This window comes from Mycobacterium sp. 852002-51163_SCH5372311, from assembly GCF_001667115.1.
GTDB lineage: Bacteria > Actinomycetota > Actinomycetes > Mycobacteriales > Mycobacteriaceae > Mycobacterium.
The window spans coordinates 1-57671 of sequence record NZ_LZIJ01000182.1 but is presented as its reverse complement, the minus strand read 5'-3'; the positions used below and the strand labels follow the sequence as shown (position 1 = coordinate 57671).

At 65.3% G+C, this 57671-nt stretch carries 51 protein-coding genes, 1 tRNA gene and 1 pseudogene (1 of these 53 running past the window's edge); 33 read left to right on the top strand and 20 right to left on the bottom strand.

Annotated elements, in window-relative coordinates; genetic code table 11:
• The 3 genes in view from A5791_RS21260 to A5791_RS21250 are tightly spaced (at most 25 nt apart) and all read right to left on the bottom strand, a layout consistent with a single transcriptional unit that may run on beyond the window.
• Positions 1–308, bottom strand: partial view of an acyl-CoA dehydrogenase family protein gene (locus tag A5791_RS21260; protein ID WP_067241039.1) — the 5' portion only. Its footprint begins 1000 nt before the window's first position; 308 of the gene's 1308 nt are visible here — the first part of the coding sequence; its start codon is at positions 306–308; its stop codon lies off the left edge, out of view.
• A 25-nt stretch (positions 309–333) separates the two neighbouring features.
• Positions 334–1098, bottom strand: coding sequence for an SDR family NAD(P)-dependent oxidoreductase (locus A5791_RS21255; RefSeq protein WP_067241036.1), 765 nt, complete (start codon positions 1096–1098; stop codon positions 334–336).
• 1 nt (position 1099) lies between these two features.
• Positions 1100–2146 (bottom strand): phosphotransferase family protein, encoded by a 1047-nt coding sequence (locus A5791_RS21250; RefSeq protein WP_067241034.1) that lies wholly within the window; start codon positions 2144–2146, stop codon positions 1100–1102.
• Between the two features lie 82 nt (positions 2147–2228).
• Here A5791_RS21250 and A5791_RS21245 point away from each other — a divergent pair, with 82 nt between their 5' ends.
• Both A5791_RS21245 and A5791_RS21240 read left to right on the top strand, forming a co-directional pair.
• Positions 2229–2837, top strand: a complete 609-nt coding sequence (locus tag A5791_RS21245) for a histidine phosphatase family protein (RefSeq protein ID WP_067241031.1) — start codon at positions 2229–2231, stop codon at positions 2835–2837.
• Positions 2838–2962: 125 nt separating this feature from the next.
• Positions 2963–4006, top strand: coding sequence for a phosphotransferase family protein (locus tag A5791_RS21240; RefSeq protein ID WP_067241028.1), 1044 nt, complete (start codon positions 2963–2965; stop codon positions 4004–4006).
• A 116-nt stretch (positions 4007–4122) separates the two neighbouring features.
• On the opposite strand, the gene A5791_RS21235 is transcribed toward A5791_RS21240, so the two are convergent.
• The gene (locus tag A5791_RS21235; protein ID WP_067241067.1) at positions 4123–4497 is read right to left on the bottom strand and encodes a lipopolysaccharide assembly LapA domain-containing protein; all 375 of its coding nucleotides are present in this window, start codon (positions 4495–4497) and stop codon (positions 4123–4125) included.
• 134 nt (positions 4498–4631) lie between these two features.
• Here A5791_RS21235 and A5791_RS21230 point away from each other — a divergent pair, with 134 nt between their 5' ends.
• From A5791_RS21230 to A5791_RS21210, 5 genes are read left to right on the top strand one after another with little or no spacing between them, the layout of a single operon-like run.
• Positions 4632–5588, top strand: a complete 957-nt coding sequence (locus A5791_RS21230; RefSeq protein WP_067241025.1) for an ABC transporter substrate-binding protein — start codon at positions 4632–4634, stop codon at positions 5586–5588.
• Positions 5589–5596: 8 nt separating this feature from the next.
• Positions 5597–6706 carry an ABC transporter ATP-binding protein gene (locus tag A5791_RS21225; RefSeq protein ID WP_067241023.1) on the top strand — a complete coding sequence of 370 codons (1110 nt, stop codon included), beginning with the start codon at positions 5597–5599 and terminating at the stop codon, positions 6704–6706.
• Positions 6707–6709: 3 nt separating this feature from the next.
• Complete coding sequence (locus A5791_RS21220; RefSeq protein ID WP_067241020.1) at positions 6710–7393, top strand: ABC transporter permease; 684 nt, start codon at positions 6710–6712, stop codon at positions 7391–7393.
• Complete coding sequence (locus A5791_RS21215) at positions 7390–8136, top strand: ABC transporter permease (protein WP_067241018.1); 747 nt, start codon at positions 7390–7392, stop codon at positions 8134–8136. Before A5791_RS21220 ends, A5791_RS21215 begins: the two co-directional genes overlap by 4 nt.
• 4 nt (positions 8137–8140) lie before the next feature.
• On the top strand, positions 8141–8740 hold the full coding sequence (locus A5791_RS21210; RefSeq protein WP_067241016.1) for a putative glycolipid-binding domain-containing protein: 600 nt from the start codon (positions 8141–8143) through the stop codon (positions 8738–8740).
• On the opposite strand, the gene A5791_RS21205 is transcribed toward A5791_RS21210, so the two are convergent.
• Complete coding sequence (locus A5791_RS21205; protein ID WP_067241013.1) at positions 8703–9647, bottom strand: prephenate dehydrogenase; 945 nt, start codon at positions 9645–9647, stop codon at positions 8703–8705. The two genes, A5791_RS21210 and A5791_RS21205, sit on opposite strands and share 38 nt — an antisense overlap.
• Positions 9648–9755: 108 nt before the next feature.
• On the opposite strand from A5791_RS21205, the gene A5791_RS21200 reads away from it, so the two are divergent.
• From A5791_RS21200 to A5791_RS21190, 3 genes are all read left to right on the top strand, one after another.
• On the top strand, positions 9756–10277 hold the full coding sequence (locus A5791_RS21200) for a tRNA adenosine deaminase-associated protein (RefSeq protein WP_067241011.1): 522 nt from the start codon (positions 9756–9758) through the stop codon (positions 10275–10277).
• A gap of 16 nt (positions 10278–10293) precedes the next feature.
• Positions 10294–10749: a nucleoside deaminase gene (locus A5791_RS21195; RefSeq protein ID WP_067241009.1), complete on the top strand. Its 456-nt coding sequence runs from the start codon at positions 10294–10296 to the stop codon at positions 10747–10749.
• 29 nt (positions 10750–10778) lie between these two features.
• Positions 10779–10865 (top strand) — tRNA-Ser (locus A5791_RS21190).
• A 226-nt stretch (positions 10866–11091) separates the two neighbouring features.
• Here A5791_RS21190 and A5791_RS21185 read toward each other — a convergent pair.
• Positions 11092–11481, bottom strand: a complete 390-nt coding sequence (locus A5791_RS21185) for a hypothetical protein (RefSeq protein ID WP_067241007.1) — start codon at positions 11479–11481, stop codon at positions 11092–11094.
• A 214-nt stretch (positions 11482–11695) separates the two neighbouring features.
• On the bottom strand, positions 11696–13261 hold the full coding sequence (locus A5791_RS21180; RefSeq protein WP_231995974.1) for a GMC family oxidoreductase: 1566 nt from the start codon (positions 13259–13261) through the stop codon (positions 11696–11698).
• A gap of 192 nt (positions 13262–13453) precedes the next feature.
• On the opposite strand from A5791_RS21180, the pseudogene A5791_RS21175 reads away from it, so the two are divergent.
• The 4 genes and pseudogenes from A5791_RS21175 to A5791_RS21160 all read left to right on the top strand — a co-directional run bounded on the left by A5791_RS21175 (position 13454) and on the right by A5791_RS21160 (position 19452).
• Positions 13454–16697 (top strand): annotated as a pseudogene (locus A5791_RS21175) (LuxR family transcriptional regulator).
• Between the two features lie 95 nt (positions 16698–16792).
• Positions 16793–17272, top strand: coding sequence for a CAP domain-containing protein (locus A5791_RS21170; protein WP_197504750.1), 480 nt, complete (start codon positions 16793–16795; stop codon positions 17270–17272).
• A gap of 140 nt (positions 17273–17412) precedes the next feature.
• On the top strand, positions 17413–17988 hold the full coding sequence (locus tag A5791_RS21165; protein ID WP_067241004.1) for a hypothetical protein: 576 nt from the start codon (positions 17413–17415) through the stop codon (positions 17986–17988).
• A 123-nt stretch (positions 17989–18111) separates the two neighbouring features.
• Entirely contained in the window at positions 18112–19452 is a 1341-nt protein-coding gene (locus tag A5791_RS21160) for a glycosyltransferase 87 family protein (protein ID WP_067241003.1), read from the top strand.
• Between the two features lie 47 nt (positions 19453–19499).
• On the opposite strand, the gene A5791_RS21155 is transcribed toward A5791_RS21160, so the two are convergent.
• Both A5791_RS21155 and A5791_RS21145 read right to left on the bottom strand, forming a co-directional pair.
• Positions 19500–20663, bottom strand: coding sequence for a cellulase family glycosylhydrolase (locus A5791_RS21155; protein WP_067241002.1), 1164 nt, complete (start codon positions 20661–20663; stop codon positions 19500–19502).
• Between the two features lie 235 nt (positions 20664–20898).
• Positions 20899–21483 carry a hypothetical protein gene (locus A5791_RS21145; protein ID WP_067240998.1) on the bottom strand — a complete coding sequence of 195 codons (585 nt, stop codon included), beginning with the start codon at positions 21481–21483 and terminating at the stop codon, positions 20899–20901.
• A 242-nt stretch (positions 21484–21725) separates the two neighbouring features.
• Here A5791_RS21145 and A5791_RS21140 point away from each other — a divergent pair, with 242 nt between their 5' ends.
• The 4 genes from A5791_RS21140 to A5791_RS21125 are packed head-to-tail and all read left to right on the top strand — an operon-like array spanning position 21726 to position 25719.
• On the top strand, positions 21726–23021 hold the full coding sequence (locus A5791_RS21140) for a sulfotransferase (protein WP_369828115.1): 1296 nt from the start codon (positions 21726–21728) through the stop codon (positions 23019–23021).
• 14 nt (positions 23022–23035) lie between these two features.
• The gene (locus A5791_RS21135) at positions 23036–24274 is read left to right on the top strand and encodes an MBL fold metallo-hydrolase (protein WP_067240996.1); all 1239 of its coding nucleotides are present in this window, start codon (positions 23036–23038) and stop codon (positions 24272–24274) included.
• The gene (locus A5791_RS21130; RefSeq protein ID WP_067240994.1) at positions 24271–24741 is read left to right on the top strand and encodes a VOC family protein; all 471 of its coding nucleotides are present in this window, start codon (positions 24271–24273) and stop codon (positions 24739–24741) included. The genes A5791_RS21135 and A5791_RS21130 overlap by 4 nt, the downstream gene beginning before the upstream one ends.
• Before the next feature lie 6 nt (positions 24742–24747).
• On the top strand, positions 24748–25719 hold the full coding sequence (locus A5791_RS21125; RefSeq protein WP_067240992.1) for an LLM class flavin-dependent oxidoreductase: 972 nt from the start codon (positions 24748–24750) through the stop codon (positions 25717–25719).
• 398 nt (positions 25720–26117) lie between these two features.
• On the opposite strand, the gene A5791_RS21120 is transcribed toward A5791_RS21125, so the two are convergent.
• Positions 26118–29273 carry an adenylate/guanylate cyclase domain-containing protein gene (locus A5791_RS21120; protein ID WP_067240990.1) on the bottom strand — a complete coding sequence of 1052 codons (3156 nt, stop codon included), beginning with the start codon at positions 29271–29273 and terminating at the stop codon, positions 26118–26120.
• Positions 29274–29362: 89 nt separating this feature from the next.
• Positions 29363–30568: a CdaR family transcriptional regulator gene (locus A5791_RS21115; RefSeq protein ID WP_067240988.1), complete on the bottom strand. Its 1206-nt coding sequence runs from the start codon at positions 30566–30568 to the stop codon at positions 29363–29365.
• Positions 30569–30652: 84 nt separating this feature from the next.
• Here A5791_RS21115 and A5791_RS21110 point away from each other — a divergent pair, with 84 nt between their 5' ends.
• The 3 genes from A5791_RS21110 to A5791_RS21100 all read left to right on the top strand — a co-directional run bounded on the left by A5791_RS21110 (position 30653) and on the right by A5791_RS21100 (position 33559).
• The gene (locus A5791_RS21110) at positions 30653–31756 is read left to right on the top strand and encodes a ferredoxin reductase (protein WP_067240985.1); all 1104 of its coding nucleotides are present in this window, start codon (positions 30653–30655) and stop codon (positions 31754–31756) included.
• A gap of 22 nt (positions 31757–31778) precedes the next feature.
• The gene (locus A5791_RS21105) at positions 31779–32951 is read left to right on the top strand and encodes an acyl-CoA desaturase (RefSeq protein WP_082967055.1); all 1173 of its coding nucleotides are present in this window, start codon (positions 31779–31781) and stop codon (positions 32949–32951) included.
• 221 nt (positions 32952–33172) lie between these two features.
• Positions 33173–33559: a DUF2237 family protein gene (locus tag A5791_RS21100; protein WP_067240983.1), complete on the top strand. Its 387-nt coding sequence runs from the start codon at positions 33173–33175 to the stop codon at positions 33557–33559.
• On the opposite strand, the gene A5791_RS21095 is transcribed toward A5791_RS21100, so the two are convergent.
• The 3 genes from A5791_RS21095 to A5791_RS21085 are packed head-to-tail and all read right to left on the bottom strand — an operon-like array spanning position 33549 to position 39499.
• On the bottom strand, positions 33549–34877 hold the full coding sequence (locus A5791_RS21095) for a M1 family metallopeptidase (RefSeq protein WP_067240980.1): 1329 nt from the start codon (positions 34875–34877) through the stop codon (positions 33549–33551). The two genes, A5791_RS21100 and A5791_RS21095, sit on opposite strands and share 11 nt — an antisense overlap.
• Positions 34874–38776 carry a Pls/PosA family non-ribosomal peptide synthetase gene (locus tag A5791_RS21090; RefSeq protein WP_082967054.1) on the bottom strand — a complete coding sequence of 1301 codons (3903 nt, stop codon included), beginning with the start codon at positions 38774–38776 and terminating at the stop codon, positions 34874–34876. The genes A5791_RS21095 and A5791_RS21090 overlap by 4 nt, the downstream gene beginning before the upstream one ends.
• Positions 38777–38821: 45 nt before the next feature.
• Positions 38822–39499: a GntR family transcriptional regulator gene (locus A5791_RS21085; RefSeq protein ID WP_067240978.1), complete on the bottom strand. Its 678-nt coding sequence runs from the start codon at positions 39497–39499 to the stop codon at positions 38822–38824.
• Positions 39500–39568: 69 nt separating this feature from the next.
• Here A5791_RS21085 and A5791_RS21080 point away from each other — a divergent pair, with 69 nt between their 5' ends.
• The 4 genes from A5791_RS21080 (at position 39569) to A5791_RS21065 (ending at position 43440) form a co-directional block, all read left to right on the top strand.
• The gene (locus tag A5791_RS21080) at positions 39569–40927 is read left to right on the top strand and encodes an LLM class flavin-dependent oxidoreductase (protein ID WP_067240976.1); all 1359 of its coding nucleotides are present in this window, start codon (positions 39569–39571) and stop codon (positions 40925–40927) included.
• Positions 40920–42104, top strand: a complete 1185-nt coding sequence (locus A5791_RS21075; RefSeq protein WP_067240974.1) for a CaiB/BaiF CoA-transferase family protein — start codon at positions 40920–40922, stop codon at positions 42102–42104. Before A5791_RS21080 ends, A5791_RS21075 begins: the two co-directional genes overlap by 8 nt.
• A gap of 16 nt (positions 42105–42120) precedes the next feature.
• A complete protein-coding gene (locus tag A5791_RS21070; RefSeq protein WP_067241054.1) occupies positions 42121–43029 on the top strand; it encodes a CoA ester lyase in 909 nt (302 codons plus the stop codon).
• Between the two features lie 102 nt (positions 43030–43131).
• Positions 43132–43440, top strand: coding sequence for a hypothetical protein (locus tag A5791_RS21065; RefSeq protein ID WP_231995973.1), 309 nt, complete (start codon positions 43132–43134; stop codon positions 43438–43440).
• A gap of 16 nt (positions 43441–43456) precedes the next feature.
• Here A5791_RS21065 and A5791_RS21060 read toward each other — a convergent pair whose 3' ends face one another.
• Both A5791_RS21060 and A5791_RS21055 read right to left on the bottom strand, forming a co-directional pair.
• Positions 43457–44053 carry a TetR/AcrR family transcriptional regulator gene (locus A5791_RS21060; RefSeq protein ID WP_067240970.1) on the bottom strand — a complete coding sequence of 199 codons (597 nt, stop codon included), beginning with the start codon at positions 44051–44053 and terminating at the stop codon, positions 43457–43459.
• Complete coding sequence (locus A5791_RS21055; RefSeq protein ID WP_067240968.1) at positions 44050–45132, bottom strand: dihydrodipicolinate reductase; 1083 nt, start codon at positions 45130–45132, stop codon at positions 44050–44052. The genes A5791_RS21060 and A5791_RS21055 overlap by 4 nt, the downstream gene beginning before the upstream one ends.
• Positions 45133–45277: 145 nt before the next feature.
• On the opposite strand from A5791_RS21055, the gene A5791_RS21050 reads away from it, so the two are divergent.
• Together A5791_RS21050 and A5791_RS21040 are read left to right on the top strand one after the other, a co-directional pair.
• The gene (locus A5791_RS21050) at positions 45278–46135 is read left to right on the top strand and encodes an SDR family NAD(P)-dependent oxidoreductase (protein ID WP_067240966.1); all 858 of its coding nucleotides are present in this window, start codon (positions 45278–45280) and stop codon (positions 46133–46135) included.
• Between the two features lie 801 nt (positions 46136–46936).
• Positions 46937–48433 (top strand): NAD(P)/FAD-dependent oxidoreductase, encoded by a 1497-nt coding sequence (locus A5791_RS21040; RefSeq protein WP_067240964.1) that lies wholly within the window; start codon positions 46937–46939, stop codon positions 48431–48433.
• A gap of 7 nt (positions 48434–48440) precedes the next feature.
• Here the strand turns inward: A5791_RS21040 and A5791_RS21035 are convergent, their stop codons facing one another.
• Positions 48441–49466: an AraC family transcriptional regulator gene (locus tag A5791_RS21035; RefSeq protein ID WP_067240962.1), complete on the bottom strand. Its 1026-nt coding sequence runs from the start codon at positions 49464–49466 to the stop codon at positions 48441–48443.
• 105 nt (positions 49467–49571) lie between these two features.
• On the opposite strand from A5791_RS21035, the gene A5791_RS21030 reads away from it, so the two are divergent.
• The 4 genes from A5791_RS21030 to A5791_RS21015 are packed head-to-tail and all read left to right on the top strand — an operon-like array spanning position 49572 to position 52783.
• Positions 49572–49958, top strand: a complete 387-nt coding sequence (locus A5791_RS21030) for a DUF1330 domain-containing protein (protein WP_067240960.1) — start codon at positions 49572–49574, stop codon at positions 49956–49958.
• A 46-nt stretch (positions 49959–50004) separates the two neighbouring features.
• Entirely contained in the window at positions 50005–51363 is a 1359-nt protein-coding gene (locus A5791_RS21025) for a wax ester/triacylglycerol synthase family O-acyltransferase (protein WP_067240958.1), read from the top strand.
• A 10-nt stretch (positions 51364–51373) separates the two neighbouring features.
• On the top strand, positions 51374–51859 hold the full coding sequence (locus tag A5791_RS21020) for an NUDIX domain-containing protein (RefSeq protein WP_067240956.1): 486 nt from the start codon (positions 51374–51376) through the stop codon (positions 51857–51859).
• 18 nt (positions 51860–51877) lie between these two features.
• Positions 51878–52783 (top strand): haloalkane dehalogenase, encoded by a 906-nt coding sequence (locus A5791_RS21015; protein ID WP_067240953.1) that lies wholly within the window; start codon positions 51878–51880, stop codon positions 52781–52783.
• Here the strand turns inward: A5791_RS21015 and A5791_RS21010 are convergent, their stop codons facing one another.
• Positions 52784–53842 carry a DUF2330 domain-containing protein gene (locus tag A5791_RS21010; protein WP_067240951.1) on the bottom strand — a complete coding sequence of 353 codons (1059 nt, stop codon included), beginning with the start codon at positions 53840–53842 and terminating at the stop codon, positions 52784–52786.
• Positions 53843–53915: 73 nt separating this feature from the next.
• On the opposite strand from A5791_RS21010, the gene A5791_RS21005 reads away from it, so the two are divergent.
• A complete protein-coding gene (locus tag A5791_RS21005) occupies positions 53916–55160 on the top strand; it encodes a cytochrome P450 (protein ID WP_067241048.1) in 1245 nt (414 codons plus the stop codon).
• A 65-nt stretch (positions 55161–55225) separates the two neighbouring features.
• Here A5791_RS21005 and A5791_RS21000 read toward each other — a convergent pair whose 3' ends face one another.
• Positions 55226–55633, bottom strand: a complete 408-nt coding sequence (locus A5791_RS21000; RefSeq protein ID WP_067240949.1) for a hypothetical protein — start codon at positions 55631–55633, stop codon at positions 55226–55228.
• Positions 55634–55642: 9 nt separating this feature from the next.
• Positions 55643–56740: an ATP-dependent DNA ligase gene (locus tag A5791_RS20995; protein ID WP_067240947.1), complete on the bottom strand. Its 1098-nt coding sequence runs from the start codon at positions 56738–56740 to the stop codon at positions 55643–55645.
• Positions 56741–56777: 37 nt separating this feature from the next.
• Here A5791_RS20995 and ligD point away from each other — a divergent pair.
• Positions 56778–57671 (top strand): non-homologous end-joining DNA ligase (gene ligD / locus A5791_RS20990; RefSeq protein WP_067240945.1); only part of this gene is annotated, 894 nt, incomplete at its 3' end.

Here is a 57671-nt window from a genome sequence, read left to right as displayed (position 1 = left end):
TCGGGTGCCTGGGTCCCGAATACGATTGGCGCCCAGGGGCTGCGGCCGAGAATCTCGTTGATCAACGTCAGCTTCACCGCGCCGAAGCCCTGCCCGCCGAGCTCTGGCCCCAAATGCGGTGCCCACAAGCCCTGTTCGCGGACCTGCTGTTTGAGTGGGTCGACTATCCGGCGCCGCTCGTCGGTCAGGGGCAGGAACTCGCATCCCGGGAACAGTACCTCGAGCGGTTCCACCTCTTCGCGGACGAACTCGCGAATCCAATCCAGCTTCTTCTCGAACTCGGGTTCGGTAGAAAAGTCCCAAGACATCCGAATACTCCTGTCTCTTCGAAACTCAGGGGATGCCGCCGTCGGCGCGCAGGATCGAACCGGTCGTGAAACTGGACGCATCGGACGCCAGAAACAGTGCTGCTCCGACGATTTCGGATGGCTTACCCGCCCGCTTCAGCGACAGGTGCCTGAACATGTCAGATTCCCGATCGCCGAGATTCCAGGCCTTGCTGACGTCGGTCAAGAACGGTCCCGCCATCAGTGTGTTGACCCGTACCGTCGGTCCGAAGGCCCGCGCGAACCCCTCGGTCATGGCGTTGAGTCCGGCTTTGGCCGCGGCGTAGGGGACGATGTCCGGGCTCGGCCGCAGTGATCCCGCCGAACTCACGTTGATGATCGAACCGCGGCCAGCGGCCACCATCCGCTCGCCGACCAACGCCGACAGCCGGAACGGGCCTTTGAGGTTGAGGTTGAACACGGAGTCGTAGAGCTTCTCCGTAACGGCGCTCAGCTTGTCGTAAAGCGGTGACATGCCGGCGTTGTTGATCAACGTGTCGATCTTGCCGAACCGGTCGTATGTCGCCTCGACCAATCCGTCGAGTTGATCCCAGCGGCCCACGTGGACCTGATACGGCATTGCGGAGCGCCCGGTCTCGGCCTCGATCTCCTTGGCCGTTGCCACGCAGTTGTCCATGTTGCGGCTGGCGATCACCACGTCGGCGCCGCAGTGCGCAACACCGAACGCCATTTCGCGGCCCAGACCGCGGCTTCCGCCAGTGATCAGCACCACCTGGTCGGTAAGGTCGAAAAGCTGGTCCGCGTAACCCATTTCACCGTGCCTTGGTCGGTAGGGAGCGGGCGAGTTCGGCCGCTGTGGCGATGAGCTGAGGAATCATCGCCCCGAACGTCTCGGTGATCTTGGGGTCGACTTTCCCGGTGCGCACTCCGGCGGCATAAGTCTTCTCCAGCACGATGCCCAGCTTCCAGTTGGCCAACACCAGGTAGTAGTCGATGTTCTCGGTGGACAACCCACTGACCTTCTCATAATGCTCGAGCAATTCGCTGCGGGTCGGCATGCCCCGCATGTCCAGATAGAACCCGTCGGCTCGCGGTTCCTCTCCGTCGTAGCCAAGCAGTGCCCAGGCGAGATCCAGCAGCGGATCGCCGACGGTGGTCATCTCCCAGTCCACGATCGCGGCCAGCCTGGCCGGCTGTTCGTGCGCGAACATCACGTTGGCGAACTGGTAGTCGCCGTGCATGATCCCCGAGGTGTAGTGCTCGGGTCGATTGCGCCGCAACCAGTCCGCGGCCACGTCCAGGCCGGGAAGCTCGCGCACCCGATAAGCGTCCAGGAACGTCAGCCAGCGGTCGACCTGTCGGTCGTGGAAGCCGTCGGGGCGGCCGAAGCCGTCGAGACCCTGGGCACGCCAGTCCACCCGGCCGAGTTTGGCGGCGCCTTCGACGAGCTGGAACGCCAGCCCGCGCCGCGCGTGCAGGTCGGTGTCGAACGGTGCCTGCCACCCGCCGTCCATCGGGCTCCAGCCGTCGATCGCGCGCATCACGTAAAACGGCGTGCCCAGCACCCCGCCGGTGTCGTCGGCGGCGATCAGCTCCGCATGCGGCACATCGGTTCCCGACAGCGCTCGCACCAGCCGGATCTCGCGCAGCAGTCCGTCGATGCGAGCGGCATCGGCGCGGGGGCCGGGCATCCGCAGCACCATGCGCTCGGTACCGCGCCTGATCAGATAGAGCGTGTTCTGCGACCCGCCGCTCAGCCGATCCAGCGCCGGCTTTTCGCCGTGACCGGGTGCGTCATTCGCGTCGAGCCAACGACCGAGTACTTCCGCATTTGGTTGAGCCTCGTTTGCAGTCGTCATCCGCGCACCCCAATCTCTTGAGGGAGAATAGCATTCTCCGGCGGCTTCGTACGGCCGGAAATTCGCATGCGAGGCTTGGGCCATGCAACTGCTTTTGGTCCGGCATGCGTTGCCGCTGCGCAGCGAACACGGCGAGGGCTCCGACCCGGACCTGTCAGAGGAAGGGTTCGCGCAGGTCGCGCGGCTACCCAAGGCGCTCGAAAGATTCCCGATCTCGCGGGTGGTGAGCAGCCCGCAGCGCCGGGCCATCCAGACCGCAGAACCGGTGGCGGCGGCATGCGAACTCCCCGTCGACATCGACGACCGGTTCGCCGAATACGACCGTGATCTTCCGCTGTACATCCCCGTCGAGCAGATCCGTCGGGAAAACCCCGACGAATGGGCACGCATGGCCGAGGGTCGCCTGCCCAGCGCGGTCGACGAAGACGCATTCCGGACACGCGTCCGTGCGGCGGTCGACGACGTCGTCGCCAAAGCCGATCCCGACGACACCGTCGCGGTGTTCAGCCACGGCGGGGTGATCAACGTCTTGTTGCACGAGATCCTGGGCACGGCTCGGCTGTTGTCGTTTCCCATCGACTACGCGTCGGTGACGCGACTGTTGTTCTCCCGGACCGGCCAGGCCACGGTGTCGACGGTCAACTCCACCGAACACGTATGGGACCTGCTCCCGCGAAATCAGCGTTGGTGAGGCGCGCTTGGCCATCGAGACTGCACCCAGGGCGGGCGCAACGCGCGAAACGCCGCCGCCAACGCAGAGTCGACGCCACCCGCGCAGTGTCGATGGCATGCGGAGAGCGGTGGTAAACAAGTCAGGTGACTTCGGCTGACCGACTCGACGGGCTCGACCTGGCCGCACTGGACCGATATCTGCGTTCGCTCGGCATCGGGCGCGACGGCGAATTGCGTGGGGAATTCATCTCCGGGGGGCGTTCCAACCTGACGTTCCGCGTTTACGACGACAAGACGAACTGGCTCGTACGGCGTCCACCGCTGCACGGTCTGACACCTTCCGCACACGACATGGCCCGCGAGTACAAGGTGGTTGCCGCACTGCAGGACACGCCTGTTCCGGTAGCTCGCACGGTCGCCCTGTGCGAGGACGACTCGGTGCTGGGTGCGCCGTTTCAAATCGTCGAATTCGTTGCCGGACAGGTGGTCCGGCGGCGTGCCCAGCTCGAAGCGCTTGGCCGCAGGACCATCGACGGCTGCGTCGACTCGCTGATACGGGTGCTAGCCGACCTGCACAGCGTCGACCCGAACGCGGTCGGGCTCGGCGACTTCGGCAGACCCAGCGGCTACCTGGAGCGCCAAGTCCGCCGCTGGGGCTCGCAATGGGAGCTGGTACGCGTGCCCGACGACTACCGCGACCCCGACGTGCAGCGACTGCATTCCGGTCTGCAGCAATCGATTCCGCAGCAGAGTCGCACGTCGATCGTGCACGGCGACTACCGGATCGACAACACGATCCTGGATGCCGACGACCCGACGCGCGTACGCGCGGTCGTCGACTGGGAGCTTTCGACGCTGGGTGATCCGCTCAGTGACGCCGCCCTGATGTGCGTCTACCGCGATCCGGCGTTGGATCTGATCGTCAACACGCAGGCCGCGTGGACATCGCCCTTGCTGCCCACCGCCGACGAGCTCGCCGACCGCTACTCGCTGGTGTCCGGGCTGTCCCTGGGCCATTGGGAGTTCTACATGGCGTTGGCCTACTTCAAGCTGGCCATCATCGCGGCGGGTATCGATTTCCGCAGGCGTATGTCGGAAAAGGCGCAGGGGAAAGACGACGCATCCGACGGGCCGGAAGTCGTGGCGCCGCTGATCTCCCGTGGGCTCGCCGAACTCGCCAAGCTCTAGCTGCTGTTGGGGTCGAGTCTGCGGCGACGGCATCGATCCTGCGCCCAGGGTCTGTCTCGTCGCGATCCGCGCGCCCTCACCGCATGCTCGGTGCAAGCCAGGGCTCGACGAGCCGCTTAGTCTTCCGGAGCCACGGCGTGCTTCTTTGCCGCTCGGCGCAGCTGCAGGATCCGCGCCGTGCCGACCGCGAACGTAAGCAGCCCACCACCTACTGCCGCGAGCAGAATGGCCACCCCTTTCGGAAGGCTCCACTTCCAGCCGAAGAAGAAGAACGTCGCGGATTCGATGTTCTGAGTGACGAAGACCAGCAGCAGGATCAACACCAGGAAACCCGTGATCAGCGCCGCCCATAGGGCGCCGGCGCGGGTTAGTCCGACGGCCGGATCCACGACCTTGGTAGAGGTGCGGGGCGCCGGCGTGGGCGGGGGCGGCGAGGTCGGTGCGGGCTTACCGGCGGGTTCATCGGGCAAGGCAGAGGGAGTGCTGCTCATGTAGCCATCTTTGCCCCATTCGCCACGGAATGAAACGGCACCACGCAGCCAATCGCGGCGGGTCACCACCATCAGTCACGTGGCGCGGCGGCCGCAGCGGCCTTTTCCCGCCCTGTGCCGTTAGTGTCTGCAGCATGATCATGCTGCGGCGCGCGCTGGGCGCGAGGATTCCCGCGGCGGTGTGGTCGGCAGTGTTCCTGGCGGTGTGTCTGGTGGCGGCATGCAGCAATTCCGATCCGCTGGGCCCTGAAACCCGCAGCATGAAATCCATCGTGGTCGGATCCGCTGACTTCCCCGAATCTGAGATCGTTGCCGAAATCTATGCACAGGCGTTGCAGGCCAACGGCTTCGACATCGGACGACGGATGGGAATCGGCAGCCGCGAAACCTATATCCCGGCGCTCAAAGACCACTCCATCGACCTGGTGCCGGAGTACATCGGGAACTTGCTGCTCTACTTTGCGCCCAATGCCACCGCGACCATGCTGGACGCCGTCGAACTGGAGCTCTACAAACGGCTGCCCGGAGATTTGTCGATCCTGACGCCGTCGCCGGCCTCGGACACCGATACGGTCACCGTCACCGACGGCACCGCCGCGATGTGGAACCTGCGAACAATCGCAGACTTGGCCGCACATTCGGCGGAGGTGAAGTTCGCCGCGCCGTCGGCGTTTCAAACCCGGCCGGCCGGGTTGCCCGGGCTGCGGCAGAAGTACGGCCTCGACATCGCCCCCGGCAACTTCGTCGCTGTCAACGACGGTGGAGGTGCGGTGACGGTGCGAGCCTTGGTGGACGGCAGGGTCACCGCGGCAAACATCTTCAGCACGTCGCCGGCGATCCCGCAAAACCACCTGGTTGCACTTGAGGACCCAGAGCACAATTTCCTGGCCGGAAACATTGTGCCGCTGGTGAATTCGCAGAAGAAATCGGACCGTCTGAAAGACGTGCTGGATGCCGTGTCGGCCAAGCTGACCACCGCTCGGCTGGCCGGACTCAACGCCTCGGTTTCGGGCAACGGTGGCATCGATCCCGATCAAGCGGCGCGAAACTGGGTGCGCGACAACGGCTTCGATCACCCGATCAAGAAATAGGCGGCCAGGTGATCACTTTCGACCGCGTCAGCAAGGTATTTCCCGACGGGACCACCGCGGTCGACCGGCTGAGCCTCGAAGTCCCCGACGGCAAGTTGACGGTCTTCGTCGGCTCCTCCGGCAGCGGTAAAACCACCGCGCTGCGGATGATCAACCGGATGGTCGAGCCCACCTCGGGAACCATCACGGTGAATGGGTCGGACGTGGCGGGCGTCGACCCGGTGAAGCTGCGGCTGGGGATCGGCTACGTCATCCAGCACGCGGGGCTGATGCCGCATCAACGGGTCATCGACAACGTGGCGACGGTGCCGGTGCTGAAGGGTCAGTCCCGCAAGGCCGCCCGCAAAGCGGCCTATGAGGTGCTCGAACGGGTGGGGCTGGACCCCAATCTGGCCACCCGGTATCCCGCACAGCTGTCCGGCGGCGAGCAACAACGGATCGGGGTGGCGCGCGCCTTGGCCGCAGATCCACCGATCCTGTTGATGGACGAGCCGTTCTCGGCCGTCGACCCGGTGGTGCGTCACGAGCTGCAAAACGAAATATTGCGCCTGCAAAGCGAATTGCGCAAAACCATCGTCTTCGTGACGCACGACATCGACGAGGCGCTCAAGCTCGCCGACAAAGTCGCGGTGTTCGGGCGGGGCGGAGTGCTGCAGCAGTACGACGAACCGGCGCGGCTGTTGTCGGAGCCGGCCAACGACTTCGTGTCGCGGTTCATCGGTCTAGGCCGCGGCTACCGGTGGCTGCAGCTGATGAATGCCGACGGCCTGCCGTTGCACGATATCGAGCGAATCCCTGCGCACGGCCTTGCGGACGTGGGCACAGAGCCGGCGCAAGGTTGGTCGCTGGTGGTCGACGACGAGAACACGCCATTGGGCTGGATCGATGCCGACGGTCTGCGCCGGCATCGCGCCGGAGTGCCGTTGTCGGACAGCCTGAGCGCCGTCGGTTCGGTGTTCCACCTGGGCGGAAATCTCAGCCAGGCGCTGGATGCGGCACTGTCATCGCCGTCTTCGGTGGGGGTGGTCGTTGACGAGGCCGGCAAGGCGGTCGGCGGAGTCGTGGCCACTGACGTGCTCGCGGCCGCCGAAGCCCGGCGCAAGCCCGAAAGGGCCTGAGGCATGCACTATCTGCTCACCCATCTGCACGACGCCTGGGCGCTGACCGTGGTCCACCTGCGCCTGGCGTTGGTGCCGGTGCTCATCGGGCTTGCCATCGCGGTGCCGTTGGGCATGTTGGTGCAGCGGGCGCCGATTCCGCGACGGCTGACGACGGCAACTGCGAGCGTGGTTTTCACCATCCCGTCGCTGGCGCTGTTCGTGGCCCTGCCGATGATCATCGGCACCCGCATCCTCGACGAAGCCAATGTCATGGTCGCGCTGACGGCCTACACCACCGCGCTGCTGGTGCGGGCGGTGCTCGAGGCACTGGACGCGGTACCGGCGCAGGTGCGTGACGCCGCGAAAGCGGTCGGCTACCCCACGATCACCAGGATGGTGAAAGTCGAACTGCCGCTTTCGATTCCGGTGCTGGTCGCGGGTCTGCGGGTGGTTGTCGTGACCAATATCGCGATGGTCTCGGTGGGTTCGGTGATCGGCATCGGCGGTCTGGGCACTTGGTTCACCGAGGGTTACCAGGCCAACAAGAGCGATCAGATCGTTGCCGGCATCATCGCGCTGTTCGCGCTGGCGATCGTCATCGACGTGCTGATCGACCTGATCGGGCGGCTGGCAACCCCATGGGAACGCGCCGCGCGCGAGCACCGTCGTTCGGTGTCAGCCCCGATAGTGGGCGGTGCGCGATGAACTTCGTACAGCGGGCGGTGTCCTACATCTTGACCGTCGACAACTGGACCGGTCCGGTCGGCCTGGCGGCCCGCATCGCCGAGCATCTGGAATACACCGCGCTGGCGGTGGCGGCGTCAGCGGTGATCGCCGTGCCGATCGGGCTGATCATCGGGCACACCGGCCGTGGCACGGTGCTGGTGGTCGGCGCCGTGAACGGGTTGCGCGCATTGCCGACGCTGGGAGTGCTGTTGCTCGGCGTGCTGTTGTTCGGGCTGGGCCTGGGGCCGCCGCTGTTTGCCCTGATGCTGCTGGGTGTTCCGGCCCTGCTGGCGGGCACCTACGCGGGCATCGCCAACGTCGACCCGACGGTGGTCGACGCCGCCCGCGCCATGGGCATGACGGAAACCCAGGTACTGCTGCGTGTGGAGGTGCCCAACGCGTTGCCGCTGATCCTGGGCGGGTTGCGCAGCGCGACGCTGCAGGTGGTCGCCACCGCGACGGTGGCCGCCTATGCCAGCCTCGGCGGGCTTGGCGGCTACCTGATCGACGGGATCAAGGTGCGCCAGTTTCACCTCGCCCTGGTCGGCGCGCTGATGGTGGCGGCGTTGGCGCTGATCCTCGACGGGCTGCTGGCTTTGGCCGTGTGGGCGTCCGTGCCCGGCACCGGTCGGTTGCGTAAACCCATCGGCCGTCGGCGCCCCTGGACGGCGAGTGCAGTTCAGAACAGCTCTGCCGCGGTCGGCGGACACGCTCTACGGTAGATGAGTGAACGCAGCCTCTTCTGATTCGACTCCGCGCGTCTGGCCGGCGATGTTGACCTGGCGTGCACAAGACGTCTCGCGCATGGAATCGGTGCGAGTCCAATTGTCTGGCAAGCGAATCCGGGCGAATGGCCGCATCGTGGCCGCGGCTACCGCGGTCAACCCGGCGTTCGGCGCATATTACGAACTGCAGACCGATGAAAGCGGTGCCACCAAACGGTTCGGGCTCACCGTCACATTGGCCGAGCGGGAACGCCAGCTGGCAATCGCGCGCGACGAGGAAAACATGTGGTTGATCACCGACCACCAGGGGGAACGGCGAGCCGGATACAACGGCGCACTTGACGTCGACGTTGTCTTCAGCCCGTTCTTCAACGCGCTGCCGATCCGGCGTCTGGGTTTACACGAACGCTCGGACACGATCGTGCTGCCGATCGTCTACGTGAATGTGCCGGACATGTCCGTCACGGCGGCGACCGTGAGCTACACCAGCCAGGGGCGGCTGAACGGGATCAAGCTGCGGTCACCGGTGGCCGACACCACGGTGACCGTCGATGCTGACGGGTTCATTGAGGACTATCCAGGATTGGCAGAGCGGATCTAATCACCCCGCCCGCCCGTCCGGCGGCGGCGAGTTCCTCGCGCCAGTTCTCCGTGCCGATGATGGTGGTGATGATGTCGAAGCGCGGGAAGCTGTCGTAGCGCGTTCGTGCGGCGTGGCCGGCTTCGATGAGTTCCTGAACCGAGTTGTGGGTGGCCAGCGAGTCGCGGGCGCGGCTGAGTAGGTCGATGACGCGGTCGGCCGACGGCACCAGCTGGCTGGAGTTCCCTTCGCACATCGCACGCACCAGGTCCGGAGCGGTGCCCGCCACTCGGGTGGCGTCCCGGAAGGAACCTGCGGCCAGCGCGAACGCGAGCGGAACCTCGGCGGCGGTGATGGCCAGCGCCTCGGCGAGCAGGTGCGGCAGATGCGAGATGGCGGCCGCCGCTGCGTCGTGCTCGTCGGATCTGGCCGGCACCACCACCGCCAAGCAGTCCAGGGCCAACGTCATCACCATCGACCACACCGCGGGGTCGACGTGGTCGTCCACGCTGACCACCCACGGAGCCCTGGTGAACAGCCCGGCGTGGCCGGCGGCCCACCCCGAGTGCGCGGTCCCCGTCATCGGGTGACCGCCGACGAACCGGGGCTGCAGACCGGCCGCCGCGACCTCGTCGAGCACGGCGCTCTTGACGCTGGTGACGTCGGTCAGCGGGCAGTTCGCGGCCAAATCGCGGATGTGGGTGAGCATGCTCGGCAACGCCGGCATCGGGACGGCCAGCACAATCAGCGCCTCGGCGTCGGCCGCGCGGCGCAGCGTTTCGCCGAGTTCGGTGGTGGCGTCGAAACCTTCGGATCGGGCTCCTTGCGCGCCCTCCACCGACCGGTTGTAGCCGAACACCTCGCGACCGGCAGCCGTGGCCGCACGCATTATCGAACCGCCGATCAGCCCCAGCCCGAGCACGCACACCGGCCTTTGCACCACAGATCAAGGTTGGCACAGCTCGACGGTCGTGCTGACGTGAGGTCGGGCTGCTCATCTGGTCACAGGCCAGGTCAGCGACTAGCGTAGGCGCCCATGGAAGCACAACGGGCCCAGGCACCAGGCCCGTCGGCAGACACGCCGGACGGCTTCGGCGTCGCGGTCGTGCGCGAAGAAGGCCAATGGCGCTGTTCGGCAATGGCGCCCAAGTCGCTGACGAGCCTGTCGGCCGCCGAGACAGAGTTGCGTGAGCTGCGCAGCGCGGGCGCCGTCTTCGGGCTGCTCGACGTCGACGACGAATTCTTTGTGATCGTGCGCCCGGCGCCATCCGGAACGCGGCTACTGTTGTCCGACGCCACTGCCGCGCTGGACTACGACATCGCCGCGGAAGTCCTGGACAATCTCGACGCCGACATCGACCCCGAGGATCTCGAGGACGCCGAGCCGTTCGAGGAGGGTGACCTCGGTTTGCTGTCCGACATCGGGCTGCCCGAGGCGGTGCTGGGCGTCATCCTCGACGAGACCGATCTGTACGCCGACGAGCAACTGGGCCGCATCGCCCGGGAGATGGGCTTCGCCGACCAGCTGTCGGCGGTGATCGACCGCCTCGGCCGGTGATCGACCGCCTCGGCCGGTGACTGACGAAGATCTGATTCGCGCCGCTTTGGCGGTTGCCGCGACGGCCGGCCCGCGCGACGTTCCTATCGGTGCGGTGATCGTCGGCCCTGACGGCACCGAACTCGCCCGGGCGGTGAATGCCCGTGAGGCCCTTGGGGATCCGACCGCACACGCCGAGATCCTCGCGCTGCGGGCGGCGGCCGCCGTACTGGGCGGCGGGTGGCGGCTACCGGGGACGACGCTCGCGGTAACTGTTGAACCGTGCACGATGTGCGCGGGCGCACTGGTGCTGGCGCGCGTCGAGCGGCTGGTGTTCGGCGCCTGGGAGCCCAAGACCGGAGCTGTCGGATCGCTATGGGACGTGGTCCGCGACCGGCGGCTCAACCATCGCCCGGCCGTGCGTGGCGGCGTGTTGGCGGAGGAGTGTGCGGCACCGCTGGAGGCCTTCTTCGCCCGCCAGCGATTGGGGTGACCGCCCCTTGGTTCGGTAAGCTGCTCGACGGTGGCGTGTCCGAGCGGCCTAAGGAGCACGCCTCGAAAGCGTGTGACGGCTAACACCGTCCGAGGGTTCAAATCCCTCCGCCACCGCCCTGCAATTGCGTATACACGCAGCTAAATCGGATTATTAACCTCCTGCGCCCAAGCCTTTACAGCACGAACACACTCACGACCGCATCATTGACACCGATAATGCAACCGGTATTAGCCGTGTTTCCACCGCACTTGACGGACTCGGAAACCCGCCGACGCCGGAAATCCCCTCGATCCGATTCGGCGTTGATAGAAAGACAAGCGATGGCGCCGCTGATGCGACTTATCTGGCGTTGGTCTCTAACCGCTGGCACTCGGCAATCGCCATGTCGAAGGCAGCCAGCACATGTGCCTTGGGGTTTCGTCCTGCCCGGCTGTCATTCCATGTACTGATCGCGTGGCGGATCGCCGTTGCGTCTGATCCGTCGAGGACCGAACCGTGCATAGCCTCTGCGAGAAGCCGCTGCGCCAAACGCAATTCATCGTCGGGCGTCATCTCCGCCGTAGATGTGGCACGGCCGAAGAACGCCTTGTTGAGAGCGCCCCTGGCGCAGTATCTGAACTGTCCGTCAGTCCCTAGACTTACATGGCCGCCGGCAATCCAGCCTTGGGCAACCAAATTGCGGGCAACTTGCAATTTCTGACTGACCTGACTTACCTGACTGACGTTCATTTCATCCCCTTCACGGTTGAGCCAGTCGCGGGGCGAAGCCGAGCTCGATTCGTCGGGTAGCGCTTAGTGGTGCCTTTCAAGATGCTCACACAAAATGGCGCATTCACTTGTGCGCCACGCCGCGACGGCGGCTATCAGCAATTACGCCACCTTTCGCGGTTGGCGCTGCGTATACGGCGCAGAAGTGCGAGTGAGTCGCACCCTCAGCGCAAGGTCAATGCCCGATGGTGCTCTCGGAGTGGCTGACGGCGTTATCCACCCCGAGCCGCAAGAGGAAATCCGCACACCGTTCGCCCAGCATGATCGAGGGAGCATTCGTGTTCGCGCGGGGGATCGCGGGTAGCGCCGACGCGTCGGCCACCCGAAGGTTGTCCACCCCGCGAACCCGTAGCTTCTCGTCAAGTGGACTATCTGCGTCACTGCCCATCGCAACGCTGCACGCCGGATGGCTGGTGGTTTGCGCAGTGCTCCTGATGCAGGCCTCGACATTCTCGCCGTGGCCGGGAAGAAGCTCACGCTCAACGGCTGCTGCGATCGGCTCGGTGGCGATGATGTCGCGAGTGCGCTGGACCGCGCGGACTAATGCGTCGAGGTCATCGCGCTCGCGGAGCAAGTTCATCCGAATCGCCGGTGGTACAGCGGGATCCGATGAACGAATCAACACGCTTCCGCGGCGCTTCGGTGTCCAATATGAGTGCCCGACCGACAGCGCAGGGGCAAATCTCCCCCCACGGGGTTTGGCCCTGGCGTCGGCAGGCGTGAAGATCAGCTGAACATCGCACGCCGGGGCTTCGATTGTGGACCGGATATGGGCCAGTGCCTCCCCGCCATTACTGGCGAGCCTGCCACCGCGACGTAACAGCCACTGCAGCAACCACTTTGGGTTTGCGACGTCCGCAAGACCGACATAGCCGGGTGCGAGGGACCATACGGCCCAGAACAGCGGGTGATCGGTCAAGCCCTGACCGACGCGGGAGCTGTCGACCAGCGGGGTGGCCCCGACCCGTCGCAGATGATCCGCCGGACCGACGCCCGACAGCTGCAGCAGCTGTGGCGTGCCGAATGCGCCGGCGCTCAGGACGACCTCCTGATTGGCATAAGCCTGGTGCACTCGTCCCCGACGGCGGTAGTCGATTCCGACGGCACGACCGTTGCGGATGATCACGCGGCCCACTAAGGCTTTGGTGACGACGGTCAGATTCTTTTGGTGCCGAAGGTAGCCGCGCGCCGCGCTCCAGCGCTGACCCCGGTGGATATTGACCGGCGTGATCGCCGCACCGTCGAGTTCGGGTCCGCTGACGTCGTCGTTCGCGGCGACGCCCGACGCCCGCGCCGAGGCGACGAAGCGGTGAGACAGCTCGTCGGGGTACGGCGAGCGGGTGATGCGCATCGGACCGTGCTCGATCCGAGCGAACACCGGCGCTACGTCATTCCAGCCCCAGCCCGCCAGCTGCCAGCCGTCGTAGTCCAGATTGCTGCCCTTGACCCAGAACATGGCGTTCATCGCACTGCAGCCGCCGAGCACACGGCCGCGCGGTTGCGCGATCCGCCGATCGGCGCAGCCGGGCTCCGGTTCCGTCTCGTACGCCCAGTCCAACGACGTCCCGTATTGCATGGAGGCGATCAGCGGCACTCGTATCGTGAATCTTCGATCGGAGCCACCGGCCTCGATCAGCAGCACACGTGCCGACGACTCGGTCGCCAATCGCCCGGCTACCGCGCAACCCGCCGAGCCGGCGCCGACCACGATGAAGTCGTATCCCGCCATGGTTTTTGTCATGCGTCGACTATCCGGCGGTGTCGCCGGGCGAACATCGGTCAATGCGCCTAAATCGGCGGTGGCCGGATGCTTATGTACGCATGCCCAGGCTGAATCCTTTGGCGATTTAGCTGATGTTTCGGCGATGGACGCCGTCGCATGCTGGCTAGCATGAACGAAACTAGCTGGAAGAGCCCCGACATTGGCCCCGACATGAGCGAGCTTCCGACTGGAACGGTCACGCTGCTGCTGGCCGACGTCGAAGGTTCGACGCGCCTCTGGCAGACCCAGCCCGACGCGATGAAGGCCGCCGTCGAGCGCCTCGATCGGACTTTGGCCGCGGCGGTCGCCGCACATCACGGTGTGCGACCCGTCGAGCAGGGCGAGGGCGACAGTTTCGTGATCGCGTTCTCCCGAGCCGTCGACGCGGTGGCATGCGCGCTCGACTTGCAGCAAGCGCCGCTGGCACCGATCAAGCTGCGCATCGGCGTGCATACGGGCGACGTGCAGCTGCGTGATGAAGGCAACTACATCGGTTCGACGATCAACCGCACCGCGCGGCTGCGCGACCTCGCTCACGGCGGGCAGACCGTGTTGTCCGGTGCGACGGAGCTTTTGGTTGTCGACCAGCTTCCCGCCGCCGTCACGCTGACCGATCTGGGATCGCATCCGCTGCGCGACTTCGCGCGGTCAGAGCGAGTGTTTCAGCTGTGTCATCCGGACCTGTGCAACGAGTTTCCGCCGCTTCGGATTGCGAATGCCCCTGCGGCTCATAACCTTCCGATCCAGCTGACCAGCTTTGTGGGTCGCGTCGCGCAGATGGCCAAGGTGATCGAGCTGCTGGACACCGACCGGCTCGTGACACTGACGGGTGCAGGCGGCGCCGGAAAGACCCGCTTAGCGGTGGAAGTCGCAGCCGCGCTGGCTGGTCACACTCCCGACGGAGTCTGGTATGTGGACCTGGCTCCGATCACCCATCCCGACGTCGTACCCGTCACCGTGGCACGCGCGTTGCGCCTGCCCGATGCGCCGGGGCGCTCTACGGACGACACGCTAGTACGCTTCATCTCCCACCGGCGACTGCTGATTGTGCTCGACAACTGTGAGCATCTTCTGGACGCGAGTGCGTCGCTTGCGACTGAAATGCTCAGTGCATGCCCCGAATTGAGGCTTCTGACCACGAGTCGGGAACCGCTCGGGATCCCTGGTGAGGTGACGCTCGTGGTGCCGTCGCTGTCGCTGACCGACGAGGCGATCGAGCTGTTCACCGACCGTGCCCGCCGCACGCAGCCCGACTTCGAAATCGGTGAGGACAATGCGGCGACGGTGACTGAGATCTGTCGACGACTCGACGGTATGCCGCTGGCGATCGAACTTGCGGCCGCCCGGGTGCGGGCGCTGACGCTCGACGAAATCCTTGCCGGACTACGTGACCGCTTCCGACTGTTGACCGGCGGCGCGCGCCGTGCGGTGCGCCGTCAGCAGACATTGCATGCCTCGGTGGATTGGTCGCATGCGCTGCTGACCGAGACCGAGCGTGTGCTGTTTCGTCGTCTGGCAGTGTTTCTGGGTGGCTTCGACCTGGATGCCGCGCACGCGATAGCCGGTGACGAAGGCAGCGAGCGGTATCAGGTCCTCGACCAACTCACTCTACTGGTCGACAAGTCGCTGCTGGTCGCCGAAAACCAGGGCGGCCGAACGCGATACCGGTTGCTGGAGACCGTGCGTCAGTACGCGCTGGAGAAGCTCGGCGAATCCGGAGAAACCGAGTTGGTTGGCGGCCGGCATCGTGATTACTACACGGCGACGGCGGCCGAACTCGACTCGCCGACTGATAGTGGCCATGCGCGGCGGCTGGCTCAGGCGTTGGTCGAGTTCGACAACCTGAGAAGCGCATTCGCGTGGAGTCTGGAAAACTCCGACACCGCAACCGCGTTGGCGCTGGCCACGTCGCTGCAGCCGGTGTGGTTTTCGCGATGGCGCATCCGGGAGGGGCTGGGTTGGCTCGACGCAGCTCTGGCCGCCGCGACGAGGGCCGATGACGATCAGCCGGCACGGGTGCGAGCGCTTGCTGACAAAGCACTACTGCTTGCCTACGTCGGTTCCACCGCGGGTGCGGCCATCGCCGACGAAGCGCTTGCCCGGGCCCGCGAGTTCGCAGACCCGGCCCTTGTCATGCGCGCCCTCATCGCGCATGGATTCGTCTATGCCCACGACTTTGAGGTGGCAGGAGCAGACTTTCAGGAGGGGGGCAGACTCGCGCGTGAACTCGGCGATCGGTGGCGGCTCAGTCAGATTCTCGGCTGGCAGATAGTGGCCGCAATGACCGTGGGGGACCACGTCGCGATGAACGCGGTGGCCGCTGAGGGCTACGAACTTGCCGAGACGATCGGCGATGACTCCAACAGGCGTCTGTGCCGGTTGGCGCTGGCGAACGCCCACACTGATCGAGGCGAGCCGGCGCAGGCTATCGCCCCGCTGCGTGACGTCCTCGCCGAAGCTACTGCCGCGCACGATCCGTTCTGCAGAGTGTCCGCCCTCCTGGGACTGACTTTCGCGCTGGCATGGCGCGGCGACGTCGACGGTGCCCAGGCCGCGGCGGATGCGTACCTGAATGACCAGACGAGCCTCGGCGACCTCGCTGACCATTTCGGGTACTCGGTGCTCGGGCTCGTCAAGCTGATGGCGGGCGATGCGAGAGCGGCTCACGAGGCATACGAAGCCGCGCTGCTGCGTACACCGCTGACGCCGGCAACGATGCTTTCCTATGGGGTCATCGCATTGCCGCTGCTGGCCTGCGGCGAACTGACAGCAGCGCGCCGCCGGGCCGATGATGTGGTGGCGATGTCGAACGGCGTTTCACTTGTCGCGGCACTGTCTTCTCGGGCCCGCGTAGCGATCGCGCAGGGAGAACTGGAGCAGGCAAGTCTCGACGCCCGGGAGGCGCTCGACGTTGCGGCCCAAACGCATGGCTATATGACCGTTCCGGATGCCTTCGAATGCCTCGCCCATGTCGCGGCGGAAGCGGGAAATCGCCGAGAAGCGGGCCCGCCTACTCGGCGCAGCAGACGCTGCTCGGCAACAGACGGGTGTCGCTCGATTCAAGATATTCGAGTCCGACCACGAATGCCTACTCGCAGCTCTGCGAGATCACTTGGGCGACGGCGACTTTCGTGCAGCCTGGGATGAGGGGGCCTCGCTGAACATCGAGGAAGCCATCGCCTATGTTCGCCGAGGTCGCGGGGAGCGCAGGCGCGCCAGCAGCGGTTGGGCATCGCTTACCCGAGCCGAACTCGACGTGGTGCGATTGGTCGGCGAAGGACTGGACAACAAGAGCATTGCCGCACGACTCTTCGTCTCCCCGCGCACGGTCCAAGCTCATCTCACGCACGTTTACACAAAAATGGGCCTGACCTCGCGCGTGCAGCTCGCCCAGGAGGCTGCCAAGCACGGCTGAATTTCTGATTTTCGATTATCGACCTTTTGTGGTCTGACGCGGATAGCATTCCATTTGCCGAAAACAGCAAAATCGAGTGCGTTGCAAGAGGCATCATGACGACGAAAATCAGGATTGTCATCGCCTTCTCGATCTGCGCTGTTTTCACGATGGTTCTCGGCACGATCGCCGAATTCCCTGCGCGCGCAGACGATTTGGGGACCGCACTGTACAGCGGTGTCAATCGGCTTCGCCAGACATGCGGGACGATCGGCGACGACCCGCGTTTGACGGTGGCGGCGCAGCGCCACGCCAACGACATGCTGAGGAACGGTCTGAACGGCCATATCGGTTCGGACGGCTCTTCACCGCAGACGCGTATCGCGGATGCCGGTTACCCCAGGACCGGCCACAGTGGTGAGATCGTCTACTGGGGCACCGGATCCGCTGCGTCTCCAAGCGCAGCGCTCGACTGGTGGATGGGGAGTCCTCCACACCGAGCGATCATCCTGAACTGCGCATTCAACACCGGCGGGTTCGCCACCGCCTGGGACGGCAACAAGATGACCGCGGTCGGCGACTTCGCAGGTCCTTGAAACCCGAACCGGGCCAGGCAATTCGGATCACCCGCGCCCGCGCAGTCTTCAGCCCGAGCCCAGCGAACGCCGCCTCGCCCCGAAGCTCGTATGCTAAACGAACCCCCTTTGGGGGCGTCAGGCCCGAGGAGGCGTGCGCGATGAAAGCCTTCATCAATCACCCCTGCCAACATGAAGCAGCCGTGGGACACCGGCGCATTCTCGTCGCGGCTGCGTTTGCTGCGTTGATCGCCGAGGCCGGATTTGCCGTGTCGGGGGCGGACCAGCCAGGTGCCGCGCCTGCCGACACGGGCGCCACGAGCCAGCCGCGGTCGGCGAGCATCTCGCTCGTTGCGACCGAGTCGCCGGAGCCGACGGCCGACACGCTGGCGCCCGAAACGCCGCTATCGTCAGCGGCGGCGCCCCCTAGGGTAGTGCCGCCGCCTGCCCCGCCGTCGGAGCTCAGGTTGTGGTACGGCGACCCGTCGCCCGATGGCATACCTGCCTTTGTGGCGATCACCAATAACGCAGACAAACCGCCGGTGGGTTGCGTGTACAGGGCCGTTGCGGTAGCGGGTCCCGCAACGAAGATCAACTACAACGACAGCGTTAATTTCACTGTGACTGGCGCGGCGGAGACGAGGATCGACCGTCACGGGCCTGCGACGGGCACGACCTGGCATGTCACCATCACGTGCGACAACGGCCTGACGACCAGTCAAGACCACATTTACTGAGTGACGTCCAAAGGCGCGTCACCGTTCACCAGACGCCATCACTGGGTATGGGTGGTACCGACGACCGTCTGCTCAGCGCATCGGGCGCTGATCAACTGGTCGTGGTGATGGGGGGCCAGCAACATGCGCGACGCCGAGACGGCGGCACCTGAAGGTCGCCTTCAGCCCGAAGGTCGACAGCTCGATTTCCGATGGTCGACGCTCGCGATTCTCGTCGTCACGGCGGCCCTTTCCGGCGTACTGCTGACCACGCTCGTGACGCTGTGGACACGTGACGTCGGCCTGCTCGCAGGCGGCTGGGATTTCTGCATCTACCGCGACGGCGGACGTCATGCACTCAACGAGTTGCCGCTCTATGCCAAGCCCGACCGCTGCAAGTTCGAGTACATCTACCCGCCATTCGCGGCCCTCTTCTTTGCGCCGTTGGTCTGGTTACCGGACGGCGCAGACAAGTTCATCTGGTTTTCGATAAACGTCGTGCTGCTGGCCGCGACTGTGATGTTGTGCTTCCGGATATTGGGCTACCGCATGACCCGGTATCTCGCCGCCGTCTCCGCGCTGCTCGCTATAGCGTGCGCGTTCTTGGAACCGGTGCGCACCACGCTGTTCTTCGGGCAGATCAACCTGATGCTGATGGTGATGGTGCTATGGGATGCCTCACGCGCCGAGCGCAGCCGGTTCAAAGGAATCGGCATCGGACTCGCGGCGGGCATCAAGCTCACCCCTGCCTACTTCGTCCTGTATTACCTGCTCTTGCGCCAGTGGCGCGCCGCAGGCGTCGCGGTCGGCACGATCGTCGCGACCATCGGGCTGGGCTGGCTTTACCTGCCCAACGACTCGTGGCAGTACTGGCGCGGACAGATCGTCGACTCCAGCCCGTTCGACAAATCCCTCTTCCATGTCGCCAACCAGTCCGTCCGCGGAGGGATTGCCCGCCTCACCGTGGCGGTGCCACCGCCGTGGTTGTGGCTGGCCGCCGATGTATGCGTGGTGGGCCTCAGCATGTGGATCGCCGTGCGCCTATACCGCCGCGGAGAACCCTTGCTCGCAATCACCGTCGCCGGATTGAGCGCCTCCGCGGTGTCGCCGTTTACTTGGAGCCATCACTGGGTGTGGCTCGTGCCGATGATCGTCTACTTCGTGCATCGGGCACTGGGCAACTGGTGGTGGTGGCTCGGGGTTGCGGCATTGCTGGCGGTCATGGGCTCATGGGCTCATTCATTGCCTCATGACCCCGCGCCGCGTATCGGTCTGTACCTGTTCGCGCCGAAAATCGTCGGATGGCAGCCCCTGGAAAACCTCCACCTGATCGTCTACGCGGCCCTGCTGATCGTCGCGGGCCTCGTCGCGAGCCGCTCGTCGGACGCCGCAATCGCCGAACGTGGGTGCCCTGGACGCGAAGCGACGAAAAGTCGTGCATATGAACCACGTTCGACGCAGCCACTTCAGCACACTGAGTCTTGACGGGCACCTCGGCAGCGCCGCACTTATTTTGTAGGCAACACTAGCGCTTACCGCGTGCGCCCAGCGGCCTGGTCCGAAGCGAACAACGCATTGCCTGTCAGGTTCCGAATTGTTTGCATTTCGTTGTCCCGGTAGGGCCGTCCGTCGGGTTGCAGGAGGTCGTGGAACCACACTTTCGGGGGCGTCGTATACGGGTGGTCCCAGGAATCCCACGGCAGATACGTCTGGGTCTTTCCGGCCACGAAGCCCCAATTGAACGCACCGACGTTGTGTCGCTTGGCAATTGGCAGGATTCCTTCGACGGTGCTGCCCTGAGACCGGGCCATGTACTCGGTGCACATGATCGGCCGTCCCAGCGGAGAAAGTTCGTCGATCCGGCTCTGGAACTCGGCCGGTGCGGCATAGCTGTGGAAGGTGATCACGTCGGAGTTGTCCAGTTGGATACTGGCGATTACGCTGCGGCGCCCCGCATCTCCCCAGGCCCCGTCCCATACTCCGCTTGTCAATGGTTGACCGGGATCGGCTGAACGCGCCCACTGGAATACCTGTGGCAGCAGCTCCTCGACACGCGCCAGCTTGTCGGTTCGCTCCACCTGGCGGTACACGCGGGCCGGATTGTCGGGCTCATTCCACAAGTCCCAGCCCAGAACCCGATTGTCGTTGCGGAATTGGCTCAACACGCCGGTGACGTAGTCGCGCAGAACGCCCCTGTAGCCGCGGTCATCGAGGTGTTCGGCACCCGGGCTCTGCACCCAACCCGAGTTGTGCACACCGGGTCTCGGCGCACGCTGGGTGCCTGGCTTGGGCAACGGGTCCCAGCAGGAATCGAACAGGACGAACAGGGGTTTGATGCCGTGCCGTGCCGCGATGGAAACGAACTGCTCGAGACGCATCTGGAAGCGTTGGCGATCCTGCGCCCACAGCTGATCGTGCAGGAAGACCCGCATGGTGTTGAACCCGTGCAACCGGGCCACGTTCAGTTCTGCGTCGATGCGCCGGGGATCATAAGTGCCCTGCTGAAACATCTCGAGCTGATTGATGGCGTTGGACGTGATGTAGTTTGCGCCGACGAGCCAGCCCTGCGCTTGATACCAGCGGTCGACCCGGTCCGCCGACCACCGACTCGCTTCGGCAGTGGCGCGGGGGGTTTGGGCCAGTGCCATGCCAACTCCGAGCAGTAGCGGCAATTTCAGGACCGTTCGACGGTGCACGAAGCGACGATAGTGTTGCCCGGCGGGCATGCTGGATTCGCAATCCCTCGTTTGGAGAATTGTTATCTCGTTGTCACCCAGCAGTATTCACCGCGTCCGGGCAAGTGGGCCCTCGACACGCGGAGCGCGTCGTCAGCGGGATTTACCGGTGTTCCCGGCGATGTCGTGACCGGCCTCCGGGCGCGTGCGACCGAACGCGAACCGTAAGTCGCGAAACGCGAAGGCGGACCTGCCGTTACGGCGAGGTCGACGGGGTCGACACCGTGACGGAACTTGTTGCGCTCGGGGTCGGCGACGTCGAGCTGGTGGACTTGTGTTTCCTCGTGCGCTTCGTCGTCGGCTGTTGCGTCGAGCTGGTCGCGGGGACCACGGAGGTCCCCGGCGTGCTGGGACCCGTCAGGTGCGACGAGATGCCCCAGATCGCCAAGCCGATCAGCAGAACAACTACCACTCCAATGGTCAGCAGCACGAGCGGTCTGCGATACCACGGAGGCCGAGCCGACGGTCGCGTGATCGCCGCGTCGTAACCGGGCGGCGGCGTTGTGGCAGGCGGGCCACCACCGGGCGACGGTGGGTGTCCCGAACCGTGGTCAGCGCCGCCGCCCGACACGGGTGTGGCGCCGGCGGACGCAGCGGCCTCTCGGGCCGCGGCGGCGGCTTCCCGGCTGGAAGCGCCGCCCAAGGCCGCACGCAGAGCCGCATCGGCGGCGGCCTGGATCTGGGCTTCGTCGCCGCTGAATTGTTGGCGCGCCCATTCCTGCCACTGCGCCCTCTTCGCGCTCAGCTCGGCGTTAGCACCTTGGGCATCGGTCATGTTCACCCCGTACAGGTTGGCAGCAACTCACCATAAGCGATGGCGGGCGCTTGAAGACCTACATGATCGCATCGGCCCGCAAGCCCCAAACCGGTGTCGAGCATATTAGGACCCTCTCGAACCGGCCGGAAACGGTTGTCGCGGCCACAGCGTTCCGTCTTCCCGCTTGCCGGGAGGTGGCTCAACGACGGTCCACGGTCGCGGCTAGCGTCGTGGTCATATTCGCCCAGGCACGTCGAGGAGGTCGGGTGGGTTCAGCGGGTCAGGATATCCACGACGGCCAGAGTGGCCTGAGTTTCGAAGACATCGACTTCGACGATCTGACGTCGCCCAAGCTGACCGACCTGCAATGCCAGATTCTGCGGGACACCGAAACCCGGCACGTCGACTTCGACATCGACCGGATGCTCACCGAGGCCACCGAGCAGGCCGGTGTCGACGACCTGGATGACACGGATGGCTTCGGCGAGCGCCTGAGCACCCACGTGGCGGCGATCGAAGCCGACGACGGGCTGACCCAGCTGACGCGGTCGTCGTTGCGGCAACGGGTGGTTCGATTGCTGCGGAACCGGTTGTCGTTGACCGACCTCGTCAAGCGATATCCCGAGATCGAGTCGATCCCAATCGAGAAGCCGGTCATCGTGGTCGGCCTGCCACGGTCGGGCACCACGCATCTGGTCAATCTCGTTGCGGCCGACCCACGACGGCGCGCGCTGCCGTACTGGGAGAGCCAAGAACCGATACCGGCACACGGCCAGGGCCCCGACATTTCCGGAGTCGATCCACGGTATATGCGAGCCAAGGCCGAACACGATGCGCTGATGGCGAGCGCACCCGTGGTGGCCGCGATGCACGACCGGTTCCCCGAGGCGATCGAGGAGGAAGTCGAACTCCTGGACCTCGATCTGGCCGGCTACGTATTGGAATGGCATGCGCGGGTGCCCGGCTGGCGTGACTACTATCTGGGACTGGACCAGGCCCGGCACTACCTCTACATGAGAAAAGTGTTGCAGGCCTTGACATTCCTGCGTGGCCCGCGCACCTGGGTACTGAAGAGTCCTCAACACTGTGAGCAGCTCGGCCCGCTGATGGCGACCTTCCCCGACGCGACTGTGGCCTTTACACACCGTGATCCCGCAGCCGTCATCCAGTCGGCGATCACGATGATGGCTTACTCAGACCGGTTGCGCCGCACCAGCATCGACCCGGACTGGCTATTGGACTATTGGAGCGACAGGGTGTACCGACTGCTGAGCGCGTGTGTGCGTGACCGTGATCTGGTGCCCGCCGAACACAGCATCGACATCAGCTTTCACCACTTGAACGGCAACGAAATGCCGTTGCTGGAAGAGCTCTACCGGCGCGCTGGAGTCGAATTGACACCGGAGGTGCGCGGACGGTTCCAGCAGTATCTGGATGGCAACCCACGTGGCAAGCACGGCCGCATCCGCTACGAGCTGCACCGGCATTTCGGCACTACGGCCGACGAACTCCGCGAACGGTTCGGCTTCTACTTCGACCGGTTTGACGTCCGCGCCGAATGAAGGAGAGTCCAGCGATGTTCGAACCGATCTATCGCACCCGCCCCCGCGCCGACGCGATGCGCCCGGCTTCCGCCGAGCAGGCAGAGCAGATCGCTCCGGGACTTTGGTGCTCGCCGGGTTTGTCCAACGCTTATCTTCTGACCACCGCAGAGGGCCGGGTGATCGTCAACACCGGAATGGGCTTCGAGGGCCCGGTCCACCGGGCGAACTTCGACGCGGTCGACTCGTCGCCGGTACGCTACGTCATCTTCACTCAGGGCCACGTGGACCACGTCGGTGGCCTGGACAGCGTGCGTGACCCAGACACAACCGTCGTCGCACAGGCCAACTGGACGCTATGGCGAGACGACAACGAACGACTCATCCCGTATCGCGCCAGCCGCAGCGCATTTGCCTTCAAAGACACCCTGGCGGCCGGTGTCCAGGCCATTCAACGACGCCTGGGTACCACGCGATTGCCCGGCCAGAGTGTCCCGACGGTAAATCTGGATTTCGAGGACACGCTCACCCTCGAGGTCGGCGGCCGGCGGTTGGAGCTCATCTCGGTGCCCGGCGGGGAAACCACCGATTCGCTGGTGGTGTGGTTGCCGGACGAGCGGATTTGCCTGTGTGGCAATACCTTCGGTCCTGTCTTCGGGCACATCCCCAACCTGGTCACCATACGCGGCGACCGCTACCGCGACGCACTTTCCGCCATCGCATCTGTGGAACGGGTGCGCAATCTGCAGCCGGAGCTGCTGGTGACGGGCCACTTCGAGCCGATCGTGGGAGCTGACCGCATCGACTCCGAGTTGACCCGGCTGCGCGACGCGATCCAGTATGTGCACGATCAGACGGTCGCCGGAATGAACGCCGGCAAGGATGTGCTGACGCTGATGCGCGAAATCACCTTGCCCGCGGAATACGAAGTGGGCCAAGGGTACGGCAAGGTCTCCTGGGATGTACGCGCCGTCTGGGAGAACTACTCCGGCTGGTTCCATCACCGGTCGACGACCGAGCTCTACCCCGTTGGTTTCGACGCGGTCGCTGCCGACGTGGTTGAACTGGCCGGGGCCGATGCGCTCGTGGATCGGGCGCGGGCGCATCTCAGCGCTGGCCGTCCGCTGCATGCCATCCATCTCGCCGAGCTTGTTCCGGAAGACCACGCGGACGCGCGTGAGGTACTTCGGGCGGCCCACGAAGTTCTGTTGGCAGATAGCACGAATTTCTGGGAAAGCGCCTGGCTCAGGCAGCAGATAGCGAGGAACTCATGACACTGCGACCCGAAGATCTCTACCACACCGGCATCGTGGTGCCCGACCTCGAGGCCGCCATGACCCGCTTCACCGCGCTGGCCGGATACCGGTGGATCACCCCACTGTCCTACACGCTTCCGTTTCGCACCGCGGCAGCCGGGACACACGAATTCACTTCGACCATCGTCTATTCCATCGACAACCCGCACATCGAACTCATCCAAGAGGTTCCCGGAAGTCCGTGGATAGCCGCACCGGGCAACGCGGTCCATCACCTCGGCTACTTCACCGATAACCTGGCCGACGCCGCGACGGCGCTGGAAAATAGCGGCTTCACCTTCGAAGCGACCGCAGCCGTGTCGGAAGCCGAGCTGGCGCTATTCGCTTACTACGTTGATGAATTCGGGACGCGCATCGAGATCGTCGACCGCGCGCTGTTTCCCGATTGGCCCGCCTTCCTGCAATCACAGACCCCCGGGCGGTAGCCGGACATGCCGATAACCGTCCTGCGCTTCAATTTCGGTTCGCCGCAGGGCAAACCGCGTAAGCAGAGCGAGTTGATCAACGCCGCACTCGAACTGGCGCAGTGGGGCGAGTCGCGGGGGATCACCTCGATAAGCGTCGACGAGCATCACGTCACCGGACACGGATGGAGCTGCAATCCGATCATGGCCGCGGCGATGTTCCTGGCCCGCACCTCGACGATGGTTGCCAGTGTCGACTGTGCGCTGGGGCCGTTGTGGAATCCTGTCCGGCTGGCCGAAGACATCGCGCTCGTCGACAACATGAGCCGCGGCAGATTGCTTACCACGGTCGGCTTGGGATACCGGACGGTCGAATACGACTCAATTGGGGTGGATTTCGGCCAGCGCGGCAAGCTGATGGACGGCCTCGTTGCGCGGATGCTGTCGGTGTGGAGCGGTAGTGACGCTGACGCGGGAGTGTGCACAGGTACCTGGACGCGGCCGCATCCGCCGCTGTTCGTGGGCGGCGGCGCGCGGGTCACGGCGCGGCGGGCCGCGCGGTTCGGGTTGCCGCTCAGCCTGGCCGACTATCTGCCGGATATCGCGGCCTACTATCGCGAGCTGTGTGCCGAGGCAGGCGTCAAGCCGCTCGTCATCATGCCGGCCGCGACCAACCGCGGGATGATCTTCCTGCACGAAGACCCGGACCGGGCATGGGCAGAACTCGGCGAGCACATTCTCTGGGAGGCGGTCACCTATGGCGGATGGTCAAGCGAGGAGCGGTCTTTGATGCATCTGCCCGGGGTGCAGACGCTGGAGGAGGTGCAGGCGTCAGGACGATATCGCTTCCTGACGCCCGAGCAACTCATCGCCGAAGTCCGTGGAACAGTAAGTTATGGGCCAATTGTGTTGCACCCGTTGGTCGGTGGCATGCCGGTCGACGAAGCCTGGAATTCGGTGCAACTCTTGGCCGACGTCGTGTTGCCGGCGCTGAATTGACGGGGCGGCCCTGGCCCGGCGACTTACCAGGGGGGCACACATGTGTCTATTTGCCCACCTCGGAGCGACAAATTAGCCTGGCGTGCAACAATTGTCGGCCAAATTCCCGATGTCGCGGTAAGCGACGGCGGGATTTTCGTTTGCGGCTTTGCGGGTGAAGCCTGGGCTTTGCGGGTGAAGCCTGGGCGGAAATCCGCGCCGTTCGCCGCCGTCAGCTCACACCGAAAGCCCCACGCTCACAATGAAAGCCGTAAGTTCACACTGAAAGCCGTCAATTCACACTGAACGCGCAGCGCCAGGCGCACAACAATCGTCGCTGCGAGCCGGACAAAGAGGGCCACAAGCCAAGTTTCTTGTGACATGCCGGAATTGCGATCAACGCCCGGCGAGGCATCCACCTACGGCAGTTCTGAAGCCCACTGCATGTGGCCATCGAAACCCAGCGAGGCGGCCAGCGCGCGGTAGCGATCCCGAAGCTCCCGGTAGCCGTCTTCGCTGCGGGCATGGGCCAGCAGTGTGCGCAGCCGCAGCACCATGATGTCGCGAGCGACCCACTCGGCACCCGGTATCGCGGCCAAGCGCTGGACCAAAGCTTCCGCCTCAGCGAGATCGCCTGGGAAGCCGCGGCGTAGCAGAGTCTGCACTAGAAGCGGGAGTGCCCCGACCTGGTAGACGAACTGGTGCCGATTCGAGAGTTCGTCGATCGACTTTCGCATCCGAGGTAAGGCGTTGTCATAGTCGCCTTCGAGAGCCCTATCGTATCCCTGAAACAGATCGATCAGCGCCAACTCGGATCGCGGGAACTGATCCGTCAAAGACATGTCGCGTGCGCGTGCCAGTAGCTCGCGTCCCCGCTGGCGATCGGTTGCACCCCCGCGCAACCACAGCACGGGGCCCAACGTGTACTTGATGCTGCCGGCGGCGTAGTTGTTGCCGCAAGCCTCGGCGACTTGCAATGCGTTCTCCAACTCGTTCAGCGCAGCGTTGTCAATCGCAGACACGCCTCCGATGCTGGGAAGACCGTAGTTCCAAGCGGTTACCAAGCCCAGTGTCGCGGGGTCTGCGGACCGCGCCATCGCTTGGGAGACTTGGAGGTCTTCACGCCAGCCCGTCCGGCCATGCCACCAGCGCGCAAAACCGCGAAATGCCAATGCCAGGGCGAGCGGTGAACCGGCGACCACGTTGTCCTGCGACGCGTCGCCACTGGCCCAATCGATGATGAGCTCGCACCAGCGCAGCAGTTCACCGGTAGCACCGGCATGGGACCTGACCGCGATCGACATGACCGCGGACGCCGCCAATGCCGGATTCCCGAGAGATTCGACAAGAGCTATCTGTTCGCAGGCGACCTCCTGGGCCATCTGCATGCGTGCGTTTCGCCAATGCTCCGACACCATGCCGGTCATCGCGATGGCCAACGAAACCTTGTCGCCGGCCTCCGCACACAATTCGCGCAGCTGCTCGAACAATTCGGCAGCGGGTTCCGGCGTTCCTCGCCACGTAGTGCCACATAGCATGGTGCGCGGTGCTATGCGTATTACCAGCGTGCCCTCCAAATCAGCGGGCAGTGAGTCGGCGACCCGGAGGGCGCGTCGCCAACTCAGCCGTGCGGCATCAATATCCCGATATGACGACCACGCGCCGGAGCGCATGTGCCATTCGTAGGCAGCTTGCAGATCACCCGCCGCCTCCAGGTGCTCGGCGATCAGGGATGCGTTCTCCTCAGCCGAAGCGGGGTCACGAGACTCGATCGCCTCCGCCAACCGTCGATGCAGTTGGGCCCGAGCGGATTTCAGCTGCGATTCGTAGGCTACAGCGCGAATCACCGGGTGCCGAAATGCGTACTCGGGGTAGGGCGTGAACCGAACCTGGTCGATCAGCTCCGCCCCGATCAGTTCATGCAACGCGGGTTCGACGCCTAACGCTGTGAGTAGGTCGACGGTAAACCGCGATCCGATCACAGCTGCGGCGTTGATCGTCTGCTTGGGCGCGGCCCCGAGGCGATCGATGCGCGCGGCAATGGCGGCCTGCAATGTGGCGGGGACGCTGACGTCGGCCACATCGGTGCGACACACGTATCGTCCGCGCTTGCCTTCGAGCACGCCACGCTCGGCGAGTTCGCGCACCATCTCCTGGGCGAAGAACGGATTACCCGACGCGCGCCCGGAGATGAGTCCGTTGATCGCAGCCACCGACGGGTCGGTGCCCAAAAGCTCACCCAGCAGTGCGGTGGTTTCCGACTCGGTCAGTGGAGCCAGCGAGATCGTTTGTGCACCAGCAAGGTTGGCCAACGCACCGCGGTAATCAGGACGGTAGGTGAGCAGCACCACCGAATGCGTGTGCGGGATGACGGTCATCAGGTCGGCGAACATCGATTCGCTGACACTGTCTATCCAGTGCACGTCTTCGACGACGTAAAGCGCCGGCGTGGTGCTGGCCAACGACATTGAATTGATCAATGCGGTCAGCCGGCGCCGGCGTGCATCGGGGTCGATGTTCGGCATCGTCACGGTCGGATCGCGAATGCCCATCAGGTCGTACAGCAACAGGAGATCTTCGTCGCCGGCATCGGCGAACTGACCCGCCACCTGACCGCGCGCCGCCGCATCGTTGAGGTCGGTGATCCGGCTGGCTTCCCGCAGCAGTCGTGCCACCACGTGAAACGGTACGTCACTGGTGTGGGATTCACAGAAGGTGCCAAGTACCTCGACTCCGCGTCGGCGGGCCAGCGCCGCGGCTTCAATAACGAGCCGGCTCTTGCCGATTCCGGCCGGTCCCGCCACGCCCACAATGCAGCCCTGGCCCGTTGCCGCGCGATCCAAAACGGCGGCAACAGCGTTGAGTTCCCATTGCCGTCCCACCAACGCCGTCTCGGACCGGCGTGTTCGGTCCGCTTGTGCCGCAACTGCTTTCAGCGGATATGTAGGAACCGCCTCCGCGCTGCCCTTGATACGCACCAACTGACGATCGCCCAGCACAGCGGCCGATTCGACCAGGCGCGCGGTGGATTCGCTGAGCATCACTCCGCCCGGTGGGGCGACCGATTCCATCCGCTGGGCCATGCCGACCTGATCGCCGACGGCGGTGTAGCCGAACGGACCTGTCTCACCCGCGATGACCTGACCGGAATTCAATCCCACTCGCAGTAACAGCTCGATCCCGTCGCGCGCGTGGATGTCAATGCCAAGCCGCCCGGCTTCGTCCTGCACGCCCAGCGCCGCCAGGCACGCGCGGACCGCGTGATCCTCCAAGGCCACAGGCGCACCGAATACTGCCATGATGCCGTCGCCGGTGAACTTGTCCACTGTGCCGCCGAAATGCTGCACCACCAGTGCCGCACGGCCCACCAGTTCCGCCATGATCTCGCGCAGCCGCTCGGCACCCACCGCGGTTGCGATGTCCATCGAGCGGACGACGTCGGCGAACAGCACGGTGACCTGCTTGTACTCGGCGCTGGATTCATGTTGGGCGAGGGCGCAACCGCATGCGTGACAGAACCGTGCTTCGCGCAGAGTCTGGGTGCCACAGGTAGGGCACGCCGCCACGGCCGTCATCCGATCTCCGCCGTTACCGGCCCCGGGGAATCCAGGGTCTATCCAGGATAGGGGTCGAGATAGGCGACGTGTGCGTTATCGCGTCAGCATCACCGGGCAACGGACCGGATCCCCAGCGCCACGGTGAGTCCGAGGATTGTCTGCGGGTCGTTGAGGCGGTCGCCGTAGAGTTCGCGCAGCTGACCCATGCGATAGCGCACCGTTTGCGCATGCACGTAGAGGTCGGCGGCGACGGCGTCGCGCTGGCCCCGGTGCAGAAGCCAGGATCTCAGCGTCTCGGCCAGCCGCTCTGCGGTGGTGGGCCGCAGCCCAGCGAGCGGCGCCAAGACCTGCCGGCGCAGATCTTCGGCCGCTTCGCGGTCGGCGGTCAGCACCAACTCGACGAGGTGCTCGTCGGTGTCGACCACCTCGGCGTCGTCGCCGATCCGCAACTCACGCGCCCGCAACGCCCGCCGATACGACGACTCGACCCGCATCCACGGGCGCGCGGGCCCCAGCACCGCGCCGCGGTCCTGCAACGCGGACCGCAGTTGCCCGCGGTCCCGGTCGTCCACGTCGGGAACCAACAGCACCGCCACGGACTCTGAGGGCTCGATACCGGGCAGATCCTCGGTGAGCAGCAGCGTCGATCGGCTGAAACGTGCTGCTAGTCCGCGGGTTTGAGCATCGGTGAGCAGTACGGCGGTCAGGGTTTCCGGCGGCCGCCAATCGGCCCGATCCGCACTGAACTGCAGCATTTCCGCCGGTTCGCCGATGAGCAGCTGTCTGGCCAGTCGCTCCAAGTAGCGTTGCCGCACCAGCCCGGTGGTGGCCAGTTCGTCCGCGTGTCCCGCCAGGCTGGACGCTGACAGTTCGTCGATGAAGGCGAACACCATCTCGGCGAACCGGGCTACCGTCTCGGCGGGCATTTTGGCCGCGACCGCCGTCTCGGAAAGTTCCCGCCACGCGACTCGTGCTCCGACTCGGTACGCCGACAGCAGGGCGTCCATGGGCCGGCCCTGGCGGGCCTCGCCGCGCCCCAGTTCATAGGCCCCATCCAGGGCCGGCGTCAACGTCGGGGCAGGATCCGAACCGTGCCGGCCGAGCGCAAGGTGCAGAAAGGCGCCGAGCGCCATCCGCACGGCGTCCTCGATGATCCGGCCCATTCGTCCACTGAACGCGTCGGCGTAGCTGGGCACCTCGACCGTCACCGCGGTGATTACGCGCTCGGCCATCTGCGGTAGCACGGCCCGCAACGCGGCGACGACTTCCTCACCCAGGTCCAGGCCGGTGAAGCGCAGCGCCGGCTCCGACATAACTGTCTCCTGCGAACAAATTGAGGACCGGCTTTCACGCCCTATGCGCAAGAGTTTATATCGAAACCTAGCCAAAATTGAGGGATGACGACGACAGCGGCCCGTCCGACGATCGTCGGTGCGCTGCGAGACCGTGTCATGGAGTTCGCCGAACGGCTCACCACGCCTCTGGTGCCGTCCGACTATCTCGACGTCATCGACCCGCTGCGCTCGGGCACTGCTTTGCGCGGGCGCATCGTCGCAGTCAACGCCGAAACCCGCGACGCGGTCACCGTGGTGATCAAGGCCGGTCGCGGCTGGCGCGCCCATGTCCCGGGCCAGTACGTCCGAGTCGGCGTCGACGTCGACGGCGTCCGCCAGTGGCGGGCCTACTCGCTGACCTCGGAAACCGGCCGACGTGACGGCTGCATCGCAATCACCGTGAAGGCAATTCCGGACGGCGTCGTCAGCAATTACCTCGTCCGAAAGGCCACCGCCGGAACCCTGCTCCATCTCGACCAGGCCACGGGCGAGTTCACCCTCGGAGCGCAACCACCGGTGAAGATCCTGTTTATCACGGCCGGCAGTGGCATCACTCCGGTGATGGGCATGCTGCGCAACCTGGCCGACCTCGACACCGACATAGACATCGATATCGTCGTCGTGCATTCCGCGCCGACGGCCGCCGACGTGATCTTCGGTGACGAGTTGCGTCTATTGGCGCGCCAGGGCCGAATCCGGTTGGTGGAGCGCCACACCGACTTCGACGGAATGCTCGACGTGGCGCGACTGGACGACATCGTCGACGACATCGCCGACCGCCAGACCTGGGCATGTGGGCCGGTTGGGCTACTCGACGCCGTCGAGCGCCGCTGGGCGGCTGACGGCCTCGCCGACCACCTGCACACCGAGCGATTCCGTCCGTCCGTGCAGGTGACCGGCGACGGCGGAACCGTTACCTTCACGAAGACCGGCACCGTCGTCGACGCCGCAAATTCGGAAACCCTGCTCGATGCCGGCGAAACCGCCGGAGTGTTGATGCCCTCGGGTTGCCGGATGGGTATTTGCTTCGGTTGTGTTGCGCCGTTGCGCCAGGGCAGCGTTCGTGACCTGCGCACCGGCGACGTCATCACCGCCGCCGAGGGCGACGGCATCCAGATCCAGACCTGCATCTCCGCAGCCGCCAGCGACTGCCACATCGATCTTTAAATCCCAAAGGAGACAACTCAAAATGGATGCTTTCCAACGCACACACGACGATCCGACCGCGCACCTGAGCGACCAGGACATAGAGGACATCGGCGTCGAACTCGACGCCATCCGGGCCGAGGTGATCGCCAGCCGGGGCGAGCGCGATGCCGCTTACATCCGCAAAGTCATCGACGGTCACCGCAAGCTCGAATTGACCAGTCGCGTGCTGCTGCTTTTTTCACTGTTCCCGCCCGCGTGGGTCCTGGGCACCGCGGGATTGTCGGTCTCCAAGATCGTCGAGAACATGGAGCTCGGCCACAACGTCATGCACGGTCAATGGGACTGGATGCGCGACCCCAAGATCCACTCCACCACTTGGGAGTGGGACATCGCCGTGCCGTCGGAAATGTGGAAACACTCGCACAACGAACTGCACCACACCTACACCAACGTGCTGGGCAAGGACAAAGACCTCGGCTTCCGCATCCTGCGGGTCGACGAGGATCAGACCTGGACCCCGCTTCATCTGATCCAGCCGCTGACCAATTTCGCGAACGCGTGCATCTTCCAGTACGGAATCGCCATCTACGACCTGGAGATCGACGACTACCTGCAGGGTAAGGCCGACAAGGTCGTGTTCCGTCGCCAACTCAAGGAGGTGCTCGCCAAGATCGGAAAGCAGGTACGCAAAGACTATGCGCTGCACCCGCTGCTGTCCGGTCCGGCGGCCCTCACCACTTTTACTGCCAATCTCACCGCCAACCTGGTGCGCAACTTGTGGACCCATTCCGTCATCATGTGCGGGCATTTCCCTGAGGGCGTCCAGACGTTCGAGACGACCTCCATCGTCGGTGAGACCCGCGGCCAGTGGTACCTGCGGCAAATGCTCGGCTCGGCCAACATCAGCGGTAGCCCGCTGATGCACTTCATGACGGGCAACCTGTCGTTCCAGATCGAGCACCACCTCTACCCTGACCTGCCCAGCAACCGCTACCAGGAGATAGCGCCGAAGGTGCAGGATCTGTTCGAGCGCTACGGGCTCCGCTACACCAGCGGTCCGTTGGCGAAACAGGTTGTCTCGGCGTGGAAGAAGGTCTTCAGACTTTCCCTGCCCAACGACTTTGCGCGCAAGGCGACTACTGCGCTTTCTCCGACGAACGTCACGCGTGCCGTCTTCGGGACGCCCAGCGAATCGGACGCCGAAGCCGCCTAGCCGCAGCGAATGAACCGAACGCGCTGAACGAGTGTGAAATCTCGGCTTCGCGAGTGAACGCAGGGCGGGATTTCGGCCGATAGTCCGCCGTCAGCTCACCGGCAAAGCCCTGAATGCACACTCAGCGCCGTGCGCTCACACTCAACGCCAGCACATGATGCCCCGCGGCACAGATGGCAAAGTTGCTTCAAAGTTCGCGCCCGCAGCGCAATACTGGACCAGTGGTTGATCGCAACGTGCTGGGCGGCCCGCTGGAACCGTGCGGTACCGACCCGCTCACCGGTTTTTATCGCGACGGCTGCTGTTCCAGCGGCGCCGAGGACATTGGCAGGCACACGATCTGTGTCGTGGTGACCGCAGAGTTTTTGGAACACCAGCGTTCGATCGGGAATGACCTGCTGACGCCGGTGCCCGAGTACCGCTTTCCCGGATTGCTGCCTGGCGACCGATGGTGCGTCACGGCCCTGAACTGGCTGCGGGCCCACAACGACGGGTGCGCCGCACCAGTGGTGTTGGCGTCCACCAACGAACGCACCCTCGAAGTGGTCCCCCTCGAGGCGCTGCTCGAGCACAAAGTCGACGTCCCCGACGATCTGGCTAATCTGTAGCGGTCGGCACTTCCGTCGAGTACAGCCACGCATCCCACAACGGCCGCAGCGATTCGGCCGCGTAATTGGCGGCCAGGCCGGTGAAGTCATCGGTGACGACGGTGCCGTGGCGATGCCGGCTTGTCCAATCCCGCAGCAGCGCAAAGAATTTCTCATCGCCCAGCCGTGCGCGCAGCGCGTGCAGGGTCAAGGCTCCACGCTTGTACACGCGGTCGTCGAACATCCGGCGCGGCCCGGGGTCGGCCAGCAACAAGTCCTGGGGCTCACCCCGCAACTGCTCGTGATAACGACGCGCTAGCTCGTCAGCGGTTGGGCCACCACTGTTTTCGGACCACAGCCACTCGGCGTAGCACGCGAATCCCTCGTGCAACCAGATATCGCGCCAGCGCCGCGCGGTCACCGAGTTGCCGAACCACTGGTGTGCCAGCTCATGCGCGATGAGTCGCTCGCTGTCGCCCGTGCCGTCGCAATGGTTGGCGCCGAAGATCGAAATCCCCTGCGCTTCAAGGGGAATCTCCAGCGGATCGTCGGTGACGACCACGGTGTAGCCGTTCGCCAGCGGGTACGGTCCGAACAACTCGATGAACAGCTCCATCATCTCGCCCTGTCGGGCGAAGTCCTCGTCGAAGTCGCGCCGCAACCGTTCGGGCAACACCGCCTGGATGAGCACCGGCGACGACGCCAGCCGCGCCGTGTCGTAGACCCCGACCTGCAGGGTGGCGAGGTACGTCGACGTCGGCTCGGGTTGTTCGTAGATCCACACCGTCTGCGAGGCCCGTACCCGTCGCGACACCAACCTTCCATTGGCCACCACCCGATACCGACTTTCGGCGCTCACCTGGATGCGATAGGCGGCTTTGGCACCGGGGCGGTCGTTGCACGGGAACCACGACGGCGCGCCGTTGGGTTGTCCGGCGACCAGCACGCCGTCGGTGAGTTCTTCGAAACCGACGTCACCCCACAACGACCGGGTCGGTCGCGGTGAGCCGTGGTAGTGCACGACAATCGACAGCGCCGTTCCGGTCGCCACCTTCGACGCCAGCCGGATGCGCAATTTGCCGTCGCGACAAGAGAAATGGTCGGCACGGTTACCGTTCACCCACACCTTCGACACCGACAAGGCATCGGATAGGTCGAGGCTGACCTGCTGCAGCTCGGTCAGTGTCACCGCGGTGATCGCCGCCGATCCCTTGAGCCGGTTGATGGCGACCTTGTATTCCAGGTCCAATTCGTAGCGGGACACCTGGTAACCGGGATCGCCGTTCTTCGGCAGATATTCGTCGGCCACCGGGGGGGACGGCTTGGCGTTGGCTTTCACGCGGCGGTGTCCCGGACGCCTTGGCGCTGCGGCCTGCCGGCGGCCTTCTTACGGGGCAGGGTCCACGGCCTGATCGGGTTACCCTGCCAGCGGGTCGACGGCGGCACCTCGTCGCCACGCACCACCAGCGACGCGGGACCGACGGTCGCGCCGGAGCCCACTCGGGCCGCCGGCAGTGCGACGCAATGCGGGCCAAGGGTCGCACCGGGTTCCAGTACGACGCTGTCCATCCGCATGATCCGGTCGTGAAATAGATGGGTCTGCACCACGCAGCCGCGGTTGACGGTACAGCCCTCGCCGAGCGTGACGAGATCTGCCTCAGGCAGCCAATAGCTTTCGCACCACGTCCCGCGTCCGACACGCGCGCCCAGCGCGCGCAGCCACAGGTTCAGCAGCGGCGTCCCGCTGGCTGCCCGGGCGAACCAGGGCGCGGCGACGGTTTCGACGAACGTGTCGGCGACCTCGTTGCGCCAGACGAACGAGGACCACAGCGGAAACTCCCCGGCTCGAATACGCCCTACCACAACCCATTTCGCAACCACCGTGATCACCCCGGCGATCGCACCCGCCGCCAGCAGCACCAGTCCGCCGCACACCGCCGCCCACCAAATCCCGTAAAGCCTTGCTATTGCTTGTAATAACCCAAGCACGGCCAACCCGATCGCGACCGTCGCGAACACCGGCAACACCCGGCAGGTCTCGACCCCCGCGCGCATCGCCTTCAACCGCGTCGGCGGGTCGTAGGTGGTTTCCTCGTCTGCCTCTGCGGGGCGGCGGCGCAACCGCATCGGGGGGCTACCCAGCCAGGACGAGCCGCGCTTGGCTTTCGGCGGCGTCGCCGAAAGTACGGCCACCAGTCCCTCGTCGGGGACACGGCGGCCGGGCTGGGTGATGCCGGAGTTTCCCAGGAATGCGCGTTTGCCAACGGTCGTCTTGGCGGCGTAGATCCAGCCGCCACCGAGCTCATAGGACGCGACCATGGTGTCATCGGCCAGGAACGCGCCATCCTCGATCACGGTGAACTTGGGGATCAGCAACACCGTCGAGATCTCGGTGCCGCGACCCACTTTCGCACCGAGCAGCCGCAGCCAGCTCGGCGTCAGCATGCTGGCGTACAGCGGAAACAGGTAGTTTCGCGCGCCGTCCATCAGCCGCTCGGTCGCCCACAGCTGCCAGCCCACCCGGCTGCGGACCGGGTGATAGCCCTCGTGTAATCCGATCGACAACAGCCGCACCCCGGCCACCGTCAACACCGCATACATCGTCAGTGCGGCCAGTGCCGCGACCGGCGTCCACAGCAGCGCCGGCCAAATCGCCTCCGACAAGCGGCGCGTGTGCCGGACGGCTGCCGCGACCACCGCCAGACCACTCACCACTGCGACCAGCGGCAGCGCAGCCAGCACCGGCGACGTCAACCCGTACACGGCGACCCAGCGGCTTCTGCGTGACGGTCGCTCGTCCGGCCACGGGTGGTGGGCCTTGCCTGACTTCACCGCCGGTGAGCCCTTCCAGTACTGGCCGTTCTTAATCTTGTCGATCACGCCCGAACCCGGTGCCACATCGGCGTTCTTGCCGACGACGGCTCCGGGCAGCAGCGTGGTCCGGGCGGCGATCGTCGCGTCGTCGCCGATCGTGATCTTGCCGACGTGGAAGACATCCCCGTCGATCCAGTGCCCGCTCAGATCCACTTCGGGTTCGACGGCGCTGCGGTGGCCAAGTGTCAGCAAGCCGGTGACCGGCGGCATCGAGTGCAGGTCGACGCCCTTGCCGACATTGGCGCCCAAGGCACGTGCGTAGTACACCAGCCACGGCGCGCCGGCCAGATTCTCGGCACCGCTGGCCTGGGCGATGCGCTCGGCGAACCAAACCCGCAGATGCACCCAGCCGCCACGCCGATAGCTGCCGGGCTGGACCTTCCACAGCAGGATGCGGGCGAACAGTACCGCGACACCCATTCGACCCATTGGCGTCACGAACAACAGCACCCCGGCCGCGACCAGCCACCAGTTCACCACCACGGTCCACGGCACCAGATGCAGTGCGCGCGCGACGTCGTTGCCCAGCGCCAGCCACGTCACCCACTGCAGCGCCGCCAGGGTCGCCAGCGGCACCGCGGCAGCCGTCTGGACCAGCTGCGCTAGGCGCGGCGTGGGTCGCACCACCCGCTCGGCGGCTCGCGGCGGCGGCTCCAGCTCGTCGAGAAACCCGGCGAGGGAGCCCAACCGCGGGTGGTCGTACAGGTCGGCGACGGTGATCTGCGGGTATTCGTGGCGCAAGGTGGCGACGAGCTGCGCGGCGGCCAGCGACCCACCGCCGAGCGCGAAGAAGTCGGCCTCCGCACCCGAAACCGGGGTGCCCAGCAGGTCCTGCCACAGCCCGGCCAGCCGGGCCGCCGTGCCGCTCAGGTTGTGGTCTTCTGCGTCGTTGCCGCCGGGCGGTGGCCACGGCAGTGCGTCCCGGTCGACCTTGCCCGACGTGCGAGTCGGCAGCTCCTCGATTTGGATCAGGCGCGGCACCAGCGCGGCGGGCAGGTGCTCGGCGAGCTGCGCGCGGGCCTGGTGGATGTCGAACGACGGATCCGCGCTGACCAGGTAGCCCACCAGCACCGGCGCGCCGGCGGCCGTCTGCCGCACCGCGGCCGCTGCACCACTGACGCCGGGCAGGTTGACCAGTGCGGAGTCGACTTCGCCGAGCTCGATGCGACGGCCACCGACCTTGACCTGATCGTCGCTGCGGCCGCAGAAGTACAGTCCGTCGCGTTCCAGCCGCACCAGGTCTCCGCTGCGGTAGGCGCGCTGCCACTCCAGTGTCGGCATCGGGGCGTACTTCTCGGCGTCCTTGTCCTTGTCCAGGTAGCGGGCCAACCCGACACCGCCGATCACCAGTTCGCCGACCTCGCCGTATTCGACCGGCCAGCCGTCCGCATCGACCACGGCGAGATTCCACCCGGGCAACGGCAGCCCGATGCTGATGGGGCTCCCACCGTCGAGCCTGGCCGCGCACGCGACCACCGTCGCCTCGGTGGGGCCGTAGGTGTTCCACACCTCGCGACCCTCGACCGCGAGCCGGTCGGCAAGTTCGGGAGGGCAGGCCTCGCCGCCGAAAATCAGCAGCCGCACCGCTTCCAGTGCTTCGGACGGCCACAGCGATGCCAGTGCCGGCACCGTCGACACCACGGTCACGTCGCGGGTGACCAACCACGGTCCCAGGTCCATCCCGCTGCGCACCAGCGAGCGCGGCGCGGGCACCAGACATGCGCCGTGCCGCCAGGCCAGCCACATCTCCTCGCACGACGCGTCGAAAGCCACCGACAACCCGGCCAGCACCCGATCGCCTGGTCCAATCGGATTGTGCTGCAGAAACATTCGCGCTTCGGCGTCGACGAACGCGGCGGCGCTGCGGTGGGTGACGGCCACACCCTTCGGTGTGCCGGTGGATCCCGATGTGAAGATGATCCACGCGTCGTCACGGGCCAGAGGGGCCACCGCGCGCCAGCCACGCGACGAGCCGGGGCCCCTGACAAGCCCGCTCTCGGTGATCACCGCGACGACGTTGGCCGCACTGAACACCAATTCGGCGCGCTCATCGGGGTCGTCGGCGTCGACCGGCACGTACGCCGCCCCAGTGGCCAGCGTCGCCAGGATCGCGACGTACAGCGCATAGCTGCCTGACGGCATCCGGATGCCGATCCGATCGCCACGGCCGATACCCCGTGCGGCCAGCCAGACCACGCTGTCCTCGATGTCGCTGATCAGCTCGCTGTAGGTGAGTTGCACCGTGCCGTCGTCGATCGCCGCGGCGTCCGGGTAGCGTGCGGCGGTTTCGTGGATGATGTCGACGAGCGTGCGTGGGCTCGGCGCGTCCGGCGCCAAGAGATATTGCGCTGGTATCTCCGCCACCAGACGAAAATACTCAAGCCGCACGGTTTTTGCTGTTAGCCGGCGCTAGTACTGATGGTGTCGACCCCCGGCGCCGGCGATCGCCGCCCGCTGCTCCAGCCATTCGGCCAGTGAGCGTCCCGCATCCAGGACATGTCGCTCCGCGATCACTCTGGCGCGCTCTGCGTCTTTGTCACCCAGCGCGTCGAGCAGGTCCTGGTGTTCGTCGAGCGAGTGCTTCTCATGGTCGGGAAACAGGGTGAGGAAGTTGGTCGGTACCACGCGCGCGGCGTGCTTGATCTGGGCCATCAGCCGCGGCGAGTGCGCGGCGCGGTGGATCCTCTGGTGGAAGTGCCAATTGGCCTCGCCGATGCTGTCGTCGCCGGATCGTGCGACGACGTCGGCCGCGAGCTCGCGCAGCATCTCGAGCTCGTCAGGCTCGACACGGTGGGCCGCCCAGGCTGCCGCCTGGCCGGTCAGCACGCCGAGGATGGTGAAGCTGTCCAGCACGTCTTCCGGGCTGATGCCGATCACTGTGACGCCGCTGCGTGGCGCGACCTGGACAAGGCCTTCGAACGAGAGTTCCAGCAGCGCCTCGCGGACCGGGGTTCGACTGGTTGCGAACTCCTCGGTGATGGCGTCGAGGTCGATGCGCGATCCGGCCGGCAAGGCTCCGGTGAGAATGCGGTCGCGGAGCTCACGGGCCGCCCGCTCCCGCACGGTGCCGGATATGTCGACTGCCATCCATGCATCGTATCGGAAGCGGCGTATCTAGCGTTTGAAATCTGATATATCAGATGTTAGATTCGCGGCATGCGAAGCGACAAGATGGCCCTCGTTGCGTTCATGCAGGCGGGCAGCACCTCGGTGTACGCGGGCTCATGGCGGCACCCCGCGACCGAACACCGCTACCTGGATGCGTCCTACTACGCGAAGATCGGACGCCAACTCGAAGAAGGCTGCTTCGACCTGATGTTTTTCGACGACCGCCTGGCCATGCCGGGGGTCTACGGCGGATCGGTGGCCGACGCAGTCGGGTACGGGGCCCGGCCGGTCAAGTTGGACCTCGGCGTGGTGCTCGGGGTGCTCGCGCAGGCCACGTCACGGATCGGGCTGGGTGCGACGTACTCGACCACCTACTACGCGCCGTTCCACGTCGCCCGCACCTTCGCCACGCTGGATCACCTCTCTCGAGGCCGGGCCGCCTGGAACGTGGTCACGTCCGTCAATGACAGCGAGGCGCAGAACTTCGGCGTCGACGCCCATCTGGGTCACGACGAGCGCTATGACCGCGCCGACGAGTTCATGGACGTCGTCACCGGACTGTGGGACACCTGGGAGGACGACGCGATCCTGCATCACCGGGCGTCCGGTCGCTACGCCGACCCCGGCAAGGTGCACGAACTTGGGCACGTCGGCCAGTACTTCTCCGCCCGGGGCCCGCTGACCGTGCCGCGCACCCCGCAGGGCCGACCGGTCATCATCCAGGCCGGCTCATCGGGTCGCGGACGCGAATTCGCTTCCCGCTGGGCGGAATTGATCTTCACGGGCGACCCGGGGATCGACATTGCGCGCAGTCACTACGCCGACCAGAAGGACCGTATCGATGACACCGGACGTGATCCGGGCGCGGTCCGCATCTGCCCGATGGCCTACGCGGTAGTCGGCGAGTCCGAGGCCCACGCCAAGGACCGCGAAGCCCTGTTCCTCAACGACCTTGTGCACCCCATGGCGTCGCTTGCTCTGCTGTCGGAGTTGATGAATTACGACTTCGCGCAACATGATCTGGACGACCCGGTCACCGACGAGCTGATCGCGTCCGCCTCCGGCATCCGCGGATTGGTGCAGAACCTGCGCGCGCATATCGGTGGTGACACCGTCACCGTGCGGGACCTGGCCGGCCATCGCGCCACGCTGTTGCAGGGACCCCGCTTCGTGGGCACCGGCGAGCAGGTCGCCGATCAGATGGCGGAGTGGTTCCAAGGCGGCGCCTGCGACGGCTTCGTGCTTGCGGCAACGCATTTGCCCGGGGCATTCGAAGACGTGGTGCGCATGGTGGTCCCGGAACTGCAGCGTCGTGGTCTGTTCCGCACCGAGTACGAGTCGTCAACATTGCGGGGACACCTTGGGCTGCAACGTCCTTCGAACACCCTCGCCGGCGTCGATGCTTGACGGTGTGCGGGTGCTCGACCTCGCAACCCTGGCGGCCGCCCCGTTGGTGGCAACCTATCTGGGCGAGTTCGGCGCCGACGTGATCAAAGTGGAAGAACCCCGACACGGAGATCCGATTCGGGCATGGGGTCACCAGCGCGACGGTGTCGGACTGATGTGGAAGTCGATCTCGCGCAACAAGCGATCCGTCACGTTGGACCTGCGTTGCGCCGAGGGTCAGGAGTTGGTGCGCCGCCTGGTGCAGCATGCGGACGTCGCCATCTTCAACACCAGGCCGCAGACATTGCGGAAGTGGGGCCTGGACTACGAGAACCTGCGCGCGGTCAACGAACGAATCGTGGTGCTACACATCACCGGATACGGGTTGACCGGACCGAAGAGCGAGCGTCCCGGCTTCGGCACACTCGGCGAGGCGATGAGCGGCTTCGCGCATATCACCGGCCAGGCCGGGGGGCCGCCCACGCTGCCGCCGTTCATGTTGGCCGACGGCGTCGCATCGCTGAACGCCGCCTATGCGGTGATGATGGCGTTGTACCACCGCGACGTGCACGGCGCGCCGGGCCAGCTGATCGACGTCAACCTGATCGACCCGCTGGCACGGCTGCTGGAGCAGACGTTGTTGGGCTACGACCAATTGGGGGTGGTGCCCGAACGGTCCGGCAACCGTTGGGATATTTCGGCTCCGCGCAACACTTACCGCACCGCCGATGGGCGCTGGCTGGCGATGTCCGGCAGTTCGCCCGCACTGGCGTTGCGGGTGTTTCGTGCGATAGGACGTGATGACCTGCTCGAAGATGCCCACTTCTCGGATCCGCAGCGGCGTCTCGGCAGAGCCCGGGAAGTCGACGCGGTAGTCGCGGATTGGGTTGCGGGGAAGAAGCTTTCAGAGGCGATGGAAGTGTTCGAGGCTCACGAGGTGGCCGCCGCGCCCGTCTACGACATCAGTGATCTGGCCGCCGACGAGCAGCTGGCGCATCGCGGGGTGTTCATTTCCGTCGACGACGACGAACTCGGCTCGATGACGGTGCAGGCGCCCGTCCCGCGCTTCTCCGCGGCGCCCGGGACGGTCCGCCAGCTGGGTCCCCGCCTCGGCGAGCACAACGGTGAGGTGTACGGCGAGTTGCTCGGCTTTACCGCAACCGAGATCGACGACCTGCGCGCACGTGGCGTGGTGTGAGAGAAGGAAGTTCACGTTGACCCATTTGCTTCGTCGCTCTGAGCTCGCGGTGCCAGCGAACAACGACAACATGTTCGAAAAGGCCGCGCATTGCGGTGCGGACCTGGTGTTCCTCGATCTCGAGGATGCGGTTCCGGCTGCCTCCAAAGAAGCGTCGCGCGCCAAAGCCATTGCCGCCCTGAACGATATCGACTGGGGGCGCACCGCAAGCGCGGTGAGAATCAACGGTCTCGACACGGTGTGGTGCCACGACGACGTGATCGATGTGGTGACTGCGGCCGGCGAGAACCTAGATACGGTCATCATCCCCAAGGCGCGCAAAGCCCGCGACGTATGGTGGGTGGATGTGTTGCTCACCCAGCTGGAGTCGAAACTGGGACTGGACAAGCAGATTCGGCTCGAGGTCCTTATCGAGGAGGTGGAAGGCCTGGCCAATGTCGAGGAGATCGCGGTGGCCAGTGCGCGGCTGGACGCATTGATCTTCGGGGTGGGCGACTTCTCGTTGTCGCAGGGTGCTCGGGTAGACACCAACTTCGTTCCGCTGGGCGAATACCCCGGTGATTTCTGGCAGTACGCGCGCAACAAGGTGATCGTCGCGGCGCGGATCGCGGGCATCGACGCGATTGACGCCCCCTACCCCGACTATCGCGATCTCGCGGGCTATGAACGCGACGCCAAGCGCGCATCGCTGTTGGGCTACACCGGAAAGTGGGCGATTCACCCCGACCAGGTTCCCGTCGCCAACCAGGTCTACGCACCGACCGACGACGAAATCGCCCGTGCGCAGCGCAATCTCGCAGCATACCGGGAGGCGGAGGCGAACGGCCGTGGCGCGGTCGGGGTCAACGGCGTACTGGTCGACGCCGCACACGTGAAGATGGCGGAGGAGACGCTGGCGCGTGCCGCGCTGATCGACGGACGGTAAAAATCCGCATTGGCTCTGCGTCCATGGCGGAAAAGTTCGAGTAGGCCGCGCCGTCAGCGCAAAGTGAACGCCTTGTCTGGCCGGCCGACGGCATGGGCTACCGTGGCCCAATCCAAACGCGTGCGCAAGTGGGCCGGTGCTCAGGAGGCGCCGAATCAGAAGTACCGCAACGCGCACGTGTGGTACGACGGCGCGAACAAGTCCAACTTCACCGCATACAAGCTGCTCATCGCCGACGTGATCGGTGGCGAGCTGAGGGTAGTGCCGCGTGGGGTGATGATCGCCGGGGCGATTATGAACGGCGCACGTGGCGGCATCAACTTACCGAAGGCCGACATCGGCCGGGTAAAAAGCCACCTTGCCAAGTACTACAACAAGATGGGCGATGCTCCGCCGTGGGAGCGTGACTAACTCGGCGTGGTCGCGGTCAACGTCTCCAGTGCGGACTCTTGACAGCTTTGAGGGCTTCGGTGACGTAGCGATCCAGCGCTCGCGGGTGACCGGTGGATTGGCGCACCCATTGCTGGAAGCCGAAATCGGCTGCGGCAAAGGATAATTGAACCAGCAGGCCAGGACGAATGTCGACCGCAGGGTCGACGCGCATCCGTTCGGCGATCAGCTTGGTCGCCCGCTCTTTGTCGGCGGGGGTGTGCATGGTCAGCTTGTCGAGCAGACCGGGTGCCACCAGCAGCGCCGCCCGCCACTCCTCGGTGTCGGACTTGTCGAAGGACCGGGTCCGGGTAATCATGGCGTTGATCAGTGCGACATCGGGAGATTCGCCGGCGGGCCGCCGTTCGAGCAGTGCAACGACTTCGGCGCCGCCATGGCGTACCGGTGCGAGCAGCAATTCCTCCTTCGAAGGCACGTGGCGGAAGAAGGTGCGCGGGGAAACCCCTGCGGCAGCGGCGATTTCCTCCGTCGTCACTGCGTCGTAGCCGCGGTCGGCGAACAGCCGGAACGCCGCGCGCCTGATGTCGGCGCGGATCTGTGCGCGCTGGCGATCTCGCAGGGACTCTCCGGTCACCGCATGGCCGCTAGATGGGAAGCCGGGCGTCCGGCGAACAACGGCAGGTCGAGGTAGGTCTTGATCCCGGGTTCGGCGGCACACACGTGGGGGATGGCGTTCACGCAGTGGTTGGCAGTCGCGACGATACCTGGATTACGTTGCAGCCCTTCGGCGATCGTCGGCGGTTGCAGTCCCTTGAAGGTAAGGCTCACGGACGGGTCGCCGGTGATCTCGACCTCGAAGCGCTCGCCTTGTCCATCGAAGTCCCACCCGGGGTCGAGGTTTTCCTCACCCATGAACCAGTTGACCGCCGCCGTGATGACGGGCTCGCCGTCGGTGAGGGCTTGCCAGCGGAATCGGCGCGCGGCCACCGTTCCCGCGGTGATCGGGAACGGGTCGTAGTCGATGTCTGCGGTCGCGACTGCGATTTCCTGAATTGTCCGGATGTTGGGGTCGACGCGAAAACCCATGCGATCGGCGATCATTCGTACCGACATCTTGAACCCCGCTTCGAGCAGGCCGGCCATCGGCCCTTGCATGGCTGCCTCGGGAGTGCCGCCGAAACCCATGATGTGCCGCACGACATCGGGGGCGTTGTAGGTGCGGATGTCGGAGAACTCCTCGGCGCGCACGTGGGTGACCGCCGACGACAGGGAGGACACCATCAGTGGGAACCGCTCCGTGATGCCCCCCGGGTGGATGCCCGACCCGTGTAGAGTCACCCCGCCGTTGACTGCCGCGTCGGCGATGGCTTGGACAGCCGGGTTGCTCAGGTCGGGGTAGACCCAGCCGACGGGGGTCACGACGTTTTTGCCGGACCGCAAAATGGCAATAACCTCTTCGTCTTTCGGGATCAACGGGCTGTACATGACGCAGTCGGCGTCCAGCGCCAGTACTTCGTCGATGCTTGAGGTGGCGGCGACGCCCAGCGGGGCGGTGCCAAGGATCTCGCCGACGTCGCGCCCGTTCTTGTCCGCACTGTGTACCCAGCATCCTGCGAGCTCGAGCTGCGGGTGGTTCTGCACGCACTCGATGGCAGCCTTACCGACCCCGCCGGTCGCCCACTGGATGACGCGAAGCTTGGCCGGATTGCTCATCGATGACCTCCTCGGTTGGCGCGAGCAGACGCAAAAGCTCCCGCACGCACGGCGTGTCGCGGGTTTTTGCGTCTGCTCGGCGGTACTGGCACGCTATGACTTAATGACAGCCACTGTCAATAACGTCGCCAAGAAAGGCCGACATATGAGCGTGCTCGACGGCAAGGTCGCAATCGTCACCGGAACTAGTCGCGGCGTGGGTGTCGGCATCGCCCATGAACTGCTGCGCGCCGGCGCAACGGTGATCGGCTGCTCGCGCTCGTCGCTGAACGCCATACCGGGTATCGACGCCGAGTGGGCCTCCCGTGCCTCGCAAAGAGTCTGCGACCAAGGCGATTACCGCTCGATCGATTCGTTCGTCAGCGAAGTCGTGTCAATCCATGGCCGCATTGACATCCTGGTGAACAACGCCGGCGGAACGGTGCCGGCGCCACATGCGGAGAGCATTCCCGAACTCGTCCAGCGCATCCAGGGCGCGCCGCGCAGCGACGACGAATACGAGCGGACGGCCCTGTTTCATGCCTACGCCGTGCAGATGAACCTGATCAGCCCGCTCTGGTTCGCCATTCGCGCCTACCGGCAGATGCGCACCCAGGACGGAACCGGCTGCATCATCAACATCTCGAGTGGCGCCGGACATCCGGCGGGGTCACCGACCCTGGTGTCCTACGGTGCGGCCAAGAGCGGGCTCAACCATCTCACCCGATCGCTGGCCGAGGAGTGGGGCCCAAAGGTGCGGGTCAACTGCATCGCCCTAGGCCCGACGATGACGGAAAACTTCCGGTCATTCGTGCTGCCGAAAGACGATCCGACCGGCGAAAAGTACTTTGCCGCAGTGCCGTTGCGTCGTGCGGGTGAACCAGCGGAGGTGGGCCGCGTCTGTGTTTTCCTCGCCGGCGGAGAGGCGGAGTTCGTCAACGGGACCACCATCGAGCACGACGGCGGGATGCTTCCCGGAGTGCTCTACGGTGCGGGCCTGAAAACCATCACCGATCTGCTGTAGGCGCGGCCAGCCGGGAGTCGCTGTGCCGAGCGTGTCGTCAAGGCGGAAAATCGGCGGCAGATTCTCACCGTCAGAACACGTTCGGCGAAACAGCGGTCGCCTGGACGCGCACCGATAGTGGTCGAGAGCCGTCTGCGGTCAACGACTGCACCGAAACCGCACATTTCGATCGAGTTTTCGGCTAATACTTTCGCCAAGGACCTATGCAAATACGGGGGAGGCTTCATGCATCGGACACTCATTGCGACGATGGGGCTCGTCGTTGCCGGCTGCTGGGTGGGGATGCCTCAGATTCCGCAGGTTGCCGCGGAGAATCCAGTCTGCACCGCGACCTGGTGCTCGTTCCTGTCTCCGTCCCACAACATCGGCTGCGAAATGAACTATCAACGTGGCAGTGGAATCGCCGACGAAACGTATTGTCAGAGCGACTCACCGCCGCAGTCTGTGCGGATGTCCACCAACGGCGTGTTCAAAACCTGCACCGGTAGCAATTGTCTCGGCAATGCAGGCCAAGACACTCCGACGCTCGGCTACGGCCTGACCGCTGGGCTCGGGCCGTTCAACTGTCGGTCCGAACCAAGCGGGGTGACCTGTACCGTCACCGGGGGCAGGGGCTTCACCATTTCTAATGCCGGAGTCACGCCCGTCGGGGGCTAAACGCAGCTGTCCTCTAGAGTGAAAAAGTTGTCCTCTGCTGTCAAGACGCAGGGGCCTGGCCTGCCGCAAAGTGTGTTCAGTGGTTGATCCACCGCACTGCGGAGAAGACCGCGGGGCAAGCTCCAATCCCGACAGGACACAGGCATGAATACCAGCAGTATCGAACACGTCGACGTGTTGATCATCGGCGCCGGCATCTCCGGAATCGGCGCGGCCTACTACCTGCAGACCATGCAACCCGGCAAGAGGTTCGTCATCCTGGAGGCCCGCGACGAGATCGGCGGAACGTGGGACCTGTTTCGCTATCCGGGTATTCGCTCCGACTCCGATCTACACACCTTCAGTTACGAGTTCAAGGCGTGGGAGAACCGAAAGGCGATCGCCAGCGCGGAAGCGATCATGGCCTATCTTCGGGAGACCGTTGCCGAAAACGGCATTCGGAGCGCGATCCGCTTCGGCCACAAGGTGATTGAGGCGGAATGGTCCACGGCCGACGCCCGCTGGCTGGTCGAGATCGAGCGGGTGGATTCCGGTGAACGGGTCACCATGAGCTGCGGATGGTTCTTCTGCGCCAGCGGATATTACCGCTACGACGAAGGCTTCACGCCGGAATTCCCTGGCCGGGAGCGTTTTACCGGAGAGATCGTGCATCCGCAGCATTGGCCGGAAGATCTCGACTACCGGGGCAAGCGGGTAGTGATCGTCGGCAGCGGCGCGACCGCTGTCACGCTGGTGCCGGCCATGGCCGAGACCGCGGGCCACGTGACCATGCTGCAACGCTCGCCGACCTACATCGTGCCGGTGCCGTCTGAGGACCGCATCGCCAACACCCTGCCCCGAGTGATCGGTCGCGACCGTGCCTACTCCCTGACGCGCAAGAAGAACGTCGCCAAGCAACGGCTGCTCTGGCGCTTCTGCCAGCAGTATCCCGGTGCTGCCCGGCGCCTGATCCGTCGCGTCAACGCCAAGCAGCTGCCGGCGGGGTATCCGGTTGACGAGCATTTCCGGCCTGCCTACAACCCGTGGGACCAGCGGCTGTGCGCCGTACCGGACGCCGACATGTTCAAGGCCATCCGCGACGGACGGGCCTCGGTGGTGACCGACCAGATCGACACCTTCACCGAGCGCGGGATCCGGCTGCAGTCGGGACGAGAACTTGAAGCCGACATCATTGTGACTGCCACCGGCCTGAACCTGCTGGCATTCGGTGGGATCAATTTCTCGGTCGACGGTGTCGCCGTCAACATTCCGGAGAAAGTGGCATTCAAGGGCTTTCTGCTCAGCGACGTTCCCAACTTCGCCTACATGTTCGGCTACACCAACTCGTCGTGGACGCTGAAGGTCGGTTTGGTGTGCGAGCACTTCTGTCGGCTGCTGGCCTACATGGATTCGCACGGCCACACCATCTGCTACCCACAGCTGCCCGAGTCCATGCCGACCCAGCCGTTGCTGAAAATCACGTCCGGCTACGCCAAGCGGGCCGCAGGCATGTTGCCCAGGCAGGGGGCCGTAGGCCCGTGGCAGACTTCTCTGGAGTACCGCGTTGACCGAAAGATGTTGCGCGAGGGCCCAGTCCACGACAAACATCTCCGCTTCAAAGCGGTTCCGGCCGAGCGGTCCGAGCCCGCGCTGTCCGCCTGACGGCCGCTCAACCCGTGCGAGGCGCACTCATGGCGCGCGATCGCATAGCGTTGCGGTAGGCGGCGGGACCGCTTCCGAACCAGCGTTTGCACGAGCGGGTGAGCACGCTCTGCTCGGCGTAACCGAGTTCGCGGCTCAGGTGCGGCAGGCTGATGCCGGTGGTCCGCAGATAGCGATCCGCGGTGTCCTTACGGACCTGGTCGAGCAAGGCGGCGAACGTCGTGGCTTCGCCGGCGAGCCTGCGCTGCAACGTCTTCGGGTGCAGGTGGAACTGCTCGGCGACCACTTCCAGCGTCGCTGCCCCGGTGGGCAACAGTTGGCGCACGATTGTGCGCACGGCTTCCACGATTCCGGCGCCCACTGGGGTAATGCTGCTCAGATAGTCGACGACGGCGCGGTGTGCGACGTCGTCCCGGTTCAGGGGACGGCTCAGGTCCGCCGTATGCACGGTGTACCCGGCAATGCGTTCGGCGAAGTGCGGCGTGCATCCGAAGTACCGCAGGTATTCGGCTTTAGGCGTAAGCGGGTCGTGGGGTACGTGCACCGCCAGCGGCGTGTAGTCGGTACCAGACAGCAGACGGAACACCCCGAGCGATACGCCCAGTGCGAGTTCCATCGCCTGCGGGTACGGCGGGGAGTCTTCGAGCAGGAATTGCAGCGAGATGAAGGACCGCTGCGGGTCGGCCAGCGGAGCGATGCTGATGGCGATCACCGGACTGTATGCCGCCATGAACGTGTTGAAGATGGCCAGCGCGTCGGCCACGGTCGCCGCGGTGCGGGCTGCGACGCCTACCGGTCCCAGGATCTCGATGCCCTGCCGTTGCGCCAGACGTCGCCCGAAATCCGGTGTGGCCGTTGCCGCCGCAGCGGACTCCAAGGCTCGGATCGCCGCGCGGTACGGGATGAACGCGTCGTAGTCGCCGATGTCACGTTCCCTGATGCCGGCCGCGCGTAGCAACCCGGCCGGGTCGCCGCCCAGTTCGGTGACCAGAGTGGGATAGTTCGAGAGTGCGGTCCCGCGCACCACGGACATATCGTTGACCCTAGGTCAAGGACGAGCAGACGCAAAAGCTTACGACACGCCGGGATTTCGGGTGCTTTTGCGTCTGCTCGCGCCAACCAAGGCAAGGAGATTCAGGTGAGCACCGCAATCGAACCCACCCGAGAGCAGATCGCGGCCCTGGCCGCGCGACCGGCCGACGCCCCGGTGGTGATGGTCAACCTGCTCAAGTTCAAGACCGACGGCGGGCTGGAGTCCTACCTGCAGTACGGACGTGAGGTCGCGCCGCACCTGCAACGCGTCGGTGCCACCGTCCGCTACGCCGGAACTGCGTCGGCATTCGTCATTGGCGATGGTGAAAGACCTTGGTGGGACGCGATTCTCGTTGTCGAATACCCCACACCGCAGGCATTCATCGACATGGTGACCACCCCGGAGTATGCCAAGGTGCATGAGCATCGGGCCGCCGGACTGGACCGCGGCGACCTGATCGCCACCTCGGCGTGGTCGCTGGCGCCAAAGTGATCGTCGAACGGTAGCGGGCATTTCCGAATCGCGATCTAATGGGCGCATGGAAATGATGATGCCCACTGACTCGGTATTTCTCCTGGCGGAATCACGTGAGCATCCCATGCACGTGGGGGGCCTGTCGCTGTTCGAGCCGCCGGAGGGCGCCGGACCGGAGTTCGTCCGGGAGTTCACCGATGCCATGGTCGCCCGCGACGATTTCCAGCCCACGTTCCGCAAGCACCCTGCCACGATCATGGGCGGGATCGCGCCCCTGGCGTGGGCCTATGACGACGAGGTCGACGTCGACTACCACGTTCGGCGCTCGGCGCTGGCGTCGCCGGGGCGTGTCCGCGAGCTGCTCGAGCTGACCTCCCGACTGCACACCAGCCTGCTCGATCGCCATCGCCCACTATGGGAGCTCTACGTCGTGGAGGGTCTCAACGACGGCCGGTTCGCGATGTACAGCAAAATGCATCACGCGCTGATCGACGGAATCTCGGCGATGAAGCTGATGCAGCGCACGCTGTCGGTCGACCCGGCCGACACCGAGGTGCGCGCGATGTGGACGCTGCCTCGACGACCGCGTCCGAAGTCCGGTCGTTCATCGTCGCTGAGCACACTGACCAATGCCGCGGGATCGGTTGTGGGACTTGCCCCTTCGACGGTGAAGCTGGCCCGCGCAGCGCTGTTCGAGCAGCAGCTGACGCTGCCGATGACTGCGCCGCACACGATGTTCAACGTCAAGATCGGGGGCGCACGCCGCTGCGCGGCCCAGTCCTGGTCGTTGGAACGTGTCTTGGGCGTCAAGCGGGCGGCCGGGGTGAGCTTCAACGACGCCGTCCTGGCCATGTGCGCCGGCGCGCTGCGCTACTACTTGGTCGAGCAGAACGCGCTGCCGGACGCACCGCTGATCGCGATGGTTCCGGTTAGCCTGCGCTCGAAGGAAGACGCCGATGCCGGCGGCAACATGGTCGGCAGCATCCTGTGCAACCTGGCGACCGACGTCGAGGATCCTGCGGACCGGATAGCGGCGATCAGCGCCTCGATGCGCGGCAACAAGAAGGTCTTCTCCGAACTACCGCGGATGCAGGTGCTGGCGTTGTCGGCGCTGAGCATGGCGCCCCTGGCGCTCACCGGTGTCCCGGGCTTCGTCGCGTCGACACCGCCGCCGTTCAATCTCGTCATCTCCAACGTGCCGGGACTGGCCGAGCAGATGTATTACGGCGGCGCCCGGTTGGATGGCAGCTACCCGCTGTCGGCGATCCCGGACGGGCAAGCACTGAACATCACACTGGTCAACAACGCGGGCAATCTTGATTTCGGTCTGGTGGGATGCCGCCGCAGCGTGCCGCACTTACAACGGTTGCTTGTCCACCTGGAAACGTCGCTCAAGGATCTGGAACGCGCCGTCGGGGTCTGAAAACCTACTCATGCCGAAGCTCAGCGCGGGGCTGCTGCTGTATCGGGTCCGCGCCGGCGTCGTCGAAGTCCTGATCGCGCATCCCGGTGGGCCGTTCTGGGCCCGCAAGGACGACGGGGCTTGGTCGATCCCGAAAGGCGAGTACGACGACGGCGACGATCCGTGGGTCGCCGCGCAGCGCGAGTTCTCCGAGGAGCTCGGCCTGGCCGTCCCGTCCGGGCCGCGAATCGATTTCGGTCCACTGAAACAACCCAGCGGCAAAATGGTCACCGCCTTCGCGGTCGGGGCAGACCTCGACATCACCGAAGCCCGCAGCAACACCTTCGAACTGGAGTGGCCGAAGGGCTCGGGACGGATGCGCGAGTTCCCCGAGGTGGACCGGGTCGGCTGGTTTGCGGTGGCGCTGGCACGGGCCAAGCTACTCAAGGGCCAGCGTGCGTTTCTGGATCGGTTGATGGCGCATCCGGATCTGGCGGGCTTAAGCGAAGGCACCTGACGCGGTATCTTCGCAAGCATGCAGACACTGCGAACACCCGATGAGCGGTTCGACGATCTACCCGGTTTCCCTTATGCGCCAAGGTATTGCGACGTTCCAGACGACGACGGCGGAACACTGCGGGTGGCATGGGTCCAGGACGGGCCGGACACGGCCGATCCAATTCTGATGCTGCACGGCGAGCCGTCCTGGTCTTACCTGTACCGCAAGATGATTCCGGTGTTGGTGGCTGCCGGACACCGGGTAGTCTGCCCGGATCTGGTCGGCTTCGGCCGCTCGGACAAGCCGACCCGGCTCGAAGATCACAGCTACGCGCGGCATGTGGAATGGATGCGGGCGCTGGCCTTCGACGTCCTCGATTTGCACAACGTCACCCTGGTCGGTCAGGACTGGGGCGGGTTGATCGGCTTGCGGCTGGCCGCCGAGCATCCCGATCGGTTCAGTCGGCTCGTCGTCGCCAACACCGGGCTGCCGACCGGCGAGCAACCAATGCCGAAGATCTGGTGGCGGTTTCGCGAGGTGATCCAAGGCCAGCCGGACTTGAACATCGGCTGGTTCATTCAGGGCGCATGTCGCACGCAGATGAGCGACGAGGTGCGGGCGGGCTACGACGCGCCGTTCCCCGACGACACGTATTGCGTTGGGCCGCGGGCCATGCCGGGTCTGGTGCCGACCTCGCCCGAGGACCCGGCGGCGACCGCCAACCAGTCGGCATGGGCGAAGTTATCCGTCAGCCCGACGCCCATGCTGGTTGCTTTCAGCGACAGCGACCCGTTCACCGGTGCGATGGGCCCGATCTTTCAGCGCGAGATGCGCGGCGCACAGGGCATTGATCATCCGCTGCTTCGCGGCGCCGGACACTTCCTGCAGGAGGATGCCGGTGAGGAACTGGCGAACCACATCGTGGAGTTCTTGCGGCGCTGATCAGCTCGGGGGACCGACCGTGCGCCGGCGCCGGAGAACCACAAAGCTTACGGCCGTGATAATGCCGCCAAACAGCAGCACTACGAACACGATTGGCTCGATCGGGATGCCTACATCGCGGTCGACGTAGACCACCTGCCGGTAGGCGTCGTCGTTGGGCGCGTTGCCGAACTCGAAGTCCGACGTGATCTGCGCCGGTTTGGGGATATCGACCTGCATCTTGGTCAGATAGGCGCCGTGGCTTCCGGCCAGCTCACGAAGCAACGGGTCGCGCACGGCGCTGGACACGTTACCGGCGAACTGGACCCGGCTGGTCTGGCCGGACGCGTCGGCGTCGGTTCGCTGCTGGCGGTGGTCGGTCAGCGTGTAGACGGTGACTCGCTGCGCTGCCGGCGCCGCGACGGACAGACGCATCGGGTAGACCAAGCGCGGCGACTGGAACGTCATCCGCACCGGCTTGAGGCCGCCCACTATCGGAGCCGTGCTCGTCAGCCGCATGGCCACGAACGACCAGCTGTCGCGCAGGTATGGGTCCAGTGCGGCCGAGACGGCCGGCCGGATGGCATAACCGTTGTCGGCCAACCATTTCTGCAGCCCGGCCAGGTCGCCGCCGGCCAGGGTGGTCGCCTCCAGCGGTCCGAGATGCACCTGGTTAACCACGTTCGGTGCGCCGGTAGGCGCGGCTGCGTGGGGCGCGGATGCTTCTAAGACCGATCCCAGCTTGAAGTGCCGGCGCTTCTTGATCTCCGGCGCGGTCAGTGTTTCCAATTCCGTGAAGGTGGCCTTGTCGGCGGCCACGACGCTGGCTGGGGTGGGAGTGGGCACCACCAGAGCGACGTTGTCGGTACTGGCGTTCAACCCAAGCTGCATCACGATGTTCTCGGTTGACCCGTCCCAATGTACGAGTGCAACTTCATGATTCATCGTCGCCTGACCGTCGGGAGGGGGGACCAGCGCGCCGCACGCGCACGCCTGGCTCGGGGCGGCCAGCGCCACCGTCGCCATGCTGATCCACACCAGCACCACAACGGCTAACCGGCACGCGCGCAGCACGGTCATGGCGCACATGCTACGTAACGGCTTGGTGGGGCGCGGCCGTTTCGGCGCCGCCGCGCGCAGGCACAATGTCAGCATGACCACGCGGCCCATGGAACCAGCCCAGCTGGCCGAATCCCAAGCGTTGCTACGGCAGCTGCTGGACACAGCCAACCGGGCGGATCCCTACCCCATCTACGCGCAATTTCGGGACCGCGGACCGCTGCACCTGACGCAGGCGAATCTCGCTGTCTTCTCGGCGTATCGAGATTGCGACGAGGTGCTGCGGCACCCGTCGTCGAGCAGCGACCGGATGAAATCGACGATCACGCAGCGACAGATCAGCGCCGGCCTTACGTCGCCCCCACAGGTCCCGCCTGGGTTTCTGTTCCTCGACCCGCCTGATCACACCCGGCTGCGCAAGCTGGTCAGCAAGGCGTTCGCACCGAAAGTGGTGAACGCCTTGCAACCCGATATCAATGCGCTGGTGGACGGATTGCTCGACCGGATCGCCGAGCGCGGCCGATTCGATGCCGTCGCAGACTTCGCCTATCCGCTGCCGGTGGCGGTGATCTGCCGGCTGCTCGGTGTGCCGCTGGAGGACGAACCGGAGTTCAGTCGTGCATCGGCGCTGCTGGCGCAGGCACTGGACCCATTCGCCACGTTCACCGGCGCGCCGTCGGAAGGCATGAACGAACGCATTCGGGCCGGTATGCGGCTGCGTCAGTATCTGCACGCACTGATAGAGCGGCGACGATTGCAACCGGGCGACGATTTGATGTCAGGACTGATCGCGGTGGAGGAGTCCGGCGACCAGCTGACCGGGGAAGAGATCGTGTCCACCTGCGTCCTGCTGCTGGTCGCCGGACACGAGACGACGGTCAACTTGATCGCCAACGCCATTCTGGCGTTGCAGCGTAACCCCGGTCAGTGGGCCGCGCTGGGCGCCGACAGCACCCGGGTCTCGGCCGTCATCGAGGAAACCCTGCGCTACGACCCGCCGGTGCAGATGGTCGGCCGAACTGCCGTTGACGACATGACGATTGCCGGCATCGACGTGCCCGCCGGTGATGTGATGATGCTGCTGTTGGCCGCGGCCCAACGCGACCCCGCCGAGTTCGAGCGGCCCGACGACTTCGAACCGGACCGACCGACCTTGCGGCACTTGGGTTTTGGCCGCGGTGCGCACTATTGCCTGGGGGCGCCCCTGGCACGGCTGGAAGCTGGCGCGGCCCTGGCGGCGCTGACGGCGCGCTTCCCCGAGGCGCGGCTGGACGGCGAGCCGCAGTACAAGGCGAACGTCACGCTGCGCGGACTGTCAACATTGACCGTCGCCGTCTGAGTCTGGCTCACGAGCGCGCGCAAATGTACGGTGACACACCGGTTTTGGCGTACAAACACGCACCCTCACCGGAAGGTGGCCAGTTTGATCGAAAGCGGTATGGGCGTGGCCATCTCGGCAATGCCGTTCGAGTCGTAGTAGACACCGATCGTGTACTCGCCTTCGCGTGAGACGACGAACGGAAATGGGTGGGTAAAGCACCGGTATTTGGAGGGATGGCCATCATCGTCCGGCCAGTGCCACGACGATTCGATGCTGCCCTGCCGCTTCCCGGCGGGATCTTTGCACACGATGAACAGCAGTGGGTCGTAGTCCCTACCGGCTTGCGCATGCACCACGAGGACGAGCGGAATCGTCACCTCTAACGGAATCTGCTCAACCTCAAAGGAAGTCGTAGGTATGCGCCAGGCGTTGAGCGCGCCGTCCTCGTCGAGCTTGGCGTCACCCGCCACCAGCAGCGCGGCTACATGCACGCCGACAGCCTAATGGTGCTCCGCCGTGCCCGGGACGAGGCCCGGGACGATATCGCTGAGGCTGAAGGTGAGTGGCTGTTCGAGTTGCTCGTAGTTGCAAGACCGCGGGTCACGGTCGGGGCGCCACCGGTTGAACTGCGCGGTGTGGCGGAACCGTTGGCCTTCCATGTGGTCGTAGCGGACCTCGACGACGCGTTCGGGGCGCAGCGGAACGAACGAGAGGTCCTTGCCGGCATTCCAGCGCGAGAATTCGTTCTTGCGCGGGGTGCGCTCACCGGCCTCGTGTGCCGCCCAGTTCCACGGGTGGTCGTCGAAGCTGGTGACCAGCGGCTGCAATTCGGTGAACAGCCGGCGCCGCTCGGCCATCGGGAAGGCACCGATGACGCCCACCGACGCGAGCTGGCCGTCATCTTGGTACAGCCCCAGCAACAGCGAGCCGATCGTGTCGCCGCCGGACTTGTGCACCCGATAGCCGGCGACCACGCAGTCGGCGGTCCGCTCGTGTTTGATCTTGAACATGATGCGCTTGTCCGGTTGATAGGTGATGTTCAGCGGCTTGGCGACGACGCCGTCAAGGCCCGCTCCCTCGAACTCGGAGAACCAGCGTTGTGCGGTGGCGAGATCGGTGGTGGCCGGCGTTACGTGGATCGAAGGCCCGGAGCCGTCGAGCGCTTCGACAAGAGCGGCGCGCCGCTCGCTGAACGGTCGCTTCATGTAGTCGTCGTCGCCGAGGGCGAGCAAGTCGAACGCGATGAAAGACGCCGGTGTGTGCTCGGCAAGCATCCGGACTCGCGAATCAGCGGGATGGATGCGTTGTTGCAGCGCCTCGAAATCCAGACTGGCGCCGGTGGCCCGCGATGTGGCTATGACGATCTCGCCGTCGATCACGCAGCGTTGCGGCAGCTCGGCCTTGACCGCGGCGACCAACTCGGGAAAGTAGCGGGTCATCGGCCGCTCGTTGCGGCTGCCCAGCTCGACCTCATCGCCGTCGCGAAAACAGATGGACCTGAAGCCATCCCACTTGGGCTCATAGGACGCGTCGGGTGGTATTGCCTTGACTGACTTGGCCAGCATCGGCGAAACCGGCGGCTTAACGGGTAAGTCCATTCGTCCATTCTGGCGTGCGGCATGCTGGAATCCAGATATGGCCGCTGCAGCAGAAGAAGTCGACGTCGACGGCATCGCCGTCCGGCTGACCAATCCGAACAAGGTGTATTTCCCCAAACTCGGGTCGAAAGGCACCAAGGGCCGGCTGGTCGAGTACTACCTCGCCGTGGCGGGCGGACCCATGCTGACCACTTTGCGGGACCGGCCGACCCACCTGCAGCGCTTCCCCGACGGCATTGACGGTGAGGAGATCTATCAGAAGCGGGTTCCGCAGCATCATCCCGACTATCTGGAGACTTGCCGGGTGACCTTCCCGTCGGGACGCACCGCCGACGCGTTGAAGGTCAGCCACCCAGCGGCCATCGTGTGGGCCGCGCAGATGGGCACCATCACGCTGCACCCCTGGCAGGTCCGTTGCCCCGACACCGAACATCCCGACGAATTGCGCATCGACCTGGACCCGCAGCCAGGCACCGGCTTCGAGCAAGCCCGTGCGGTGGCCGTCGACGTGCTGCGGCCGTTACTCGACGAACTCGGTCTGGTCGGATATCCGAAGACGTCCGGGGGCCGCGGGATTCACGTGTTTCTGCGGATCGCCACCGACTGGGATTTCATCGAGGTGCGCCGTGCCGGCATCGCGCTGGCCCGCGAGGTCGAGCGGCGCGCGCCGGACGCGGTGACCACGTCATGGTGGAAGGAAGAGCGCGGCCGGCGGATCTTTATCGACTTCAACCAGAACGCCCGCGACCGCACTATGGCGTCGGCGTATTCGGTGCGGCGCACGCCTATCGCGACCGTGTCGACGCCGCTGACTTGGGACGACCTGGCCGGCGCTGACCCCGACGACTACACCATGGCCACCGTGCCCGATTTGGTGCGGCGCCGCGACGATCCCTGGGCCGGCATGGACGAACTCGCACAGTCGATTGCT

Bases quoted from the DNA above. Each gene is read 5' to 3' on its own strand.
- A5791_RS21255 (WP_067241036.1), bottom strand. From the start codon at position 1,098: ATGGGTTACGCGGACCAGCTTTTCGACCTTACCGACCAGGTGGTGCTG.
- A5791_RS21250 (WP_067241034.1), bottom strand. From the start codon at position 2,146: ATGACGACTGCAAACGAGGCTCAACCAAATGCGGAAGTACTCGGTCGT.
- A5791_RS21245 (WP_067241031.1), top strand. From the start codon at position 2,229: ATGCAACTGCTTTTGGTCCGGCATGCGTTGCCGCTGCGCAGCGAACAC.
- A5791_RS21235 (WP_067241067.1), bottom strand. From the start codon at position 4,497: ATGAGCAGCACTCCCTCTGCCTTGCCCGATGAACCCGCCGGTAAGCCC.
- A5791_RS21230 (WP_067241025.1), top strand. From the start codon at position 4,632: ATGATCATGCTGCGGCGCGCGCTGGGCGCGAGGATTCCCGCGGCGGTG.
- A5791_RS21220 (WP_067241020.1), top strand. From the start codon at position 6,710: ATGCACTATCTGCTCACCCATCTGCACGACGCCTGGGCGCTGACCGTG.
- A5791_RS21215 (WP_067241018.1), top strand. From the start codon at position 7,390: ATGAACTTCGTACAGCGGGCGGTGTCCTACATCTTGACCGTCGACAAC.
- A5791_RS21200 (WP_067241011.1), top strand. From the start codon at position 9,756: ATGGAAGCACAACGGGCCCAGGCACCAGGCCCGTCGGCAGACACGCCG.
- A5791_RS21185 (WP_067241007.1), bottom strand. From the start codon at position 11,481: ATGAACGTCAGTCAGGTAAGTCAGGTCAGTCAGAAATTGCAAGTTGCC.
- A5791_RS21180 (WP_231995974.1), bottom strand. From the start codon at position 13,261: ATGACAAAAACCATGGCGGGATACGACTTCATCGTGGTCGGCGCCGGC.
- A5791_RS21170 (WP_197504750.1), top strand. From the start codon at position 16,793: ATGACGACGAAAATCAGGATTGTCATCGCCTTCTCGATCTGCGCTGTT.
- A5791_RS21165 (WP_067241004.1), top strand. From the start codon at position 17,413: ATGAAAGCCTTCATCAATCACCCCTGCCAACATGAAGCAGCCGTGGGA.
- A5791_RS21160 (WP_067241003.1), top strand. From the start codon at position 18,112: ATGCGCGACGCCGAGACGGCGGCACCTGAAGGTCGCCTTCAGCCCGAA.
- A5791_RS21135 (WP_067240996.1), top strand. From the start codon at position 23,036: ATGTTCGAACCGATCTATCGCACCCGCCCCCGCGCCGACGCGATGCGC.
- A5791_RS21130 (WP_067240994.1), top strand. From the start codon at position 24,271: ATGACACTGCGACCCGAAGATCTCTACCACACCGGCATCGTGGTGCCC.
- A5791_RS21125 (WP_067240992.1), top strand. From the start codon at position 24,748: ATGCCGATAACCGTCCTGCGCTTCAATTTCGGTTCGCCGCAGGGCAAA.
- A5791_RS21120 (WP_067240990.1), bottom strand. From the start codon at position 29,273: ATGACGGCCGTGGCGGCGTGCCCTACCTGTGGCACCCAGACTCTGCGC.
- A5791_RS21115 (WP_067240988.1), bottom strand. From the start codon at position 30,568: ATGTCGGAGCCGGCGCTGCGCTTCACCGGCCTGGACCTGGGTGAGGAA.
- A5791_RS21110 (WP_067240985.1), top strand. From the start codon at position 30,653: ATGACGACGACAGCGGCCCGTCCGACGATCGTCGGTGCGCTGCGAGAC.
- A5791_RS21105 (WP_082967055.1), top strand. From the start codon at position 31,779: ATGGATGCTTTCCAACGCACACACGACGATCCGACCGCGCACCTGAGC.
- A5791_RS21085 (WP_067240978.1), bottom strand. From the start codon at position 39,499: ATGGCAGTCGACATATCCGGCACCGTGCGGGAGCGGGCGGCCCGTGAG.
- A5791_RS21080 (WP_067240976.1), top strand. From the start codon at position 39,569: ATGCGAAGCGACAAGATGGCCCTCGTTGCGTTCATGCAGGCGGGCAGC.
- A5791_RS21075 (WP_067240974.1), top strand. From the start codon at position 40,920: ATGCTTGACGGTGTGCGGGTGCTCGACCTCGCAACCCTGGCGGCCGCC.
- A5791_RS21055 (WP_067240968.1), bottom strand. From the start codon at position 45,132: ATGAGCAATCCGGCCAAGCTTCGCGTCATCCAGTGGGCGACCGGCGGG.
- A5791_RS21050 (WP_067240966.1), top strand. From the start codon at position 45,278: ATGAGCGTGCTCGACGGCAAGGTCGCAATCGTCACCGGAACTAGTCGC.
- A5791_RS21040 (WP_067240964.1), top strand. From the start codon at position 46,937: ATGAATACCAGCAGTATCGAACACGTCGACGTGTTGATCATCGGCGCC.
- A5791_RS21035 (WP_067240962.1), bottom strand. From the start codon at position 49,466: ATGTCCGTGGTGCGCGGGACCGCACTCTCGAACTATCCCACTCTGGTC.
- A5791_RS21025 (WP_067240958.1), top strand. From the start codon at position 50,005: ATGGAAATGATGATGCCCACTGACTCGGTATTTCTCCTGGCGGAATCA.
- A5791_RS21020 (WP_067240956.1), top strand. From the start codon at position 51,374: ATGCCGAAGCTCAGCGCGGGGCTGCTGCTGTATCGGGTCCGCGCCGGC.
- A5791_RS21015 (WP_067240953.1), top strand. From the start codon at position 51,878: ATGCAGACACTGCGAACACCCGATGAGCGGTTCGACGATCTACCCGGT.
- A5791_RS21010 (WP_067240951.1), bottom strand. From the start codon at position 53,842: ATGACCGTGCTGCGCGCGTGCCGGTTAGCCGTTGTGGTGCTGGTGTGG.
- A5791_RS21005 (WP_067241048.1), top strand. From the start codon at position 53,916: ATGACCACGCGGCCCATGGAACCAGCCCAGCTGGCCGAATCCCAAGCG.
- A5791_RS20995 (WP_067240947.1), bottom strand. From the start codon at position 56,740: ATGGACTTACCCGTTAAGCCGCCGGTTTCGCCGATGCTGGCCAAGTCA.